49 protein-coding genes (1 of these 49 running past the window's edge) are annotated in these 57,671 nt (G+C 57.3%); 34 read left to right on the forward strand and 15 right to left on the reverse strand.

Annotated elements, in window-relative coordinates:
* The 8 genes from KUV22_RS05765 to KUV22_RS05800 form a co-directional block, all read left to right on the forward strand.
* The coding region (locus KUV22_RS05765) for an IS3 family transposase (RefSeq protein WP_222230385.1) at positions 1–148 on the forward strand (148 nt) is incomplete at its 5' end.
* Between the two features lie 88 nt (positions 149–236).
* Positions 237–770, forward strand: a complete 534-nt coding sequence (locus KUV22_RS05770; RefSeq protein WP_222229285.1) for a hypothetical protein — start codon at positions 237–239, stop codon at positions 768–770.
* A 94-nt stretch (positions 771–864) separates the two neighbouring features.
* Positions 865–1,368 carry a TIGR00645 family protein gene (locus tag KUV22_RS05775; protein WP_222229286.1) on the forward strand — a complete coding sequence of 168 codons (504 nt, stop codon included), beginning with the start codon at positions 865–867 and terminating at the stop codon, positions 1,366–1,368.
* Positions 1,369–1,619: 251 nt separating this feature from the next.
* Positions 1,620–2,000, forward strand: coding sequence for a GFA family protein (locus KUV22_RS05780; protein ID WP_261319220.1), 381 nt, complete (start codon positions 1,620–1,622; stop codon positions 1,998–2,000).
* Between the two features lie 134 nt (positions 2,001–2,134).
* Positions 2,135–2,572 (forward strand): YtoQ family protein, encoded by a 438-nt coding sequence (locus KUV22_RS05785; RefSeq protein WP_222229288.1) that lies wholly within the window; start codon positions 2,135–2,137, stop codon positions 2,570–2,572.
* Positions 2,573–2,781: 209 nt separating this feature from the next.
* Complete coding sequence (locus KUV22_RS17545; protein WP_390625265.1) at positions 2,782–3,060, forward strand: DUF1294 domain-containing protein; 279 nt, start codon at positions 2,782–2,784, stop codon at positions 3,058–3,060.
* 230 nt (positions 3,061–3,290) lie between these two features.
* A complete protein-coding gene (locus tag KUV22_RS05795) occupies positions 3,291–3,854 on the forward strand; it encodes a hypothetical protein (protein WP_222229292.1) in 564 nt (187 codons plus the stop codon).
* A 68-nt stretch (positions 3,855–3,922) separates the two neighbouring features.
* Entirely contained in the window at positions 3,923–4,330 is a 408-nt protein-coding gene (locus tag KUV22_RS05800) for a hypothetical protein (RefSeq protein WP_222229294.1), read from the forward strand.
* Here the strand turns inward: KUV22_RS05800 and KUV22_RS05805 are convergent.
* Positions 4,316–5,239, reverse strand: a complete 924-nt coding sequence (locus KUV22_RS05805) for a LysR family transcriptional regulator (protein ID WP_222229296.1) — start codon at positions 5,237–5,239, stop codon at positions 4,316–4,318. The genes KUV22_RS05800 and KUV22_RS05805 overlap by 15 nt on opposite strands.
* Positions 5,240–5,410: 171 nt before the next feature.
* Here KUV22_RS05805 and KUV22_RS05810 point away from each other — a divergent pair, with 171 nt between their 5' ends.
* The 3 genes from KUV22_RS05810 (at position 5,411) to KUV22_RS05820 (ending at position 6,997) form a co-directional block, all read left to right on the forward strand.
* The gene (locus KUV22_RS05810; RefSeq protein WP_222229299.1) at positions 5,411–6,085 is read left to right on the forward strand and encodes a pirin family protein; all 675 of its coding nucleotides are present in this window, start codon (positions 5,411–5,413) and stop codon (positions 6,083–6,085) included.
* Positions 6,086–6,151: 66 nt separating this feature from the next.
* On the forward strand, positions 6,152–6,397 hold the full coding sequence (locus tag KUV22_RS05815; protein WP_222229301.1) for a hypothetical protein: 246 nt from the start codon (positions 6,152–6,154) through the stop codon (positions 6,395–6,397).
* A gap of 39 nt (positions 6,398–6,436) precedes the next feature.
* Positions 6,437–6,997, forward strand: coding sequence for a hypothetical protein (locus KUV22_RS05820; protein WP_222229303.1), 561 nt, complete (start codon positions 6,437–6,439; stop codon positions 6,995–6,997).
* 30 nt (positions 6,998–7,027) lie between these two features.
* Here KUV22_RS05820 and KUV22_RS05825 read toward each other — a convergent pair whose 3' ends face one another.
* From KUV22_RS05825 to gshB, 8 genes are all read right to left on the reverse strand, one after another.
* Positions 7,028–8,281, reverse strand: coding sequence for a heme biosynthesis HemY N-terminal domain-containing protein (locus KUV22_RS05825; RefSeq protein ID WP_077399670.1), 1,254 nt, complete (start codon positions 8,279–8,281; stop codon positions 7,028–7,030).
* Positions 8,278–9,840 carry a uroporphyrinogen-III C-methyltransferase gene (locus tag KUV22_RS05830; RefSeq protein ID WP_222229305.1) on the reverse strand — a complete coding sequence of 521 codons (1,563 nt, stop codon included), beginning with the start codon at positions 9,838–9,840 and terminating at the stop codon, positions 8,278–8,280. Before KUV22_RS05830 ends, KUV22_RS05825 begins: the two co-directional genes overlap by 4 nt.
* Before the next feature lie 174 nt (positions 9,841–10,014).
* Positions 10,015–10,803 (reverse strand): uroporphyrinogen-III synthase, encoded by a 789-nt coding sequence (locus KUV22_RS05835; RefSeq protein WP_222229307.1) that lies wholly within the window; start codon positions 10,801–10,803, stop codon positions 10,015–10,017.
* 15 nt (positions 10,804–10,818) lie between these two features.
* Positions 10,819–11,772: a hydroxymethylbilane synthase gene (gene hemC, locus KUV22_RS05840; RefSeq protein ID WP_222229309.1), complete on the reverse strand. Its 954-nt coding sequence runs from the start codon at positions 11,770–11,772 to the stop codon at positions 10,819–10,821.
* A gap of 71 nt (positions 11,773–11,843) precedes the next feature.
* On the reverse strand, positions 11,844–12,269 hold the full coding sequence (gene ruvX, locus KUV22_RS05845; protein WP_222229311.1) for a Holliday junction resolvase RuvX: 426 nt from the start codon (positions 12,267–12,269) through the stop codon (positions 11,844–11,846).
* Between the two features lie 16 nt (positions 12,270–12,285).
* A complete protein-coding gene (locus KUV22_RS05850; RefSeq protein ID WP_222229313.1) occupies positions 12,286–12,879 on the reverse strand; it encodes a YqgE/AlgH family protein in 594 nt (197 codons plus the stop codon).
* A gap of 19 nt (positions 12,880–12,898) precedes the next feature.
* The gene (locus KUV22_RS05855; protein ID WP_222229315.1) at positions 12,899–13,834 is read right to left on the reverse strand and encodes an energy transducer TonB; all 936 of its coding nucleotides are present in this window, start codon (positions 13,832–13,834) and stop codon (positions 12,899–12,901) included.
* 106 nt (positions 13,835–13,940) lie between these two features.
* Entirely contained in the window at positions 13,941–14,897 is a 957-nt protein-coding gene (gene gshB / locus KUV22_RS05860; protein ID WP_222229317.1) for a glutathione synthase, read from the reverse strand.
* 376 nt (positions 14,898–15,273) lie between these two features.
* On the opposite strand from gshB, the gene pilG reads away from it, so the two are divergent.
* The 6 genes from pilG (at position 15,274) to KUV22_RS05890 (ending at position 26,563) form a co-directional block, all read left to right on the forward strand.
* Entirely contained in the window at positions 15,274–15,669 is a 396-nt protein-coding gene (gene pilG, locus KUV22_RS05865; protein WP_010132439.1) for a twitching motility response regulator PilG, read from the forward strand.
* A 241-nt stretch (positions 15,670–15,910) separates the two neighbouring features.
* Complete coding sequence (gene pilH / locus KUV22_RS05870) at positions 15,911–16,273, forward strand: twitching motility response regulator PilH (RefSeq protein ID WP_077399693.1); 363 nt, start codon at positions 15,911–15,913, stop codon at positions 16,271–16,273.
* A gap of 18 nt (positions 16,274–16,291) precedes the next feature.
* A complete protein-coding gene (locus KUV22_RS05875) occupies positions 16,292–16,834 on the forward strand; it encodes a chemotaxis protein CheW (RefSeq protein ID WP_222229318.1) in 543 nt (180 codons plus the stop codon).
* A gap of 268 nt (positions 16,835–17,102) precedes the next feature.
* The gene (locus KUV22_RS05880; RefSeq protein WP_222229320.1) at positions 17,103–19,280 is read left to right on the forward strand and encodes a methyl-accepting chemotaxis protein; all 2,178 of its coding nucleotides are present in this window, start codon (positions 17,103–17,105) and stop codon (positions 19,278–19,280) included.
* 133 nt (positions 19,281–19,413) lie between these two features.
* Positions 19,414–26,016 carry an Hpt domain-containing protein gene (locus KUV22_RS05885; protein ID WP_222229322.1) on the forward strand — a complete coding sequence of 2,201 codons (6,603 nt, stop codon included), beginning with the start codon at positions 19,414–19,416 and terminating at the stop codon, positions 26,014–26,016.
* 55 nt (positions 26,017–26,071) lie between these two features.
* Positions 26,072–26,563: a chemotaxis protein CheW gene (locus KUV22_RS05890; protein WP_222229324.1), complete on the forward strand. Its 492-nt coding sequence runs from the start codon at positions 26,072–26,074 to the stop codon at positions 26,561–26,563.
* 133 nt (positions 26,564–26,696) lie between these two features.
* Here KUV22_RS05890 and KUV22_RS05895 read toward each other — a convergent pair whose 3' ends face one another.
* The gene (locus KUV22_RS05895) at positions 26,697–29,387 is read right to left on the reverse strand and encodes a penicillin-binding protein 1A (RefSeq protein WP_222229326.1); all 2,691 of its coding nucleotides are present in this window, start codon (positions 29,385–29,387) and stop codon (positions 26,697–26,699) included.
* A 155-nt stretch (positions 29,388–29,542) separates the two neighbouring features.
* On the opposite strand from KUV22_RS05895, the gene KUV22_RS05900 reads away from it, so the two are divergent.
* The 11 genes from KUV22_RS05900 (at position 29,543) to KUV22_RS05950 (ending at position 45,457) form a co-directional block, all read left to right on the forward strand.
* Complete coding sequence (locus KUV22_RS05900) at positions 29,543–30,619, forward strand: pilus assembly protein PilM (protein WP_222229328.1); 1,077 nt, start codon at positions 29,543–29,545, stop codon at positions 30,617–30,619.
* 3 nt (positions 30,620–30,622) lie between these two features.
* Positions 30,623–31,207, forward strand: a complete 585-nt coding sequence (locus KUV22_RS05905) for a PilN domain-containing protein (RefSeq protein WP_222229330.1) — start codon at positions 30,623–30,625, stop codon at positions 31,205–31,207.
* A 2-nt stretch (positions 31,208–31,209) separates the two neighbouring features.
* The gene (pilO, locus tag KUV22_RS05910; RefSeq protein WP_222229332.1) at positions 31,210–31,830 is read left to right on the forward strand and encodes a type IV pilus inner membrane component PilO; all 621 of its coding nucleotides are present in this window, start codon (positions 31,210–31,212) and stop codon (positions 31,828–31,830) included.
* Positions 31,827–32,354, forward strand: coding sequence for a pilus assembly protein PilP (locus KUV22_RS05915; protein WP_222229334.1), 528 nt, complete (start codon positions 31,827–31,829; stop codon positions 32,352–32,354). Before pilO ends, KUV22_RS05915 begins: the two co-directional genes overlap by 4 nt.
* A 2-nt stretch (positions 32,355–32,356) precedes the next feature.
* Positions 32,357–34,585: a type IV pilus secretin PilQ family protein gene (gene pilQ, locus KUV22_RS05920; RefSeq protein WP_222229336.1), complete on the forward strand. Its 2,229-nt coding sequence runs from the start codon at positions 32,357–32,359 to the stop codon at positions 34,583–34,585.
* On the forward strand, positions 34,582–35,106 hold the full coding sequence (locus KUV22_RS05925; RefSeq protein WP_390625232.1) for a shikimate kinase: 525 nt from the start codon (positions 34,582–34,584) through the stop codon (positions 35,104–35,106). Before pilQ ends, KUV22_RS05925 begins: the two co-directional genes overlap by 4 nt.
* 66 nt (positions 35,107–35,172) lie before the next feature.
* Complete coding sequence (gene aroB / locus KUV22_RS05930) at positions 35,173–36,258, forward strand: 3-dehydroquinate synthase (RefSeq protein WP_222229338.1); 1,086 nt, start codon at positions 35,173–35,175, stop codon at positions 36,256–36,258.
* Between the two features lie 399 nt (positions 36,259–36,657).
* The gene (gene gltB / locus KUV22_RS05935) at positions 36,658–41,109 is read left to right on the forward strand and encodes a glutamate synthase large subunit (RefSeq protein WP_222229340.1); all 4,452 of its coding nucleotides are present in this window, start codon (positions 36,658–36,660) and stop codon (positions 41,107–41,109) included.
* Between the two features lie 15 nt (positions 41,110–41,124).
* On the forward strand, positions 41,125–42,543 hold the full coding sequence (locus KUV22_RS05940) for an FAD-dependent oxidoreductase (RefSeq protein WP_222229342.1): 1,419 nt from the start codon (positions 41,125–41,127) through the stop codon (positions 42,541–42,543).
* 164 nt (positions 42,544–42,707) lie between these two features.
* Positions 42,708–43,787 (forward strand): uroporphyrinogen decarboxylase, encoded by a 1,080-nt coding sequence (gene hemE / locus KUV22_RS05945; RefSeq protein WP_222229344.1) that lies wholly within the window; start codon positions 42,708–42,710, stop codon positions 43,785–43,787.
* 293 nt (positions 43,788–44,080) lie between these two features.
* Positions 44,081–45,457: an HD-GYP domain-containing protein gene (locus tag KUV22_RS05950; RefSeq protein WP_222229346.1), complete on the forward strand. Its 1,377-nt coding sequence runs from the start codon at positions 44,081–44,083 to the stop codon at positions 45,455–45,457.
* A gap of 45 nt (positions 45,458–45,502) precedes the next feature.
* On the opposite strand, the gene KUV22_RS05955 is transcribed toward KUV22_RS05950, so the two are convergent.
* From KUV22_RS05955 to rsgA, 4 genes are all read right to left on the reverse strand, one after another.
* Positions 45,503–46,717, reverse strand: coding sequence for an MFS transporter (locus KUV22_RS05955; protein ID WP_222229348.1), 1,215 nt, complete (start codon positions 46,715–46,717; stop codon positions 45,503–45,505).
* Positions 46,718–46,730: 13 nt separating this feature from the next.
* Positions 46,731–47,582, reverse strand: coding sequence for an archaetidylserine decarboxylase (gene asd, locus KUV22_RS05960; RefSeq protein ID WP_222229350.1), 852 nt, complete (start codon positions 47,580–47,582; stop codon positions 46,731–46,733).
* A gap of 193 nt (positions 47,583–47,775) precedes the next feature.
* Positions 47,776–48,582 carry a sulfurtransferase gene (locus KUV22_RS05965; protein WP_222229353.1) on the reverse strand — a complete coding sequence of 269 codons (807 nt, stop codon included), beginning with the start codon at positions 48,580–48,582 and terminating at the stop codon, positions 47,776–47,778.
* A 73-nt stretch (positions 48,583–48,655) separates the two neighbouring features.
* Complete coding sequence (rsgA, locus tag KUV22_RS05970) at positions 48,656–49,687, reverse strand: small ribosomal subunit biogenesis GTPase RsgA (protein WP_222229355.1); 1,032 nt, start codon at positions 49,685–49,687, stop codon at positions 48,656–48,658.
* 124 nt (positions 49,688–49,811) lie between these two features.
* Between rsgA and orn the strand changes: the two genes are divergently transcribed.
* Positions 49,812–50,354: an oligoribonuclease gene (gene orn, locus KUV22_RS05975; protein WP_222229358.1), complete on the forward strand. Its 543-nt coding sequence runs from the start codon at positions 49,812–49,814 to the stop codon at positions 50,352–50,354.
* 13 nt (positions 50,355–50,367) lie between these two features.
* Here the strand turns inward: orn and queG are convergent, their stop codons facing one another.
* Positions 50,368–51,480, reverse strand: a complete 1,113-nt coding sequence (gene queG / locus KUV22_RS05980; RefSeq protein ID WP_222229360.1) for a tRNA epoxyqueuosine(34) reductase QueG — start codon at positions 51,478–51,480, stop codon at positions 50,368–50,370.
* A 121-nt stretch (positions 51,481–51,601) separates the two neighbouring features.
* Between queG and KUV22_RS05985 the strand changes: the two genes are divergently transcribed.
* The 5 genes from KUV22_RS05985 to miaA form a co-directional block, all read left to right on the forward strand.
* Entirely contained in the window at positions 51,602–53,125 is a 1,524-nt protein-coding gene (locus tag KUV22_RS05985; protein WP_222230390.1) for an NAD(P)H-hydrate dehydratase, read from the forward strand.
* Between the two features lie 35 nt (positions 53,126–53,160).
* Entirely contained in the window at positions 53,161–53,658 is a 498-nt protein-coding gene (gene tsaE, locus KUV22_RS05990; RefSeq protein WP_222229362.1) for a tRNA (adenosine(37)-N6)-threonylcarbamoyltransferase complex ATPase subunit type 1 TsaE, read from the forward strand.
* A gap of 53 nt (positions 53,659–53,711) precedes the next feature.
* On the forward strand, positions 53,712–55,043 hold the full coding sequence (locus KUV22_RS05995) for an N-acetylmuramoyl-L-alanine amidase (RefSeq protein WP_261319224.1): 1,332 nt from the start codon (positions 53,712–53,714) through the stop codon (positions 55,041–55,043).
* A 99-nt stretch (positions 55,044–55,142) separates the two neighbouring features.
* Entirely contained in the window at positions 55,143–57,047 is a 1,905-nt protein-coding gene (gene mutL / locus KUV22_RS06000) for a DNA mismatch repair endonuclease MutL (protein WP_222229364.1), read from the forward strand.
* 43 nt (positions 57,048–57,090) lie between these two features.
* Positions 57,091–57,671, forward strand: the 5' portion of a protein-coding gene (miaA, locus tag KUV22_RS06005) for a tRNA (adenosine(37)-N6)-dimethylallyltransferase MiaA (protein ID WP_222230394.1). It continues 343 nt past the right edge of the window; the window shows 581 of its 924 coding nt (coding positions 1–581); it begins with the start codon at positions 57,091–57,093; its stop codon lies beyond the right edge, outside the window.

The raw sequence follows: 57,671 nt of genomic DNA on the forward strand, positions 1-57,671 counted from the left end.
GACAGAGCTTGTTCATCAGAGGATGTTCGAAAACGAAATCGATGCGGTAGCTCATATCATCGAATACATTGAGTTCTACAACCGAGAACGGCTTCACTCCAGTCTCGGCTATCAATCGCATTCAGAGTATGAAAAACTGGCGGCATAAAGTGTCCACGAAAGTGGTAGCAGATCATGCCCCTGCCGGCGGCGTTAGGGCAGCGAGTTGCCATTAGAAAATATAGTTAGAAATTCTTATGAAAAAAATTCTATTCTTGGTTGCCTTTTTTCCTGCAATTTCATTTGCAGAGACAAAGCTAGATATCGCTAAAGATATTTTATTGGGCGATCAGCACGTGAAAGATACATTTAGCTCTATGGAGAGTATTTTTCATTCTCAACGCGAAGATGTCTTGGAGACCTTCGAGCCAAGCTATGACATGGAAAGCGTTCCATCAGAGTTTATAGCAATGGAAGAGCAGTTGTACTTGGATGTTTCAGCATCGCGAGTTTTCTTCGTAGATCAAAAACAATATGAAGACTCTATAGCAAGAGATCTTGCAGATTTTCTCACGAAAGATGAGCTTATTGAGTTGCGTAAATTATTGAAACATCCTGTTTTCAAGAAGTTGAATTCTATCAATGAGTCTATGATGAAAAGCTCGCAAGAATTTAGAAAGAATTGGCAGCAAAAAAATGCGGAACTACTTGAGGGGTTTCTTGATCGGTCTCAAGAAATCTCAAAGCGAAAAATCGAGTATTTCAAGCAACAACACTCTGAGGAGCTCTAACAATCATAGGTCGTATGCTACGGCCATTCGGGCCTCCGCGGGACGTTAGACATAATATTGTCAATCGAAAAATTACTAATCATTAGGGGTAAGAATGAAAAATTTTGAACAGATATTTGAACGCAATCTGTTTGCGAGTCGTTGGCTTTTAGTGCCGTTCTTTGTCGGATTAATCGCTGCGGTCTCCGTGTTGTTGCTGAAATTCATAAAAGAAATAGTACATATTGTTTTACACATAAATGAACTTAGTGGTTCAGAAGTTATTCTCCATATTTTAACGCTGATCGATATTTCTCTTATTGCTAGCTTAATTTTCATAATTGTATTTAGTGGCTATGAAAGCTTTGTTTCAAAGATAGAAGTGGAGGATGACGGAGACCGCCCAGGTTGGATGGGGAAGGTTGGGTTTGCGGGCCTAAAGATTAAAGTAATTGGATCTATCGTAGCTATATCATCAATAGAGTTGTTGAAAGTATTTTTAACAATGACCGAAGACAGTGATCAAACTCTGGTTATGTGGCGTGTTATTATTCATATGACATTCGTAGTCTCTGGCACGTTGATGGCCTTGCAAGAGAAGCTTAATTCTAGTCATTAACCTTAAATTAGTAGTCAATGTGGACTGAACCCAGAGCCGCTTCTTATAGCGGCGTCAAACTACAGTTAGATGGAGGTGGAGGCGGCAATCTGAATACAGATGTTTGTGGGTCGGTGCGACTATCAGCCCCTACATGGGGAGGCAGCTTGGTTTTGACCTCCACTGAATATGATCTTGCTGCGATATCTTCAGGTAAGTGAGCTTTTGCACAGTACATATACTGAGTGTTTAGACGAATTAAATTGAGGAAAATGATGATCTACAAAGGCAGCTGCCACTGTAAAGCCATTACTTTTGAAGTGGAGGCTCCAGAAAATCTTGACGTCGATCATTGTAACTGCTCAGTTTGTGCGAAGTCTGGATTTCTTCACCTGATTGTACCTCTCAATAAATTCAGGTTGCTGTCCGGGGGCGATTCGATTTCTACCTACACCTTTGGTTCCGGCGTTGCAAAGCACACCTTCTGTAAAGTATGTGGCATAAAGCCATTTTATACTCCCAGGTCAAATCCAGACGGTATCGATATTAATGTGAATTGCTTGGATACATTGCCAGCTTCGGTAAATATCACTGAATTTGACGGTCAGAATTGGGAGCAGCATGCGCATAAACTGGCCCATAAGAGTAAGTGAAGATATGCTGGCTACGGTGATCAGAATTCTATTTTTCCAAAGTCCATTATGAGTCGTGTCTAATGGGTAGCATTTCGCTACTCTGACAGTTAATTTCTTATCACGAGTAAAATTTAGGTTTAAAGGAAGTAGTCATGGGGCTAAATATCTATCTGTCCGGTGAAATCCACACAGACTGGCGCAAGCAAATTATCGATGGGTGTGCTGGGAGTGATTTTGTTTTTTCATCTGCAGTCACAGATCACGATGCCAGTGATGCGGCCGGCGATGTGCTTGGCGCTGAGGAGTCTGGATTTTGGCGTGATCACAAGTCGGCGAAGGTAAACGCAATTCGCACAAAAACACTAATCGAAAAATGTGATGTTGCGATCATTCGTTTTGGTGATAAGTACAAGCAATGGAACGCAGCGTTTGATGCTGGTTATTGCGCCGCCCTTGGTAAGCCATATATTACCTTGCATGCCGAAGATATCGTCCACCCCCTAAAAGAAGTGGATGCTGCGGCATATGCGTGGGCGACTACCCCGCAGCAGATCGTCGATATTTTGAATTATTTGGTTGGTAATCAATAGGTGGTAATCGCTGGTTTGTTCTGGGTGACCAATAGCTTCTCTGTGTTGGCCGCTATGTAAGCCAATGACGACTGTGATTGAGTGCGGCCACATGGTGATTTATGAGGCGTAAAGTTAAAGGGGGGCTGTTGTTTTTTCAGTTCTTTATTGCTGCTGCATTTCTAGGCGGTTTAACTTTTATGATTTCGATCAATCGCTATCCACTTGAGATGCTCTATCTCATTGGCAGTCTCTCCATTCTTACGATCTTGATCTATGGTAGGGACAAGTTGGCTGCGCTAACTGGGCGCCGACGTACCAGCGAGAATACCCTGCATCTGTTGTCATTCATTGGTGGTTGGCCCGGAGCCCTGTTAGGGCAGGCTCTATTCAACCACAAGACATCGAAACAGCCTTTCCGCCACATATTCTGGGTTTGTGTAATCTCGAACTTGGCGTTTATTGCATGGACTTTCACTAGTAATGGTGAATATTTTCTGTATAGATAGATTTGGGATATAAAGCAGGCTCTACGTGAAATTTCCGTTATCGTTTGGTAAGGCAGGTTTAGAGTGTGATGGTTAATGGGGTTGCTTGATATGACCTATGGACAACCAGTAACTAGGGCTGCGCATGTGACCAATGTGTTGGACTATGTGGGGAGCGCACGACGTCAGTACGCCCGCTTTGATCATTCCGGCAATTGGTAGGCCGTTAGGATTAGAGACTATTGGAATATATGAAAAAAATCGGACTATTTTCGTCTGTATTCTCGAGTTGCTTGTTTCTGGCTGGATGTATAGGGCCACCGGAAAAAACAGAATTTTACCAGGAATTGATTGGTCCCAACGTTTCTGGTTGCTTGAATGGTTATCACGTAGTCGAAAATGAAGGGCTTTGCGAAGACTTCCGCGTGGGCGATGTGTTTATTGAGGTGATGCCTCGTGGTTCTAAAAAATACTATCAAGATCCCGAAAAAAGCCCCTACAAGATCCCTGCGGTGGTATGTAGTGTTCAGCGTAAGAACGATTTTGATTTCAAAAATAATGTAAAGATCGACGATATAGTGGTCAGTACGAATACGGGAAAGAAGTTTACTGAATTTGAGTGGGGATTTGGTAATTACAATAGCGAGTGTAAGTATCTGTTTGTGAAGCCGCGATTGGATCTTAATGTAGAGGAGGATCGAGAGTTACACGTAAAAATTCGGATGACTGTACTTTCTCCGGAAGTAGCCACTAAGGAAATTAACTTCGCGTTTGAGGGTAAGTCTGAGTGGTATCTGCCTTTTTATGGCCCCTAACTCCTCGAGTAATTGTCTGAACAAACTTTTTTCTCTGCTACCAATCACCCGGATATGGAGGCTGTAGGGTGTTTTTTCCTTCTGCAAAAAACTGGCTGTTAGTTACTGCTTTTTTGATGCTGTCGCAAGGGTGTACAGACGGATTGGGACTCCCATCTGGTTCAGATGTTTTGGCGTTCGATTCTGCATTATGGAAAAGTGAACACTCTACAGTGGATTTCGATGACGACCTGATTTCGTCACGGCAGAAGATGTTGGGCGATCTGTTGCGGAATGTCATTCCTGGAAAAAGTGGTGATGAAATTCGTCATTTGCTCGGGGCACCTGCTGACATTCGTCGCGCCGGAGGGGGTTATGACTTCATCTACTACATGGGCCCGCAACGGGATTCATTTTTTCCTGTTGATTCCGAATGGCTACTGATTTGGTTGGATTCGGATGGGTACTTTGAACGTTACGAATTATATAGTGACTAGCACTAATTGCTGTACATTCGTCTGTTTCAACGCACTCAGTAAATAGTCCAGAAATGCACGGATTTTAGGGGAAACGCCTTTTCGACTTGGGAAAATTCCGTAGACACTTACGGATTTTCCACTCCAACCGGGCAGTACCTGTATGAGATTTCCTGCTTGTATATCTTGTTGGCATAGGTAATCAGGCAGTAGAGATATTCCCCCTCCGTTAATGACTTGCTGTTGGACACTGCTGAAATCGTTGCAGCGCATTTTCGGTTGGAATTCGAATGTATGTTCCTCTTCGCCGTTAAATAGCTGCCAGCGCGCTCGCTCGCTATTTGCGTTCATATGCAAGCAGCTGTGCTGATGTAATTCTTCTAGTTGTGTGATTTTGTCAGCTCTTCTGGTCTCTACGTATTGCGGGCTCGCATAGAGATTGAGCGATGCGGTGTAGAGCCTTCTGGATACCAGGTTTGAGTCCGGAGATTCTCCTGCACGTATCGCCAGGTCAAAACCTTCTTCAATGATGTCTACGCGTCGATTAGTGAGCATCATATCTACGTGCACCTCAGGGTATTGCTCGCGGAAAGTCGGCAATAGCGGGCTGATCAGCGCCTGGCCCAGCGTTACCGAGGTGCACAGTTTTATCCAGCCTTTCGGTTGCGCGCTGTGGGCTTCGATGACCTGTTCGGCGCTGCTAATTTCTTCTGCGATGCGCACACAGTGCTCGTAATAGAGTCGGCCTACCTCGGTGAGGTGCAGTGCGCGGGTAGATCGTTCAAGCAGCCGTGCGCCCAGGCTTTCTTCCAGGCGGGACACCTTGCGGCTGATATTGGATTTGGGCAGGCCCAGTTCGGTAGCGGCGCCGGTAAAGCTGCCCTGATCGACAACTGCCCGAAACACCATCATGTCGTTCAAATCGGTCATCGACAATTTACCGGCTTACCTGCCGCCTCCCTGAGCTCATCTTCGACTAATTGTTGTCAATAATAGAACAATGTGTACCAAAAAAGCATATTTGTCCACTTTTGGATACTAAATACACTGGTCTCAGTTACACAAATACAGTTACTGAGACGGTCTCTGGGAGAGATAAATATGCAAACACTCAAATTTGAAGACTTACCGCAGGGCGGTTTCGCCGGCCTGAAAGAGCGGCAATTTGTTACCGATCGCCGGGTGTTCCCGCGGGCAAGTGCTCAGGCCTTTGATGGTGTGGGTAACTTTGTCTATCTGGCGGATGCGAATTTTCAACCGTTCGGCGAGACGGGCCTGCACCCTCATCGAGAAATCGATGTGATTTCGGTTATGGTCGACGGACGTATTTCCCACGCTGGCTCACTGGAGCATGGTCAGGGGCTGGAGGCGGGTTATACACAGGTACAGCGAGCCGGCGCCGAGGGTTTTTCCCATAATGAGATCAATCCGGATGGGAAAGAGAACCACATGATTCAATTGTGGGTGTTGCCAGACCAGGCGGGCGAGCGCGCCGGATATAAGGTGTATGAGCCCAAGGTTGGGCAAGTACAGACGGTCTACGGTGGCCCCATGGGGCAGGACGAGACGTTTTACAGCGGTACTTCCATCGCGGTGGCGAATCTTGAGGCCGGTCAGCAAGTAGAGCATAACGGGGATGTGCTGGCCTTTTTGAGTAAGGGCGAAGGTAAAGTGAATGGTACGCGGGTTTCCGCGAGAACAGCGATTCGATCCAAGAGCGGCATCGCGCTTACCGCGCTCGAAGATGCGCAGCTGATTCTTGTCTATGTAAATTAATGTGTTGTTTCGTGTGCCCGGGTTGGATGCTTGGGCGCTCACTTGAAGCGAAGTCGGGAGCGGAAAATGAAAACGCGATTAACAGATACACCACAAATTCGGCCAAATCGTCATCTATCTGCATTGCTGACGTTTTTCGCGTTGCTGCCGCTGGTATATTTCATACCTCCATGGGTGGCGGCTTATGTGGATAGCCACTGGTGGGTTACGGTGATATCGGTAGGCCTTATTGTGCCGATGATTTCCTACGTGCTGTTGCCGGCAATGTTCACCGCGATTAGCCTTGTCAGCACGTCGCGTGAGGCGGAATAGCTAGCGCGCAATTTGAAATAATGTTGAGGAATTTGGTTGATGGCAGAGATAGTGATCAAACAGGAACGGCCGCTGGTGGAAGAGTTGTTGGCGCGTTATAAGGACGTGATTGGCAAGGACTTCCCCGGCTATCGCAATCATGTGTACCGTACTATCACTTACGCCATGTACTTTCTCGACAATGACGCGGCTGTGGAAAAGCTCGTAGAAACCGCGTTTGTTTATCACGATATCGGCTTGTGGACCGATCATGAGCTGGCCTATTTGGAACCGTCGGAAGCCATTGCGTTGGCGGACAATGAAAAATACGGCTGGGGGCTGGACCCGGAGGCGTTGCGCGGGGCCATTCACTGGCATCACAAGATCGCCCCTTACACCGGACCTAACGCGCGCATTATTGAGGCGTGCCGCAAGGCCGACTGGATTGATGCGTCCATGGGTACGGTACACAAGGGGCTGAGCAAGGCCACGATACGCGAGGTTGAAGCGGCCTTTCCAAACCTGGGTTTCCATAAAACCCTGCTGCGCCTGGCGAAGGATTATGGCGGCTCGACGCTGGTCGGCGGTATCAAGGTAACGCGCGGCATCGTGAAATGGTGATGCCGCGGTAATAGCTTACGCTTCCTGTAATCAGGATGCCCGCGTGCTGAGCATATGCGCTTGCTGGTCAGGTAGTGGCAGCTGGGGCAGGGTGGAAACCGCCTGCAACAGCCCTTGCTCGTACAGCTGCGCGGCTTTGTCTTTTTCGCCGAGGGCATACAGCAGTCGCGCCAGCTCGGCGGAGGTCTCCGGGTCCGAGCGCAGCAGCAGGCTCTTTTCAAAATACTGCCGCGCCTTGCCCCAGATTTGATTGCGCAGGTACAGGCGCCCCAGGCAGGTAAGAAGATCGGCGTTCTCCCCGTATTCCTTTTGCCAGCCTTCGGCGATGGTGACCTGCTGACTGGCGTCGGCGCCGGTCAGATGCCCGTACAAACGCACGGTATCGGCGCGCCATTCCCGGTTCAAAATCCAGCGCAGGTGTTTTTCCGCTTCAACGTCGTCGCCCACCTTGTGCAGCATTTCCCCATAAAGATTGCGCAGTTCGATATTGCGTTGCCAGCGCCCACTGAGGCTGTGCCAGGTTTCGCGTAACTTCTCTTTATCGTCGCGATTGGCGGCGTCGCGCAGCAGGTTCTGGTAGACCTCGAGCTCCAGCTGCTGGAACTGCGATTCGGGCATGCTGCCGTGTTTTTCGAGTCTCGGTAACAGCTCGCGCAGGCCGTGCCATTCGCCGATGTTGTAATAGGCCTGGCGCAGCAGTTGCAGCAGAGCTGGGTGATTGGGTTCCTGCTGCATGGCGCGCTGCAGGCTGGCGATGCACTGTTCGTAGTGCTTGTCGAGTAATTGCATGCGTGCCTGGCTAATGGCCACAGCGAGTTGGGTGTCATCGCCGGTGGCCTCGGCCTTGGCCAGAAGCTCGTTGGCTTCGTCCCGGTATCCGAGTTCGAACGCACTGCGCGCGGCCGCCAGGTAGTTGATGATCGGCGCATCGGAGCGCGCGGCGCTTTTTAGTAGTAATCTTCGCGCGCGTGCCCAGTTACCTTCCATAAACTCCACCAGGCCGTTGGTAAGCCGGCGGCGTGCGATACGGCTGCGGCCAAAGCGAATGCGGCTGACGCTGCCACCAATCGCACGCGCCACACTGCGCAGCAACCAGATAAACAGGAACAGCGCGAGTATGCCAAGGGCCAGGCCGCCGATGGCGACCCACAAGTTCATTTCAATACGTTTCCCACCATCCCCACCGATCATTAACAGCAGGTAGCCGGGGTAGGAGCGCATGGCCTCGGCGAGGAAGGCGCCGCCGAGTAGTAGTAGAAGAGTAAACAGAAGGAAGCGTTTCACCAGTCGCTACCTCCGTTGTCGCTGTCTGGGGTTTGCCCGGAGGAAACCTTGTGCATTTTTTCGATGTAATTGCGCAATGCGGTCTGCGACGCGCTGAGGTTGGGTAGCTCGACTTTGACTTTTTCCTGCGCGAGTTCTTCCAGCTCACGCAGGATTACCTGGCGCTGCGGGTTGTCCACGCCATAGTCCAGTAGCAGCTGACGCGCGTGATTAATCGAATCCTTGAATACGGTGTCATCCGCGCGCAGCACTGCCAACTCGGCCTGTTCCATATTCAGGCGCAGGCTCTGGCGGAAACGGGTTTCACTCTGTGGCGACAGCAGTACCGGGTCCACTTCGCCATCGCGAATGCGTACGGAGCCTTTGAGAAAGTTGAGGAAGTTATCCCAGCTTGAGCGGAAGTGTGCCTCGCCGATCTCAGGGTTTTCATTCTGCTGCTGGATGGCGGCAGCATCGCGCTTGGCCAGGTCGAACTGGGGCTGGATGTTCAATTTCACCATCTGCTCCTCCAGGGCGCGCAAACGCAGGTAGAGGCCTTCGCGGTCCACGTTTTCCACTAGCTTGAGCGCGGTGATATCGCGGGACAGCTGCTGGCGCACGCCATATAAATCCGGCATGTCTACGTCGCGGATAATTTTGTCGACTTCCTGCAGCAGGCCAAGGGCGGAGCGGCTGTCTTGCTCCAGCATCAGGCGCTGGTTGGCCAGGCGCAGCAGGTAATCCGCCTCGGCCAGTTGCCAGTCCTCGCGGCTGGCATTGCCCAATTGGCTCAGGCGATTACCCTGCGCGGTGACATTGCGCTGCACGCCAGCCAGCTGTTGCTGTAGCTGTTCGATTACCTGATTTTGTTGTTCCAGTTGCTGGCGCAGGCCTTTGATCAGCTCAAGGTTCTGGTTCACCGGCGGCGTGGGTGATGTTGCCGACGGTGGCGTGGGCTGGGATTCGCCGGGCTGCAGTATGGGTTGCTCGGGTACTGGTGGCTGCGCGGTGGTGGTTTGCGCGTTGTCGGCTGTTGTGCTCTGGTTATTGGTCGGCGCTGCGCCTGTAACGCTGCTGGCAGTGTCGTTACCCGTGGCGGCGGGTGTAGAGGATGCGCTGTCGCCGCCCTGCGATTGGTCGCTGGCTGCCGCTGCATTGTCCTGGCTGGCGGTGGTGCGGCCACTCTGCGAAATGGTTTGTGTGTCGGCAGCGAAATACCGGCCTACCAGCGGTAGGTTCTGCAGGTGGCTGTTGGCTTGGGTGCGCACACTGGGAATGAAGTACCAGGCGGCGACCGCGAGGGCGATGAGTGCCAATAGAAGTAACCAGAACCAGGTCCAGCCGCTGCCCTTCTTTGCGGCGTGGGGTTTGGTTGGGGCTTTTGTCTTTGCTCCGGTCTTTGAGCCGCCGGTTTTTGCTGCGGCTTTGTCACCCTTTTTGCCGTCTGTACCGCGGTCTTCTGCGGCCTTGGCGAAGTTGCTCTTCGGCTCCGCCTTGTCTGTCACCGTAGGCACGTCTTTCTGATTATTGCTTTTTTTATCGTCCGGCGTGGCGGAAGCTGGGGCTTTTTTATCGCTCATGGGCTCGCTTGCTCAGGGTGGATGCGTGGGGGCACCGGTCGTTCTGGCGGTTGTCAGGGCGGTGGACTGCACGGAGGCCGCTAGAAAATTTGTCGCCAAATTATAGCGACTGCAGCGGTTCTTTATAGGAAGTCTGGCGCGGAAATAAAATTTTTTACCGTGATCGGCGAAATTTCAGCAATGACGGGAGGAAACTGCTTCGCTCAATGCGTCCAGCATGGCAGCGTCGCCAGCGTTCTTGGCGGAAAAAACCTTGCCGAAGCCGAGGGCCAGCGCCTGTTCGGCGACCCGCTGGCTGGGCAGGATCAGGGGGCAGTCGTTAAGTGATGCGCGTTTGCCGGTTTCTTCCAGCGCGCGCTGCAGGTTTTCCAGGGTTTCCCCACTGTGCAGGGTAATGGCATCGGGGGTGTGCGCGTAGCTGCGCAGTTGCTCGCAGGCAGCACTCGGCAGCAGGCGCTGGTAAAGCTCGCAGTAGTCGACGCGCGCGCCGCGCTCTGCCAGTGTCTGGCCTATCAGCGGGCGCCCGCCCTGGCCGCGAAAGAGGATGACACGTTCGCCATCGGGGTTTTGCAGCGGTGGCAGCCCAAGAAGCGCCTCCGAATCCATCGCGGCACTGTCGCACGATTCAGGCTCGGCGCCGCGGGTGCGGATCGCCTTGGCCGTCGCTAAACCGATGGCGTAGTAACGCGGCCCCTGCGGCAGTTGTGGCCAGTAGTCATCCAGCCAGTCGAAGCCGAATTGCACCGCGTTCTGCGAGACGAAGATGGCGTGATCGAACTGGTCAAAATCCATAATCAGGCTTTTTATGGCCTGTACGGCGTCCGCATCGGTTACCGGCTCGATAGCCAGCATTGGAATGCTGTCCACCATCGCTCCCTGCGCTTGCAGCAGCGCCTGCCAGCGGTCGCTCTGGTGCGCGGGGCGAGTGATCAGAATGCGCTGGCCGGCGAGAGGTGGGGTCATTGCTATGCAGTCGAATTAAATGGCGGCGAGGATCTCGTCGGCGCCGGCCTGCAGCAGTTGCTCGGCCAGGCGGATGCCGAGGGATTCCGCTTCGTCGATAGAACCGTGGACCTCGCCGCGCAGCATGGTTGCGCCGTCGGGGCTGCCCACCAGGCCGCGCAGGTAGAGCTGAGTTTTATCTTCGTCACTGAAAATTGCATAGCAGCCAATCGGCACTTGGCAGCCGCCATTCAGGCGGCGCACCATGGCGCGTTCGGCGTCGAGGCGGAAGCGGGTCTCATCGTGCTGCAGTGGTGCCAGCAACGCTTCCAGCGCCGGGTCGCGGCGGCATTCGATGCCCACGGCGCCCTGGCCGCCGGCAGGCAGTAACACTTCCGGTTCGATGTAGGCGGCGATGCGCTCGCGCATCTCCAGACGCAGCAGGCCGGCGGCGGCGAGGATGATGGCGTCGTACTCGCCGGCGTCCAGTTTGGCCAGGCGGGTATTCACGTTGCCACGCAGGAATTTGACCTCGAGATCCGGGCGCACCGCCAGCAGCTGACACTGGCGGCGCAGGCTGGAGGTGCCAACTACCGCGCCCTGTGGGAGATCTGCAAAGGAGGCGTAGTGACTACTCACAAAGGCATCGCGCGGGTCTTCGCGTTCGCAGATCACCGGCAGGTGCAGGCCTTCAGGGAATTCCATCGGCACGTCTTTCATGGAGTGCACGGCGATATCTGCACGGCCTTCCAGCATGGCTTTTTCCAGCTCTTTCACAAACAGCCCTTTGCCACCCACCTTGTTCAGGGGAATGCTGAGCAGCTGGTCGCCGCGGCTGGTCATGGGCAGCAGTTCCACGGTGAGATCCGGATGGTGCCGCTCCAGTTCACCCTTGACGAAGTGGGCCTGCCACAGGGCCAGCGCGCTCTCGCGGGTAGCGATGCGGACAGTGGAGATCGGGGAGCTGGTGGCGTTGTTTGATTCGGACATGCGCGGAAACTGGCTGGACTGATGTTGCGCGCAAGTTTACCAGCTTGCGCGCCGGATTACCGGCCAGTGCATCAGGTGGTGGCGACGTTGCGCAGCCAGTCCTCGAGAAAGATGCGCGCGGCGATGGAGTCTACCGGCTGGTCTGCGTAGTTGCCGCGATGTCCGCGGTCGCGCGCTTCGTCTTTGGCGGCGCGGGTGCTGAGGCGCTCATCGGCATATTCCACCGGCAGCCCCAGGCGGCCGTGCAGGCGCTGGCCAAATTTGCGCGCGCGGGCGCCAAATTCGCTTTCACTGCCGTCCATGTTGAGCGGCAGGCCAACCACCAGTACCTTGGGTTTCCATTCGTCGACGATACTCTGTACCCGGTTCCAGTCGGGCTTACCGTCTTTGGCCGGCAGTGGGTCCAGTTCACGGGCACTGCCGGTGAGGCTCTGACCGTAGGCCAGACCAATGGAACTGGTGCCGAAGTCGAAGGCGAGGGCGGTGATGGCTTTCATTGCGTAAAACGTAACCCTAAGCGTGACCGGACTGGGTGCCGATCCCGCTCAGGTCAATCCCGTGGCGCGCGGCGGCGGCCTGCCAGCGTTTTTCCCACGGGGTGGCAAATAGAATTTCGGCAGAGGCCGGCAGTGTCAGCCAGGCGTTTTCGGCAATTTCTTCTTCCAGTTGCCCGGGACCCCAGCCGGCATAGCCGAGTGCCAGTAGCACATCGTCGGGGCCGCGGCCGGCGGCGAGGGATTCAATGATGTCTTTGGAGGCGGTCAGGCTGATGTCCTCAGAGACCTCGGCGGTCGAGGCGAACTGCATGCCGCGGCCGTGCAGCACAAACCCCTGTTCCTGGGCCACCGGGCCACCCACCAGTACTGGTTCATCACCGCGCAGACTGACGTCGTCGAGTTCGAGCTGGGAGAACACTTCTTTCCAGGTCACTTTACTCGGCGCATTGATGACCACGCCCATGGTGCCGTCGGCACTGTGCTCGCAAACAAATGCGACCGCATGCACGAAGCGCGGATCCTGCATGCCGGGCATGGCCAGAAGTAGTTGGCCGCGCAGGCTGTTGCTGGTGAGATCGCTGTCGAGCTTATCGGTATTTGTGGGTTGCATGGTGCTAGTTTAGAGGCTGTCAGCCGCGGCTGGGAGATTTACTGGCGGTGGTGGAGAAGCCAGTCATTTCAAAGCGCCAGGTGCGGATGATTTCCAGCCGGTCTGCCTGCTGGCGAATTTCGGCGGGGAAGGGTGCGAACGGCGCCGCCAGGCGCACAATCTGCTGTGCGGCATCGTCGAGGATGGGTTCGCCGGAGGACTCCAGGATGACCACTTCTTCGACCGCGCCGGTGGGCAACAGGCGCACCATCATACGCAGGTCGCCGGTGATCTGCCGGGCGAGGGCTTCTTCGGGGAAGTTGTCGTTGCCAACTGCTTCTACCTTCTGGCGCCAGTCGTGCAGGTAGGCCGCATCAGGGGAGGCCTTGGTGGCGACCGAGGTGAGGCGGCGTACCCGTGGGCGCTGGGCAATGGTCTGGCGAATCTTGTCGAGGCGCGCCTGCAGGCTGGCGATTTCCGGGTTGGTGGGCGGTAAATCTGACGGTGCGTCACCGCGCTTTTCTTCCGAGCGCTTGTCCTCGGCGGGAAGCTCCGGTGCCTGGGTGGGACTGTCGCCGATGGTGGTAATTAGCTGGCGCAGCTGGTCTGCCGGGCGCGCGGCCTGTTGTTGGGGCAGGGGGTTGACCTGCCGAATACTGGTGTCGGCAATCTCCGCGTGGCGGTCGGTAGACAGCTCTTTGGGTGTTTCCGCGGTGCCGCTGGCTTGCTGGTTGTGCTGTGCCAGGTAGTCGGCGTCTTCCGGCGCATCCATGGAGCGGTGTTGGGCCAGGGTTACTTCCAGTGTCGGCGGTGCCTCACTGGCTTCTGGTGCGGTAAACGCAACGCCGAATATCAACAGCGCATGCAGGGCGCAGGCCAGAAACAGGGCAAAGGTAAACCGATCACCCTGGGACGACTGGTTGTCCGGGGCGGGTGGCGGTGTCTGGCGCTTGGGCTGGCTGGGAGCTGCGGTCATTTTGGTTATTGTTTTTACTGCGGTTGCGGTTACTTCTGCTCGATTTCAGCATTCATCGGCCCGATCGGGTGTGTCGGGCCGGATGCTGGGCCATTCGCTGGGCAGTTTATCCCTTTTTTGCCAATCGGTCTGTGATCGCGCGCATCAGCATGCCGCCGATATCGGTACCGAAGGCAGCGTCAATTTCCCGTACACAGGTGGGGCTGGTCACGTTGACTTCGGTGAGATAGTCACCGATTACGTCGAGGCCGACAAACAGCAGTCCCTTATCTTTAAGGGTGGGGCCGACGCGGCGGGCAATTTCCAGGTCGCGTTCAGTGAGTGGGCGCGCTTCGCCGCGGCCACCTGCCGCCAGATTGCCGCGGGTTTCCCCTGCTTGTGGGATGCGCGCGAGGCTATAAGGCACCGGCTCGCCGTCCACAACCAAAATGCGCTTGTCGCCGTCCTTGATCTCGGGAATGTAGCGCTGCCCCATAATCTGGCACTGGCCGTCTTCGGTGAGAGTCTCGAGAATCGCACCAATATTGCTGCCATCCGGCTTGACGTGAAAGATGCCGGTGCCACCCATGCCGTCGAGGGGCTTGAAAATCACATCCTGGTGTTCGCTGTGGAAAGCGCGCAGTTGCTGCATGTCACGGCTCACGATTAGTGGCGGGATGCAGTCGGCAAAGTGGGTGGCGAAAATCTTTTCGTTGCAGTCGCGCAGGGACTGCGGCTTGTTGGCAACCAGGGTGCCGGCGCGCTCGGCGGCTTCGAGAATATAGGTCGCGTAGATGTACTCGTTATCGAACGGCGGGTCCACGCGCATCAGCAACACATCGAGGTCGCCCAAGTGCACCGGCTTGCGCTCGCCGAGTTTGAACCAGTTTTGCGGGTCTTCGAACACCTGCAGCGGCGCACCGTTGCCCATCGGCTTGGCGCCGTCGAGATACAGGTCTGCCTGTTCGAAATAGTACAACTCAAATCCTGCGCGCTCGGCCGCCAACAGGAGGGCGAGGGAGGTGTCTTTCTTGAAGTTGATATTGGCAATGGGGTCCATGACCACGCCGAGAGTCTGGCTCATAGAATGTCCGTCAAACTGAACTTGCTGGGTGGGGCGCGCCAAGAGTGGGTGGCCGCGCAACGGGTAAGGTAAGAGTAGTGTCCTCACTCTGCAAGCTGCCTGTGTAGAAGCGCTGGTGAGTAAAGTGCGGCACCGCTCACAAAATGATCATTGTGCGCTGCCACACTCGGACGTCGCTAGATTCACCAGGTCATCTGTGATACAAGTTTGCATCTGATCTGCGTCCGCCGGTCACTGGGTTTGCGAAAGTGCGCAAGCCCTCCCCAGGTGGCTGTTCGCAGCAACGATCGGACCCCGTAATGAGGTTGTAAAGACAGGCCCGGCGCTCACGGCCGAGATGCCTGAAAATAAGTAGAAGGGGATTTGGGAACACACTATGGAGCTCAACTGGGAAAGTCTCACCGTGATGGTGATTGACGACAGTAAAACCATTCGTCGCACAGCAGAAACGTTGCTGCAAAAAGCAGGTTGCGCGGTGGTTACCGCCACCGATGGTTTCGATGCGTTGGCGAAGATCGCCGATTCGCGTCCGGACATTATCTTTGTGGACATCATGATGCCGCGTCTCGACGGTTATCAGACCTGCGCGCTGATCAAAAACAACAGCGAATTCCGCAGTACACCTGTCGTAATGCTGTCCAGTAAGGATGGCCTGTTCGACAAGGCCAAGGGACGCGTGGTTGGTTGCGATCAATACCTGACCAAGCCGTTCAGTAAAAGCGAACTTCTGGGCGCAATTTCCGCCCATGCCAAACCGCATCACGCAGCCTGAGAATAACTTCTCATTCAAGGCGTGAAACCCTTGGCAGAAATGGCGTAGACTACTGCATCCAGCCACACTGGTGCCGGTCAACGATCTTAAAAGTGATCGAAAGTCATGAACGTCAGTGTCGTTTGCAATAAATAACAAAGCGTATGGTCACCCTCCTTAAAGTGAGAGTGATCAGTGCCAACAACATCCGCCCGGTAAAATTGCGATGGCCGGAGTGGACAACACTATCTCGGGGGACAAGATGGCCAGAGTGCTAATCGTCGATGACTCGCCAACCGAAACTCACAAACTGACCACCATTCTTGAAAAGAACGGTCACGCCGTGCTTACCGCCACCAATGGCGAGAGCGGTGTGGATGTGGCGCGTGAACAGCGCCCCGACGTTATCCTGATGGATATCGTGATGCCGGGCCTGAATGGTTTCCAGGCCACTCGTCAGCTGAGCAAGGGTGGCGAGACCGCTGGCATTCCCGTCGTGATTGTTACCACCAAAGATCAGGACACCGACCGTGTCTGGGGTATGCGCCAGGGTGCTAGCGCCTACCTGACCAAGCCGGTCGACGAGGGTAAGTTGCTCGGTACTATCGCGGAGGTGTTGGCCTGAGGCCGACGTTGAGTCTCCGTGCAATCAACGCTTACCCCCTATCTCGCGCTCGTCGATATCGCCAACCGCGCCAAGGCGCAGGCTAAGGGGCTGCCCGCCCGTCAGGAAATCAAACCCTACTGGACGGGCATCGGATTTTCTCTGCTGGGACAGCGCTTTGTCGCCGCCATGGAAGACGTGGTGGAACTGCTCGAGGTCCCTCAGTACACCTTCATCCCCGGGGTCCAGCCCTGGGTGCGCGGTGTGGCCAATGTACGTGGTCGCCTGCTGCCGCTGTTTGACCTGGCTGCTTTCTTTGGTGGCCATCTCGCAAATTCTCGCCAGAGCCGCCGCGTACTGGTGCTTGAGCATGAAAAACTCTACGCCGGGCTGATCGTGGACGAGCTGCATGGTATGCAGCACTTGGCGCTCGAATATGGGCAGATGCCACCGGCGGACCTTGCCGAACCCTTCGCGCCCATGGTGAGCGGCCAGTTTGTGCTGCAGCAGGGGCGCTGGTTTGTGTTCGATTTGCAGGCGCTAATGAACGATTTTCAATTTGCGGATGCCGCGGCTCACTAAGCCGCGGCATTCTGCGTTACAGGCGTAGGCACTCGTGTTTGCGCCGACTCGCACTGGCGGGTCAATGAGGTGCGGTAGCATCCGTACGTCATATCAGTGTCCGGCCCTGATACTGCTGCGGCAGAGGGTACCGGTCACGAACCGTAGTCGGCCGTGGCCGGTATTGGGGATGTCCGCATTGCGGGCAATTGGGGTTGTGAGGCCAGAGGGTCTCAAAAGTGGTGAAAACAAGAATTGGCCTGAGGCACAGGTCCGCCAGGAGTAAATTATGAAAACAGGCTCCCAGAATTCATTTTCCGCGTTGCGCAGTAACCCTGCCGCGCTGTTTATGTTTTTCTTGGTACTCGCCACACTGGCGGGGCTGATCGTCAGCATCTATTTGGTGCAGAGCCACGCTGACCGGGATCAGACATACCTGGAAGACGTTGCGGAAATGCGCGCTCTTTCTTACCAGCTGGTGTCCTACGCACCGGCTGCTACTGCAGGCGACGAGCAGGCGTTCGCGGATCTGGAGCAGGTTGTGAACCAGATGGCTGCGACCTGGAGTGGTTTGCAGGGCATGGATCAGGGCAGCCGCCGCGCGCTGGAGGCTGAGCTGGGTGGCTACGGCCAGGTTTGGCGCCAGATGCGTGAGCAGGCTGACACCATTATCGGTAACAAAGATTCCATTATCTTCCTGAACGACGTGGCGAGCACCCTGAACGACTCACTGCCGGAACTACAGGCAGAGCACAACAACATCGTGGAAATTCTGCTGGCCAACAATGCACCGGCCAACCAGGTAGAGCAGGCCCAGCTGCAGGTATGGCGTGCGGAGCGTATCGGTCGAAACATCGATAAGATGCTGCAGGGTGGTGACGACGCGGAAGCCGCGGCCGACCAGTTCAACACCGATGCCAGCTTGTTCGGTAAGGTGGTAGACGGCATGAAGGGCGGTGACGTGGTGATGGGAATCTCCCGCGTTACCGACAGCGAGGCCCGTGAGTCTCTGGAAGAAATTACCGAGCTGTTCGAATTCGTAAGTTCTTCCGTACGCGAAATCTTCGAAGCAACACCGGCACTGTTTGCGACCCGTCAGGCCGCTGACGGTATTGCTACTTCTTCTCCAGAGCTGCTGGAAGCCCTGTCCACACTGAACGACCGGATTGTTAGCCTGTCCAGTGAGCGTCAGCCGAACAACCAGACCATTGCCATTATTGCCGGTGTTTTCGTGCTGCTGATCTTCGGCATGATGGTCACCGCATTCTCCGGCGCACGTCGAAGCCTGAAAGAAGAGTCCGAAACCAACGAGCGTAACCAGCAGGCGATTATGCAGCTGCTGGACGAACTGGCCGACCTTGCAGACGGTGACCTGACCACCTCCGCAACGGTAACCGAGGCCTTCACCGGTGCGATCGCGGACTCCATCAACTACACCATTGACCAGCTGCGGGTACTGGTATCCCGAATCAACGGCACTGCGCAGGAAGTATCGTCCCTGTCGCAGGAAACCCAGCAGACCGCACTGCACCTCGCCGAGGCCTCTGAGCACCAGGCGCAGGAAATTGCCGGTGCATCTGCGGCGGTGAATGAAATGGCGGTGACCATTGACCAGGTATCTGCGAACGCCGCGGAATCTGCCCAGGTAGCAGAACGCTCGGTACAGATCGCAAGTAACGGTGCCAAGGTGGTACAGAACACCATCAAGGGCATGGATACCATCCGTGAACAGATTCAGGACACCTCCAAACGAATCAAGCGACTGGGTGAATCTTCCCAGGAGATTGGTGACATCGTAAGTCTGATTAACGACATTGCGGACCAGACCAACATCCTCGCACTGAACGCCGCGATCCAGGCCTCTATGGCCGGTGACGCAGGTCGAGGCTTCGCGGTGGTAGCGGACGAGGTACAGCGCCTCGCGGAACGTTCCGCTGCGGCAACCAAGCAGATTGAAGGCCTGGTAAAAGCGATTCAGTCGGACACCAACGAAGCGGTGGTTTCGATGGAATCCACCACCACCGAGGTGGTGCGCGGTGCTCGCCTGGCCCAGGACGCGGGTGTTGCTCTGGAGGAGATCGAAACGGTATCCACCAACCTCGCATCCTTGATTCAGAACATCTCCAACGCGGCACGCCAGCAGGCCTCGTCCGCGGGTCACATCTCCAACACGATGAACGTGATTCAGGAAATTACCTCGCAGACTTCTGCCGGTACCCAGGCTACCGCACAGTCCATTGGTAACCTGGCCCAGACCGCATCCAGCCTGCGTGACTCCGTTGCCGGCTTTAAGCTGCCGCAAGCGGACGACGTGGAAGGTGAAGGCGATCTGTACGATAGCGATCTGGCACAGTTGTCCGAAGAGTTTCCGATGCTGGATGACGAGTCTCTTGAGGGCGCGATGGCCGAAGAAGATGGCCTCGCCGCACTATCTCAAGAAGAGCGTGAAGACCGGGCTCTGGCCTGATTTACCGCACATTCTGATAACGACAAAGCGGACGCCCTCACTGTCGATTCTGTGAGGGTGTAAAGCAGCCCGCGACGGGTGACTCCCTGAGCCCCGTTGCCGGGCGGGCAAATTGAATTACCGAGGACTTGGCGTGAGTCACGACAATCCCAATTTTGTGGCCCTGGATTGGCTGATAGGCGAAATCAACGAGACGCTGGCTCAGGCGCGCCAGCAGCTGGAGACTTTTGCCTCGGATTCCGCCGCTTCCGACAATTCCAGTGATGTCTCTGATTCCGCAGATAGCCTGCTAAAGAATTGCCTTAGCCTGATTCATCAGGTCCACGGCAGTTTGCATATGGCGGAGCTGACCGGTGCCGCGATGCTCGCCGAAGAGATGGAGCAGCTGGTACAGGCACTCGCCAGCGGTGAAGTCGAGAACAGCGATGAAACGCGCGAATTCCTGATGCGCGCCCTGCTCGAGCTGCCCCTCTATCTGGAAAAAATTGCCTTCCAGCGCCGCGACAACGCGGTGCTGCTGCTGCCTTTGCTGAATGATTTGCGCGCGGTGCGCCGCGAGCGCCTGATCACCGAAGGTGCCCTGTTCTCCCCGGATTTGTCTGCGCTGGAACAAGTAAGTGGCCAGCGCCAGCCGTTGCTGGGTAATAAAGCAAAACTGCAGGAGCTGGTTACCAAGCTGCGCAAGATGTATCACGTCGCGGCCGCCAGCCTGATCCGCGACGTGAACAGCGGTGAAAGCCTTGCTTACCTGGGCAAGGTCAGTGAAAAAATGGCGCTGTTGTATAGCGGCAGCCAGCGTCAGCACCTGTGGGAAATTGTCCAGGGCCTACTCGAGGGCATCGCTGACCACCGGGTGAATGTCCTGCCCGCCCTGCGCCAGCTGCTTCGCCGTATCGATGTCGAATTCCGCCTGCTCGCGGGACAGGGTGCACGCGTTCTCGATGTGCGTCCGGACCGCGATCTCATCCGCAATCTGCTGTTTTACGTTTACCTGAGCGGCCCGAATGGCCCGCGCACCTCTGCGCTGTATCAGAAATTCGCGCTGGACCGCGCCGTGCCTGGCACGCCGCGTCCGGATACCGAAGATGCGCTGGCGATGGGGCCGGAGGCGATGGGTACCGCAGTGGCCGCACTGCGTGAAGAACTCGGCAGCGTGCGTGAAGCGCTGGACCCGAGTATCAGCACCGCCGAGCGTGCGCCGCTTTCCGACACCGCGATTGTTGCCAAGCGTATTGCCGATACCCTGGGTGTCATGGGGCTGGAGAATCAGCGTACCCGCGCCCGCAGTATTTACGAATATCTCCGTGATGCGTCTCGCGTTGCTGCACCCGACGATTTGTTAATGCAGGCCGCATCCGAACTGGTACAGCTCGACTCCGGTCTCGCCGCCGCTGCGGAGCGCGATCGCAAGGTCGATAGCGAATCGCCACTGATGGGTGAGGCCACCGAACAGGTACTCCGCGAAGCCCGCATTGGTCTGGAAACCGTGAAAGAGGCGGTGGTGGAGTACATCGCCAGCCACTGGGATGCCGGGCATCTCGCCCAGGTTCCCAAGCGTCTGCAGGAAGTCTGTGGTGGCCTGGAAATGGTGGGCTACGGCCGCGCTGCGGAAATTGTGGGTGCCTGCCGCGGGTATATCGAAGAGCGTTTGATCAATGCCGGCGATCAGCCGGACTGGAAGCTGCTGGATACCCTTGCGGATGCGGTTACCAGCGTCGAGTACTACCTCGAGCGCCGTGCCGATGGCATCGAAGATGCCGACATGTTGCTGGCACTGGCGGAAGAAAGCGTGGCAACGCTGGGTTACGCGGTCGCCGAAGGCGATGTGTTCCCTGGGGCAACCGATGGCGCAGCTGCCGGTGCCATGAGCGGTCTCGAGCTGCCCGAAGAGCCCGTCAAAGAATCTGCTGAGACGGTCGTTGCAGCACCTGTTTCCGACGAGGAAGAGCAGGCACTGGATGGGTTTGAGCTTTCTCTCGAGCTGGAAGAGGATGTGCCCGTTGCCAAGCCGGAGGCTGAGGCCGATCCGCTGGCCGCACTAGCGGGAAGCCTGGTCGAGGAGCCCTCGGGTATCGACGACTCCGAGCCATCGATTGTTATTGAAGATGCGCCGTTTGCCGAGCAGGAAGAGCCTTCATTGGTTGAAGAAAGCTGGTTTGCGGAAGAGAGCGCTGCCGACCCGGCGCCCGTCGAGACTGTTACTGCGAGCGAGACCGCAGCCGCGGAACACCCCTCGGAGCTCATCGTGGAGCAAGTTACGCAGCAGCCTGCTGCCGTTCTGCCTCCGCTGGACGATGACGACGATACCAGCATTATCGACGATGAGATCGTCGAGATTTTCCTCGAGGAAGCCGGTGAGGTTCTCGAGACCATCAATCACTACTTCCCCCTGTGGGCAGCCAATTTTGGCGATCGCGAGTCGCTGGTGGAGTTCCGCCGCGGTTTCCACACCCTGAAAGGCTCCGGCCGCATGGTCGAAGCACTGGAAGTTGGTGAGCTGTCTTGGGCTGTGGAAAACATGCTCAACCGTGTGCTGGATGAAACCGTTTCACCGGCGCGCGCCCATGTCACATTGATCGAGATGGTGCTTGCCAAGTTGCCGTCCATGGTAGATGGCTTCCGCACCCGTACTGGTGACCCGGATCCGGCCCGCACGACCGAGCTGGAGGGTTGGGCGAAACAGCTTTCCCAGGGCCAGGTGCCCGATGCGCTGCTGGAGTCTGATGCTGCCGGCACTACCGAGGCTGCCGGCGCTACCGAGGCTGCCGCTGCTGCACCAGCCGTTGCCGACGAAGCGCAGCTTGAAGCGGATGAAAATGCCCAGTTGTGGGAAATCTTCGCCCAGGAGGCGGAAACCCACCTGGCGACGGTGGCGGAATACCTCGCTGAAATGCAGCGCCAGGCTCCGCTATATGACATTCCGTCTGATCCATTCCACCGCGCCCTGCACACCCTGAAAGGCTCTGCCCATATGGCAGAAGTCACCCAGGTAGCGGAGCTGATGGCACCGTTGGAGCGCTTTGCTAAAGAGCTGCGTACCTATCAGGTCGCGATTGATAGCGATACTTACGACCTCATTAGTGACGGCGCCAGCTATGTACGTGAGGTGCTGCAGCAGATTTACCGTCGCGAGCCACTGCATGTGGAGCGCAGCGATCAGTTCCTCGCGCGAGTGGCGGAACTGCAGGAGCGTGCCGTAGGCCACCTGATTCGCGAACGCGAAGCCAACGAGCCGAAGGCCGTGGATCCCCAACTGCTGGCGGTGATCATGGCCGACGGCATGAAGGTACTGCTGGACGCGGACGAGATGCTCAACCGCTGGCGCGCTGCGCCGGGTGATCGATCGATTATTTTGCCGGTTGCGGAAGAGCTTGATGTTCTGCAGCAGGCCGCAGGCCAGGCTCAGTTACCGACACTGCAGGAACTGGCCAACCTTTTGTTGGCCGTGTATCGCCAGGTGATCGATGGTCATCTGGAAGAGGAGCCAGCACTGTGGGCATCCCTTGAGCAGGGCCACAATGAATTGCTGGATCTGGTCGATGCGGTCGCTGCGTCAACCGATTTGCCGCAGGTCAGTGATGCGGTGGGCGAGGCCCTGCGCACTCTGGCGCAAGGGGACGACAGCGGCGAAGAGGAAGATATCGACCTCTCCGAGTTTGGCATCGATGCCAGCGAATTCGCTTTCGATGAGGCGGCTGTCCAGGAAGATGTACAGTCCACAGCGGAGATCGACGGGGTTTCAGCGATCGCCGCAGATGACCTCGGTGAATTGGGCTTCGATGACCTGGTTGCAGAACAGCAGGCGGCCGATGACAACGTAGTCGATGGTATTGTCGATGACGAACCTGCCGAGCTCGAGCTTGTTGCGGATGAGGTCATTGATGCAGCCGGCGTGGTTGAAGATGAGCCGGAACTGACCGTGGAATGGTTGGAGGCCGAGTTATCTGCCGGTGAGCAGGACGAATCCTCCGCGGATGCTCTCCTAAGCGATGTAACCCCGGCGATTGAGCCCGAAATCGTGGAACCGACAGTCTCCGAGCCTGTGACCCACGAACCTGAACTCGAAGCAAAATTTTCCGCGCCCGAGCGTGACGTCGTTGAGCGCCTGATGGCCGAGCCAACCGCGGCTCCGGTAGAGGCCGCAACCCCTGCGCCGAGTGCTGCGGTTGCAGCTCCGCAAGCGCCATCCGGTGAAATTACGGATGCGCAACGCGCGCTACTGGCCGATATCGATCCCGATGTCGTAGAGGTTTTCCTTGAGGAGGCCTCCGACTTGATGGACGAGCTGGAAGAGTTGGTCCAGAACTGGGAGCAGGCCCCCGACGACAATGCCATGCCTGAAGCCCTCAAGCGTGTGCTGCACACCTTCAAAGGTGGTGCACGCATGGCGGCTCTGATGGGGCTTGGTGAAGTCGCCCACCGCTTCGAGACCGTAATCGAAAACATGCAGAGCGGCAGCGTTCCGTCTGCGAATTTCTTTGCCGACGCACATGGTATTTACGACCGTCTCGCTGCCGGTGTGGAAACCGTGCAGGCGTGGATGGGCGGTGAAGAGTTGCCCGCATTCTGCGCGCTGCTGGAAACCCAGTGGGCCGATGCGCACGCCGTACCCAGTGAGGCGGCACAGGGTGTAGCGCCGACAGGGGGCACCGGCGAAGCGGGCCAAGAGAGCCAAGTTAGCCAAGTTAGCCAAGAGAGTATCGTTGTCGATACCACGGCGGTTGAAATAGAGCAGGCGCCCGTTGTAGAAGCGCCGGCCTCCCCGACCGTAGAGACTCCGCCAGCGATAGTTGAACCGGCACAAGTTGAGCCGGCACCTGCGGCAAGCAGCAATGTGCTGCCTTTTGTGCGCAAATCGAAAAATGTCGGTGAGCGCGATGGCGGTCAGCCGCGCAACCAGCCCCAGGAAATGGTACGGGTCGCATCCGAGCTGCTGGAAGAACTGGTGAACCTCGCCGGTGAGACCTCTATCTCCCGTGGCCGCCTGGAAGAGCAGGTTGGTGAGTTCGGCCTCGCGCTCGATGAAATGGACTCGACCCTGTTGCGCCTGAACGAGCAGCTGCGTCGCCTGGATAAAGAAACCGAAGCACAGATTCAGTTCCGCCAGGAGCAGGATGTAGATTTTGACCCGCTGGAAATGGACCGCTACTCGTCCTTCCAGCAATTGTCGCGCTCCCTGCTTGAGTCCACCTCAGACTTGCTTGATTTGCGTCAGACTCTGGGCAACAAGGCACGGGATACCGAGACCCTGTTGTTGCAGCAGTCGCGCGTAAATACCGAGCTGCAGGAAGGTCTGATGCGTAGCCGCATGGTACCTTTCTCACGCCTAGTGCCGCGCTTGCGCCGTATCGTGCGTCAGGTGAGTGCCGAGCTGGGTAAGCAAGTGGATCTGGTGTTCTCCAACGTGGAGGGCGAACTGGATCGTTCCATGCTGGAGCGCATGGTGGCGCCGCTCGAACATATGCTGCGTAACGCGGTCGACCACGGTATTGAATCTCCACAAGAGCGTCGCGACGCCGGTAAGCCAGAGCGCGGCCGTATCGCCGTTGCTGTCGCCCGTGAGGGCAGTGAGGTGGTACTGACCATCAGTGATGATGGTTCCGGTATCAACCTGATGCGGGTGCGTGAAAAGGCGATCGAAAGCGGCTTGATGCGCCCGGACGCCGAGTTGTCCAACAATGAAATCATGCAGTTTATTCTGCAGGCCGGTTTCAGTACCGCAGATCAGGTCACGCAGATTTCGGGACGCGGTGTGGGTATGGACGTTGTATCTGCCGAGATCAAGCAGATCGGTGGCTCGGTCACTATCGGCTCGCAGGCAGGCCAGGGGACCGAGTTTGTGGTACGCCTGCCATTTACGGTATCGGTAAACCGCGCGTTGATGGTTAAGGTGGGCGACGACCTGTTCGCCATGCCACTGAATACCATCGAGGGTATCGTGCGCCTGAGCCCATTCGAGCTGGAGCACTATTACCGCACACCGGAAGCCCGGTTTGAGTATGCCGGCGAGCCCTATCAGGTGAATTATTTCGGCAGCCTACTGCAGTCGTCCGCACAGCCGCGTCTGGCGGTAGAGGACATGCAGATGCCGGTGCTGCTGGTGCGCTCCGACAATACCGCGATGGCACTGCAGGTCGATGCAATCCTGGGCAGCCGCGAGATCGTGGTGAAGAGCCTCGGCCCGCAGTTTGCGGGGGTGCAGGGGGTATCCGGTGCGACGGTTACCGGTGACGGTACCGTGGTGGTGATTCTCGATGCGCACGCACTGCTGCGCAAACACTCCGCGCAACTGGCGCGCCCGGAAACACCGCTGCTGGAAGAAACACCAGCCGAAAGTGGGCGGGAGGAGCCGGAGACCCAGAAGCTGGTCATGGTGGTGGATGACTCGGTAACCGTACGCAAGGTGACCACGCGCTTCCTGGAGCGGGAGGGTTTCCAGGTGATTACTGCAAAAGACGGACAGGATGCAATTATCCAGCTGCAGGATGTTATTCCCGATGTGATGCTGCTGGATATTGAAATGCCGCGTATGGACGGCTTTGAGGTAGCGCGAAATATCCGCTCCAGCAGCCGCCTGCGGGATATTCCGATCATTATGATCACCTCCCGTACCGGTAAGAAACACCGTGATCACGCCTTGTCCCTCGGGGTAAACCACTATCTGGGTAAGCCGTATCAGGAAGAGATCCTGCTGGACGCTATTCGCGACTTTACCGAGGTAAAGGCAGATTCCTAATGACGGCGGGCCAAGAGAATTTTGATGCCACAGTGGGTGGTGGAGCGTACATAGCATGAGTGGAAATGGCGTAGATACCCTGCCTAACAGCGAGGTACCGACCGAGGTCAGCAGTCTGTTGTTGCCGCTGGCGGATGGTCAGTTGTTGGTGCCGGTGGATACACTTTCTGAAATTATCGCCCTGCAGAGCCCGGTATCGGCGTTTGATGCGCCGGACTGGTATATGGGTGAGCTGCACTGGCGTGAGTTGCGCTTGCCGTTGATTTCGTTTGAGGTGATGCGCGGCAACCCCATGCCGGTATTGCGCAGTAATTGCCGTATCGCGGTGCTGAGCAGTGGTAACCCCGACGGTGACCTGCCGTTTTTTGCGGTAGTGCTGCAGGGTACCCCGCGCCTGGTGCGGGTAACGCCCGCAGACCTGGCTGGCCGCGAGGGTGACTGCGCCATGGGTGAGTTGATGCATGTCTCGGTTACCGGCGAAGCGGCGGTGATCCCGGATCTGGGTACGCTGGAAGAGGCCTGCCTCGAATATCGCAGTTCGCGCTAGGGCCGCCTTGGACTGGTCCAGGACTGTAGTACTGTCAGGTATTAGTTCTGAGGCAGTAACCAATAAAGAACGTACCAATAAAAAAGCCGCCCCGAGGGGCGGCTTTTTTATTGGTCTGGTGTAACCCGTACTGTTAGAACAGCTCTTCCGGCACGGACTCCTGCGACTGGCTGTCACTGTTGGATGGGTTGCTCGGCCCATCCGAGTAAATTGACGGGTAGTTGCTGTACGTCTCGCGGCCGGGCACCCGGTTGGCGCGGAATATCTCGAAAATACCGCCGCGGGAGGTGCGCATACCGGTGCGCGGATTGATGCGCGTGGTCACGATGTCCTCGGGTTGCGGCAGGTGGCGCTCTGGCAGGCCATCGAGAGCGGCCGACATAAAGTCGATCCAGATGGGTAGTGCGGCCGAGCCACCATACTCATTGCGGCCGATTGGCGTGTTGTCATCAAAGCCTACCCAGGTGCTGGTGGCCAGATACGGGCTGTAGCCCGAGAACCAGGCATCACGGGGGCCGTTGGTGGTACCGGTTTTGCCGGCAATATCACCGCGCTTCATCGCCAGCGCCTTGCGGCCGGTGCCCAGCTTCACCACATCTTTCAACATGGAATCCATGATAAATGCGGTTTCCGCCGCCATCGCGCGCGGCGCGCGGGGGCGTGCCTGCTCATCAGCGCTCAGTGGTGCCACAGGCAGCGTGCGCAGCTCTAACGGCTCCTCCTCATTGGCGGCGGCTGCCGCCTCGTGCTGTACCGACTGCAGATCGATGGGTTCGGCCTCCGAGGTGGGTGCTTCACCTGGCAGCGGGCAGTCGCGACACACGGTCAGCGGCAGCGCCTGGTAGACCGTATCGCCATGTACGTCGAGTACCTGATCCAGCAGGTAGGGCTCCACGCGGAAGCCGCCGTTCGCGAAGGCCGCATAGCCGCGTACCATTTCGAGCGGGGTGAGCGCGGAGGTGCCCAGTGCGATCGAGAGGTTGCGGTCCAGCTTCGAGCGCTCAAACCCGAACCCTTCGGTGTAGGTCAGTGCGCGGTCCAGCCCCAGCGCCTGTAGCAGGCGAATGGATACCATGTTGCGCGACATATACAAGGCCTTGCGCAAGCGGGTCGGCCCCAGGAAGGTCCCACCGTCGTTCTCCGGGCGCCATACATCTTCGAGATTGGTTTGTTCGAAGATGATGGGGGCATCATTGATGATGCTGGCAGCGGTATAGCCATTTTCAACCGCGGCCGCATAGATAAAGGGTTTGAAACTGGATCCCGGCTGGCGCGCCGCCTGGGTGACCCGGTTAAAGTGGCTCTGGCGGAAATCGTAGCCACCTACCAAGGCGCGAATCGCTCCATCTTCCGGTTCCAGCGATACCAGCGCGCCCTGAGCCGCAGGTACCTGGCTCAGGTGCCACTCTTCACGGGCTTCTGGTGCCTCGGCCGGCTCTTCGCTCTCCAGTCCTTCCGGAGTGGAGAAGGGGTCTTCGGTAATATTGGTATCGGCAAGCGCCTCGGCCGCGGAAGCAAGCGCTGCCTCCTGAGCCGCTTTCTGCTCCGCCGCGACCTGCTCTGCGCTGATCACAATGCGGCGCAGGCGCACTACATCGCCAGCTGCGAACATTTCCTCTGCGGAGGTCAGTCGCGCACCGCGCGCATCTTCAGAGATATAAGGGCGAATGCTGCTGAGGCCGTTCTCCCAGGCAATTTTAACGACCCGGCGGTCGCGTAGCTGTACCATAAGGCTCTGGGGGTTGACCGCAGTTACTACTGCCGGCTCCAGGCCACCAAGTACCGGGATTTCCTTAAGCAGATCCACGAGTTGGTCATTGTCCGCCAGGAGCTCTATGTCCAGGCGCTGTTCGGGCCCGCGATAGCCATGGCGGCCATCGTAGGTCTCCAGACCGTGCTGTAGAGCCTTGCGCGCCGCGTCCTGAAGTCCGCTATCCACGGTGGTGATGATCTGGTAGCCATCGGTGTAGGCGGCATCACCAAACAGGTCCACGGCTTCTTTGCGAGCCATCTCCGCCACATACGGCGCACTCAGGTCCAGGTCGCGGCCGTGGAAGCGGGCGCTGACCGGCGCCGTAATGGAATTCTTGTACTCGTCCTGATCGATATGACCGAGATCGAGCATACGTTTGAGGATCCAGTTGCGGCGCACCAGTGCACGGGAGGGATTGGCAATGGGGTTGTAGGTGGAGGGGGCTTTGGGCAGGCCCGCCATCATGGCCCATTGCGCCAGGTTCAGATCGTTGATGTCTTTGCCGTAGTAGACCTGCGCCGCCGCCTGGAAACCGTAGGCGCGGTTGCCGAGGAAAATTTTGTTGATATAGAGCGCCAGAATCTCATCTTTGCTCAATTCCCGTTCAATTTGCAGGGAGAGCAGGATCTCGTTGAACTTGCGGATAAAGCGCTGTTCGCGGCTCAAGAAGAAATTTCGCGCCACCTGCATGGTCAGGGTGCTGCCGCCAGACTGAATCGAGCCGCTGGCAATCAGCTGGCGTGCGGCCCGCATCAGGCCCTTGATAGAAACGCCACTGTGGGAATAGAAGCCATCGTCCTCTGCCGCCAGAATGGCGTTGATGAACATATCCGGGGTCTGGTCGATGGTGATTGGGCTGCGGCGTTTTTCACCGAACTCGCCAATCAGCTTCATATCCCGGGAATAGATGCGTAGCGGGGTCTGCAGACGGATCTCGCGCAGGCTCTCCACGGACGGCAAGCCCGGTTTCAGGTACAGATAAATACTGGAAAACGCCATGGCGCCGGCTGCGGCGCCGGCCAGAGCCAGCCACAGCAGTGACAACAGGCGGTTGCGGGCTTTTTCGGTCATTGAAATGCTTCTGTATACGTCTTAATCAATTATATCGGCACTGTTCGACAATTATACGAATAATGTGCACTGATACCTATGCAAAAGGCGGTTGCGGGGGTAATTTAAAGTGCTATAACATCAAACCTCCATAACCCACGGAAAAGATAAGAAAAATGGGGATGCTCCCTTTTCTCAATAAGGGCCCGAAAGCCATGCTTGGGCTCGATATTAGCTCCACCTCGGTCAAGTTGCTCGAACTGAGTCGCAGTGGCGACAAATATCGGGTGGAAAGCTATGCAGCCGAGCCTCTGCCCCCGAATGCGGTAGTGGATAAGAACATCAATGACGTCGGCGCCATTGCTGAGGCCATCCGCAAGGTGGTGCGTCGGTCAAAGACCCGTCTGCGCCAGGCGGCTGTGGCTGTTTCCGGCTCTGCAGTCATTACCAAGACCCTGGATATGCCTGCGGACCTCTCCGACGATGCGCTGGAAGCCCAGATCGCACTGGAGGCGGATCAGTACATTCCCTATCCCCTGGATGAAGTGAACCTCGACTTTGAGGTGCAGGGGCCCTCGGACAAGGGGGAGGGGCAGGTTGAGGTTCTGCTGGCTGCGTGTCGTAGCGAGAATGTGGAGCAGCGGGTTTCTGCCCTGGGCGAAGCCGAGTTGCAGCCGGGCGTGGTGGATGTGGAAGCCTATGCCATCGAGCGCGCCTATACCCTGCTGGACAATCAGTTCCCGGCGCAAGAGCAGCTGGTGGTCGCGGTGATTGATATTGGAGCGACCATGAGCGCGCTGTCGGTCATGGTCGACGGTCGCACCGTCTATACCCGGGAGCAGCTGTTTGGTGGTCGTCAGTTGACCGATGAAATTCAGCGTCGTTATGGCCTGTCTGCCGAAGAGGCCACTCTGGCGAAGCGCCAGGGCGGCAGCGGCTTGCCCGACGATTACTACCCGGAAGTGCTCGAACCCTTCCGCGATGCGGTGGTGCAGCAAGTTATGCGCTCCCTGCAGTTCTTCTATTCCTCAACTTCCTACAGCGATGTCGACTACATCCTGCTGGGCGGCGGTGTTGCCGCCATGGAAGGGCTCGCCGAACTGGTGGGTGAAAAACTTAACAAGCCTACGCTCGTGGCCAACCCCTTCCGGGATATGAGTGTTGCGTCCCGGGTAAATCGTCAGGCTCTGGTGAGCGAAGCGCCGTCCCTGATGATCGCCGCAGGCCTCGCCATGCGCGAAAGGGAGTTCTGATCAATGGCAAAAATTAACTTACTCCCTTGGCGTCAGGAGTTCCGGGCGCAGAAGCAGAAAGAGTTCCAGCAGGTCGCGGTAGTGGTGGTGATTGCTGCTGTGGTTTCGGTGTTCATGTGGATGAAAACCGTTGATGCGCAGATTGCCAATCAGAATGAGCGCAATCAGTTGCTGAATACCGAGATTGCCGCGTTGAACAAGCAGGTGCGCGAAATCAAGGAGTTGAAGAAGCGTCGTCAGGAGCTGATTGACCGTATGCGTGTTATTCAGGAACTGCAGGGTAACCGTCCTTTGGCCGTGCGTTACTTTGATGAGATGGTGCGCGCAGCCCCTGAAGGTCTGTGGCTGACCGAGCTCAAACGCACGGGCAAGACGCTCCAGATATCCGGTATGGCAGAGTCCAACAACCGGGTTTCCTCATTTATGCGCAGCCTGGATCAGTCTGAGTGGTTCCAGTCGCCAAATCTGACGGATGTCACCGCCAAGCCGGAGTTTGGTGAGCAGGCAAGCGCGTTTGAAATGACGGTCAGTGTCAGCGGCCGCAAAAAAGAAGAAGGTGCCGATGATGGCGCCAATAGTGGAGCGTAATCGTGGCGCTTGAAGATACTTTAAAGCAGCTCAATGAGCTGGATATTAACGATATCGACTTTTCCCGCGTCGGTGTCTGGCCGCTCGCCGGGCGTGTTGCACTGTTGATCGTGATTTCCGCGGTGCTGATCGGCGGCGGTTACTTTTTCATGATCAAGGATCGCTACAGTCAGCTGGAGTTTGCCGAGAACAAAGAGCGCGAGCTGTTTACCCAGTTTGAGCGCAAGTCTTTCGAGGCTGCGAACCTTGACGCATATCGCGAGCAGCTGGCTGAGATGGAAGAAACTTTCGGCGCGCTATTGAAGCAGTTGCCAAAGGACACTGAAGTGCCGGGCCTGCTCGAAGATATCGACGAGTTTGGCCGCGGCAGCGGCTTGACCATTCAAAAGATTGCGCTCGAGGGTGAGCAGGTTGGAGAGTTCTACGTTGAGCTGCCGATTCGCATCGAGGTGCAGGGTGGATACCACGAGTTTGGTGCATTTATTTCCGGTATCGCCGGCATGCCCCGCATTGTTACTCTGCACGACTTTGAAATTGGTACCAGTAAAGATAGTTCAGCGCTGCTGAATATGGTGGTGCGAGCGAAGACCTATCGCTACAAGGATCAGGGAGAAGAGGGATGAAAAAATACTTCGCTCTGACCGCGGCAATCCTAGCGCTTGCCGGTTGTAGTCTCGACGGGAATCACAGTGACCTGCGTCAGAAGATGGCGGCGGTCAAGCACAAGCCCAAAGGCCAGATTGAGCCGATCCCTACTTTTACGCCCTACAGCCCATACGTGTACAGCGCGGCCGCAATGCGCAGTCCGTTTATTCGTCCGATGTTGGAAGCGGATCAGCGCCTAGTGGGGCGCAAGCTGGACGTGGCACCGGATCTGAACCGGCAGAAAGAGCTGCTGGAGCGCTATCCGTTTGATGCCCTGTCCATGGTGGGTACGCTCTCAAGAGCTGGGCAGCTTTGGGCGCTTGTGAATGATGGTGACGGCGGCATCCATCGCATCACTATCGGCAATTACATGGGTAAAAACCACGGGCGGGTGGTCAACGCCTCGTCGTCACAACTTGATGTACTCGAAATTGTGCCGGATGGCACCGGTGGCTGGATTGAGCGGCCACGGGCACTGACTTTGGAAGATAAGGACAATTAAAAATGATCATCAAGCAACTCGCCCGAGTATTGGCCTGGGGCGCCAATAAGCTGTCGCGCGCAAACGCGTTGCTGCTGGGCCTGCTGATTCTGCCTTTGGCGGTGCCGACCATGGCCAGCCAATTGAACGATATCCAGTTCTCCGAACTGCCGGGCAGTCGCCTGCAGTTGCGTCTCACCTTTAGTGATGTGCCGCCGGAGCCTACTGGCTACACCATTGAGCAGCCTGCGCGCATTGTGATGGATTTCGCAGGTGTGGAAAGCGTGCTGCCACAAAAGAAATACAGCATGGATATCGGCGCTGCGCGCAGCGCTGTTATCGTATCCGGTGAAGACCGCACCCGTCTGATTCTGAATTTGGACAGCCTGCCGGTATACACCAGTGAGCGTGTTGGCAACCAGGTTGTACTGGAAGTCGGTGCCGACAGTGCTACCACTGCCGCGGTAGCCGCTGCACCCGTACGCAGTACCACCAATGTCGGCGGTAGCCCGCAGTTCAAGGCCGCGAGCAACGTTGGTATCAACAATGTTGATTTTCGTCGCGGTGAGGGTGGCGAGGGCAAGGTAATTGTTAGCCTGAGTGATCCCGCAGTTAATATTGATGTGGAGCGTACCCGCGGTAAAATCGTACTGACTTTCCTGGGGGCAGAACTGCCGCCATCTTTGCGCCAACGTCTGGATGTGACGGATTTTGCGACGCCGGTAAATTCTATTAGCGTCGACTATGACGGCCGCAATACTGTAATTACCGTTGATCCCCACGATGGCGATTATGATTACCTGGCCTATCAGGCGGACAATGAATATGTGCTCAGCGTCAAGCCGCTGACCGTGGCGCAAGTGCGTGAAAAGCAGCAAGAGTTTGCGTTTACTGGTGAGAAGCTGTCGCTGAACTTCCAGGATATTGAAGTGCGCTCTGTACTGCAGCTCATTGCTGACTTTACCGACCTGAACCTTGTGGCAAGTGATACCGTTCAGGGGCGTATTACTCTTCGTCTCGATGGTGTGCCCTGGGACCAGGCGCTAGAGTTGATCCTGAAGGCCAAGGGCCTGGATAAGCGTCAGGAAGGTAACGTGATTATGGTGGCGCCGGCTGCCGAGATTGCCGAACGTGAACGCCGTGAGTTGGAGACTCGCAAGCAGTTGGAAGAGTTGGCGCCGCTGCGTACCGAATATATCCAGATTCGTTATGCTGATGCTCGTGAGTTGTTCACGCTGTTTGCTGGCGACCTTGGTGGAGCTCAGGGCGGTGGCTTTGGTCAGGGTAATTTCGCAGGCGGCGGCCGCGAGGATCAGGAAGGGCGTAGCATCCTGTCTACTCGAGGTAGCGCCATCGTAGATGAACGCACCAATACCATCATTCTTACCGACACCGAGGAAAAAATTTCACAATTCCGCGCCCTGATTAATGCGATCGATATTCCGATTCGCCAAGTAATGATTGAAGCGCGTATTGTTACCGCGAATACCGGCTTCTTGCGTGACATCGGCGTACGCTGGAGCTATATGGAAGACCACAATGTTGGCGATGACGGTCTAGGTATTGGTTCCGGCTCCCAGGTAGGTTTGATTTCCGATGGCGACGGTAGCGTCCCTGATCTCAGTTCGCCGCAGACGCTGCATGACCCGCTTCTGGTTGATTTGGGTGTGTCTAATTCTGTGGGCAGCGTAGCCTACGCCATTCTGAAGGATGATTTCCTACTTGGTCTGGAGTTGTCTGCGCTGGAAGACGTGGGTAAAGCGGAAATTGTTTCCCAGCCGAAAGTGGTGACCGGCGATAAACAGGAAGCAAGTATTCGCTCCGGTGTGGAGATTCCTTACCTGGAAGCCACTTCTTCAGGTGCCGCGTCGGTCACCTTTAAGGAAGCGGTTCTATTGCTGAATGTTATTCCGCAGATTACGCCGGATAACAACATCATCATGAACCTGAATATCGACCAGAACAGTGTCGGTGAGCTGTTCACCAACGTGATTACCGGTGCTCAAATCCCGGCAATTAACGTGAACTCACTGCAGACCAAGGTATTGGTCGCTAACGGTGAGACCATTGTGCTGGGTGGTATCTTTGAAGCGCAAACCCTCGAGGGTGAGACTAAAGTGCCGTTCCTGGGTGATATTCCCTTCCTCGGCCACCTGTTCAAGCGCACCAGTCGTGAAGAAGATAAGCGCGAACTGTTGATCTTCATTACGCCTCGCATCATGCAGGACGAGTTCCTGTCCTTTAGCAAGTGATCTCCGAGCCTATCTTTCTTGTCGGTCCCATGGGGGCCGGCAAGTCCACTATCGGCAAATTACTGGCAGCCCAGCTCGGGCTGCCTTTTGCCGATTCTGACAAGGTGTTGGAAGACCGTACCGGTGCCGACATTCCCTGGATCTTTGATGTGGAGGGAGAGGCCGGTTTCCGTCGCCGCGAAAGTGAGGTGTTGCGGGATCTGTGCAACGGTGTGGCACAGGTCATCGCGACTGGTGGCGGCATCGTTCTAAAGCAAGAAAACCGCGAGCTGCTCAAGCAAGGTGGTTTTATTGTGTACCTGCGAGCAAGCCTTGATCAGCTGGTGGAACGCACTTCGAAAAATAGCAATCGTCCCTTATTGCAGGTGGACGATCCGCGAGCGAAGCTCGCAGAGATTCTCGAGCAGCGCGGAGCCTATTACGCGGAGGTCGCGGATTTGGTCTGTGATACCGACAACTGTACGCCAAAACAGGCTGCACAACTTGTCGCCGATCGTCTCGCCGCGCAGTCCACCGCGTAAGTAATTCCCACAGACTTTCTCTGTCCCATCTCTTTATATCCAATTTGTGCGCGTTAGGGAGTAACCATGCACCGTCTTGATGTCGACCTGGGTGAGCGCAGTTATCCGATCTTGATTGGCTCGGGGTTGTTAACTGATTCCTCACAGTTTGAGCAATATATCCGTGGCAAACAGGTGCTTGTGGTTACCAATGAGACCATTGCGCCGCTGTACCTGCAGACCGTGCTCGACGGCTTGAAAGTATTTTCCAAGGTCGATGTTGTCGAGTTGCCCGATGGTGAGGCCTTCAAGACTTTGGATACCGTCAACCGGGTATTCGATTCCCTGTTGGAAAGCCGCCATGATCGTGGCACCACCATCGTTGCCTTGGGTGGCGGTGTTATCGGCGATATGAGCGGCTTTGCCGCCGCCTGTTATCAGCGCGGCGTCGATTTTGTACAGGTGCCAACTACCTTGCTGTCTCAGGTGGACTCTTCGGTTGGTGGTAAGACAGGCGTGAATCATCCGCTCGGGAAAAACATGATTGGCGCCTTTTATCAGCCGCAGCTGGTACTCATCGATATTGATACCCTCAACACACTACCCGATCGTGAACTCTCTGCTGGAATTGCAGAGGTCATCAAGTACGGGATGATCTGTGACCCAGCCTTCTTCGGCTGGCTCGAAGAAAATATGGATTTATTGCTCGCGCGGGATCCACAGGCGTTGGCCTATGCCGTGGAGCGCAGCTGTGCAGATAAGGCCGCGGTTGTGGCAGAGGACGAGAGAGAGTCTGGCCGGCGCGCCATCTTGAACTTCGGCCATACTTTTGGCCACGCAATTGAGGCGGTGCAGGGATACGGCAAGTGGTTGCACGGTGAGGCAGTGGCGGCTGGCATGGTGATGGCGGCAGAGCTGTCCTGTCTGCGCGGATGGATAAATAAAGCCGAAGTCGCGCGGTTGCGCGCACTGCTAACAAAGGCCAACTTGCCGCAACAATCTCCCGAAGATATGACAGTTGAAGACTATCTGAATGCAATGTCGGTGGATAAAAAGGTGCAAGACGGCAAATTGCGTCTGGTCCTTTTGCATGCGCTTGGTGATGCACAAATAATCAGCGACACGCCGAAAGATCAGCTGGTTGAGGCTTTGCGCGCCTGCGGCGCGCAGTGATGAATCTGTAGTTTTTTTACCAAACTGAGGATTCTTTGTCTGAACTTGCGCTAAAAAGAAGATAAATCGGTCGAACTGCCCGCTAACAGCGGAAAAAACTGCCAAATCTTGCAATTGCAGGGTCACGCGAGTAATATTGCGCGCCCCCCCGCTGAAAGCCGGGGAAAAGAGCCGATAACAATAAACGCAGGCTCGCAGCGAGCGAGCAACACCAAGCCCTTTATGTGGGCTTTTTTTGTCACTGGGGTTTCAAAAAATCAGTGGATTCTGCGGCACCTTTGGCTCGAGAGTAGATAAATATACCCCCGGGATCGGTCTCCGACTGTGACCTGATTGTCACTGTGCAGATGCAGTGATCTTCACCACCCGCGTGGTAGCGATAACACTTTGAGGAAATCTATGGGTAGCGGTCTGTATCGATTGGATGAGTTCAAAGATAACTGTGGCTTTGGACTGATTGCCCACCTGAAGGGCCAAACCAGCCATAAGTTATTGCAGACGGCGATTGAGTCGCTGACCTGTATGACTCACCGCGGAGGCATTGCCGCCGATGGCAAAACCGGTGATGGCTGTGGTCTGTTGCTGCAGAAGCCAGACAGCTTTTTGCGCGCCGTGGCCAAAGCGGAGCTTGGTCAGGACCTGAGTGACCTGTACGCGGTTGGCTCCATCATGTTGCCTCTGGATGAAACCGAGGCCGCCCGTGCGCGCGGAATTCTTGAGCGCGCGCTGCAGGAGCAAGGTCTGCAGGTGGCGGGCTGGCGCGTGGTGCCGACTGATGAAGAATGCCTGGGGCCGATTGCCCGTGAATCCCTGCCGCGCTTCGAGCACCTGTTGATCAACAACGCGGAAAAAGCGTTGCAACAGCAGCAGTTCAATGCGCGACTGTTTGTCGCCCGCCGCAAGGCTGAGCAGCAACTTACCCAAGATACCTATATAGGTAGCCTGTCCACCGCGGTACTGTCCTACAAGGGCCTGATGATGCCCGCGGACCTGCCCAAGTTCTTTCCGGATTTAGCCGATCCCCGTCTGGAAACCGCGATTTGCGTATTCCACCAGCGCTTTTCCACCAACACCATGCCGCGTTGGCCGCTGGCGCAGCCGTTCCGCATGCTCGCGCACAACGGTGAAATCAACACCATCACCGGCAACCGTAACTGGTCGGTGGCACGCACCAACAAGTTCATTACTGAACTGGTGCCGGAGCTCTCCGAGCTGACGCCGCTGGTAAACCGTGTTGGTTCCGACTCCTCCAGCCTCGACAATATGCTGGAGCTTCTGACCGTGGGCGGCATCGATATGCACCGCGCGATCCGCATGCTGGTGCCACCAGCGTGGCAGAACGTCGATACCATGGATTCCGATCTGCGCGCTTTCTATGAATACAACTCCATGCACATGGAGCCGTGGGACGGGCCTGCCGGCCTGGTGCTGACCGACGGCCGCTACGCGGTATGTACCCTGGACCGCAATGGCTTGCGCCCGTCGCGCTGGGTGATCACCAAGGACGACTTCATCACCGTTGCCTCGGAAGTGGGTACTTACCAGTACGACCCGGCGGACGTGGTGGCCAAGGGGCGCCTCGGACCTGGCCAGATCCTGTCTGTGGATACCTTGAAGGGTGAGCTGCGCCACACCGGTGAAGTGGATGGTGAGCTGAAAAAAGCCCACCCATACAAGAAGTGGCTGAAGGAAAAAGCCCGTCGCATCCGTTCCACGCTGGTGACGGCACCGGTGGATAACAATTTCTCCCTGGACCAGTTCAAGGTTTACCAGAAGCTGTTCAGTTCATCTCTGGAAGAGCGCGATCAGGTGATCCGTCCGCTGGCGGAATCTGGGCAGGAAGCGGTCGGGTCCATGGGTGACGATACCCCCATGGCGGTGCTGTCCGAAGGTAACCGCTGCCTGTACGACTATTTCCGCCAGCAGTTTGCGCAGGTCACCAACCCGCCGATCGATCCGCTGCGGGAAACCATCGTCATGTCCCTGGAAACCTGCCTGGGGCGTGAAAAATCCGTGTTCGAGGAAACCATCGAACACGCGGACCGCGTAATCCTTTCCTCGCCAGTGCTTTCTCACATGAAGTACACCGCGCTGCTGGATCTGGGGCGCGAAGAGTTCACCGCCAAGGTGTTCGACCTGAATTACGATCCCGCGCAACTGGATCTGAAGAGCGCGATCGAAAAGCTGTGTCGCGAAGTGGCAGACTCCGTGCGCGAAGACGGTACCGTAATTGTGGTGCTGTCTGATCGCGACATCGAAGAAGGCAAGCTGCTGATCGATGCGCTGATGGCCACCGGTGCCGTGCATCACCATCTGGTGCACGCCGGCCTGCGCTGTGACTCCAATATCGTTGTCGATACCGCCACCGCGCGCGATTCGCACCAGCTGGCGTGCCTGATTGGCGTTGGCGCTACCGCGGTGCACCCGTACTTCTCTTACAGCATCATCAATCACCTGATCGAAACCGGTGAACTGCTGCTGGACGCGGCTACCGCGCAGAAGCATTACCGTACTGGTATCTGCAAAGGCCTGCTGAAGATCCTGTCGAAGATGGGTATCTCCACCATTGCCTCTTATCGCGGCGCCCTGCTGTACGAGCTGGTGGGTTTGTCCCAGGAAGTGATCGACCTGTGCTTCCCGGAAGCCCCGGCACGGGTACTGGGTGCAGGCTTTGCCGAGCTGGAAGACGACATGCGCGCGCGCGCGCAGCTGGCGTGGAAGCCGCGCAAGAAGGTTTCCCCCGGCGGCCTGCACAAATTTGTCTACGGCGAGGAATACCACGCGTTTAACCCGGATGTGGTACAAGCGTTGCAGCAAGCAGTGCGCACCGGCGATTACGGCGCCTGGCGTGATTACGCCACGCTGATCAACCAACGCCCGGTCGCCACCCTGCGTGACCTGCTGGGCCTGAAAAAAGATGTACAGCCGGTTCCGCTGGAAGAAGTAGAGCCCGCGGAAAACATTCTGCGTCGTTTCGATTCTGCAGCCATGTCCCTCGGCGCACTGTCTCCAGAGGCCCACGAAGCACTGGCGCAGGCGATGAACCGCCTGGGTGGCCGCTCTAACAGTGGTGAGGGCGGTGAGGACCCGGCGCGTTTCGGTACCGATAAAGTATCCAAGATCAAGCAGATTGCCTCCGGTCGTTTCGGGGTCACCCCGCACTATCTGGTGAATGCCGAAGTACTGCAGATTAAGGTGGCTCAGGGCGCCAAGCCCGGTGAGGGTGGCCAGCTGCCTGGCGGCAAGGTGAACCAGTTGATCGCGCGTTTGCGCTACTCGGTGCCCGGTGTGACTCTGATTTCGCCGCCGCCGCACCACGATATCTATTCTATTGAGGATCTGGCGCAGCTCATTTACGACCTAAAACAGGTCAATCCGGATGCGCTGGTGTCGGTGAAACTGGTGTCGCGCCCCGGCGTCGGCACCATTGCCGCTGGTGTGGCCAAGGCCTATGCGGACCTGATTACCATTTCTGGTTACGACGGCGGTACCGCGGCAAGCCCGATTACCTCCATTCGTTACGCCGGTTCCCCGTGGGAGCTGGGCCTGGCGGAAACCCATCAGACTCTGCGTGCCAACGACCTGCGTGGCAATGTGCGCGTACAAACTGACGGTGGACTGAAGTCCGGTCTCGATGTGATCAAGGCGGCAATTCTGGGTGCCGAGAGCTTTGGCTTCGGTACCGCGCCGATGGTCGCGCTGGGTTGTAAGTACCTGCGTATCTGCCACCTGAACAACTGTGCCACCGGTGTCGCCACCCAGAACAAAGAGCTGCGTGACGAGCATTACATCGGCACCGTGGAAATGGCGATGAATTTCTTCAAGTTCGTGGCCGAGGAAACTCGCGAGTGGATGGCGAGCCTGGGCGTGCGCAGCATGGATGAGCTGGTAGGTCGCGTGGACCTGTTGGAAACCCTGGCTGGCGAAACCAGCAAGCAGAAAACCTTGGACCTGTCTCCGCTGTTACACACCGACGAGCTGCTCGACAGCAAGCCGCAGACCTGTCAGTTGGCCAAGAATGAGCCATGGGACAAGGGCCTGTTGGCGGAGCGCATGGTGAAAGAGACCCTGCCGGCGATTGAAAACCTTGCCGGTGGCGAGTTCAGCTTCGAGCTTACCAACTGCGACCGCTCCATTGGTGCGCGCCTGTCCGGTGAGATCGCCAAGCGCCACGGCAATCAGGGCATGGTGGATGCGCCAATCAAGTTGCGCCTCACCGGTGTTGCCGGTCAGTCCTTCGGTGTGTGGAATGCCGGTGGCCTGGAGATGTATCTCGAAGGCGATGCCAACGACTATGTTGGTAAAGGTATGGCCGGCGGTAAGCTGGTTATTCGTCCGCCGCGAGGCAGTGAATTCGCCTCGCAGGAAACCAGCATTGTTGGTAACACCTGTCTGTACGGCGCCACGGGCGGCAAGTTGTTCGCGTCCGGTTGCGCCGGTGAGCGCTTCGGTGTGCGTAACTCCGGTGCCTACGCCGTGGTTGAAGGTGCCGGCGATCACTGCTGTGAGTATATGACCGGCGGTATGGTTGCGGTGCTGGGGAAAACCGGGGTCAACTTCGGTGCAGGTATGACCGGTGGTTTTGCCTATGTATTGGATATGGATCGCGACTTCTTCGACAAGTGCAACCACGAGCTGATCGAGCTGCGCCGTATCAGCAGTGAGGCCCTGGAGGAATACCAGAGTCATCTGCGCGAAGTGATTGAAGAATTCGTGGCCGAGACCGGCAGTGCCTGGGGCGCGGAGTTGTTGGATAACTTCGACGATTACCTCAACAAATTCTGGTTGGTGAAGCCGAAGGCGGCCAGCCTCGCCGGACTGCTGTCCGATGTGCGCAAGCGCGGCGAATAAGGGGGAGATTTACTTATGTCAGAGCGTCTAAACAACGATTTTCAGTTTATCGACGTGGGCCGAGTGGACCCCGCCAAGAAAGATATCATTACCCGCACCAACCAGTTTGTGGAAATCTACCAGCCTTTCACCGAGAAGCAGGTGGCCAACCAGGCGCATCGCTGCCTGGATTGCGGCAACCCCTACTGCGAGTGGAAGTGCCCGGTGCACAACTACATTCCAAACTGGCTGCGCCTGATCAGTGAAGGCAACATCATGGAGGCGGCGGAGTTGAGTCACCAGACCAACTCCCTGCCGGAAGTGTGTGGCCGCGTGTGTCCGCAGGACCGTCTGTGTGAAGGGGCCTGTACCCTGAACGATGGTTTCGGTGCGGTCACCATTGGCAATGCGGAAAAGTACATTACCGATACCGCGTTTGCGTTGGGCTGGCGTCCGAATATGGACGCGGTGAAAAAGACCGACAAGCGTGTGGCAATCGTCGGTGCTGGCCCCGCGGGCCTCGCCTGCGCGGATGTGCTGGTGCGCAATGGTGTACAGCCGGTGGTATTCGACAAACACCCGGAAATCGGTGGCCTGCTGACCTTCGGTATTCCCGAGTTCAAGCTGGAAAAGTCTGTGATGCAGCAGCGTCGCGCCATCTTTACCGAGATGGGTGTGGAATTCTGCCTGGAAACCGAAATCGGCAAGGACATTACTTTCGATCAGCTGATGTCGGATTACGACGCCGTATTCCTGGGTATGGGTACCTACAACTACATGAAGGGTGGCTTCCCCGGTGAAGACCTGCCTGGTGTGTACGACGCATTGCCGTTCCTGATTTCCAATGTGAACCGCAACATGGGCTGGGAGAAGAACGCGGAAGACTTTATTTCCGTGGAAGGCCAGCGTGTCGTGGTGCTCGGTGGTGGTGATACCGCCATGGACTGTAACCGCACCTCAATTCGTCAGGGCGCCCAGCGTGTTAGCTGTGCCTACCGTCGTGATGAAGAGAATATGCCGGGCTCCCGCCGCGAAGTGGCCAACGCGAAAGAAGAGGGGGTTAACTTCCTGTTCAATCGCCAGCCCGTGGGTATTGTCGGTGATGGCAAGGTTGAGGGTGTCAAAGTTGTGACTACCCAGCTGGGCGAGCCCGATGAAAACGGGCGCCGCCGCCCGGAAGTGGTGCCCGGTTCCGAGGAAGTTATTCCGGCGGACATAGTGCTGGTTGCCTTCGGCTTCCGTCCAAGTCCGGCCGAGTGGTTTGGTGATCACAATATCGAAGTGGCCGACTGGGGTGGCGTGGTTGCCCCGGAGAAGCAGGAATACAAATTCCAGACTTCTAATGAGAAAGTGTTTGCCGGTGGCGATATGGTGCGCGGCTCCGACCTGGTGGTAACTGCTATCTGGGAAGGCCGTCAGGCTGCCGAGGGTATCCTGGACTTCCTCGAAGTCTGACCCTGTAGCCGTGATCTTTTCCGGTGGAACCGCCAGCAAGATATCTGGCGGTTCCACTTGTCAGCGACACTTCTGTATAAACTCTTTGCTCCGTCATTGGACTCCCTGTCCTAAATCCCACCCCGAGAGTACAATGGCCGCCCATTTATCCAGCCGTTGCCCTCATGTCTGACAATCAGTTCGCCCCCCTTCAAAACGATCGCTTCCTCCGTGCCCTTCTGCGCCAGCCCGTAGACCGCACCCCCATGTGGATGATGCGCCAGGCCGGTCGTTATTTGCCGGAGTACCGCGCCACCCGTGCCAAGGCCGGCACCTTTATGGATCTGTGCCGCAACACCGAACTGGCCTGTGAAGTGACCTTGCAGCCGCTGGAGCGCTACCCGCTGGATGCAGCGATTCTGTTTTCCGATATTCTCACTATTCCCGATGCCATGGGCCTGGGCTTGTATTTTGAAGAGGGCGAAGGGCCTAAATTCAAGAAACCTGTCCGCACCAGCGCGGATATCGCCGCGCTCGAAGTGGTAAACACGGCGAAGGATCTGGATTACGTCACCAATGCGGTAACTACCATCCGCCGTGAGCTGAATGGCCGCGTGCCGCTGATTGGTTTTTCCGGCAGCCCCTGGACCCTGGCTACCTACATGATTGAAGGTGGTTCCAGCCGCGACTTTGCCCGCGCCAAGGAGATGCTCTACAACCGCCCCGAGGACATGCACCAGCTGCTATCGGTGCTCGCGGATTCCGTAATTGATTACCTCAATGCGCAGATTCGCGCAGGTGCCCAGGCTGTGCAGATTTTTGACACCTGGGGCGGCGCCCTCAGCCACACTGCCTACCGGGAGTTCTCTCTCGCTTATATGGCGCGAATTGTGCAGGGATTGATCAAGGAGGCTGATGGCCGTCAGGTGCCAGTGATTTTGTTCACCAAAGGTGGTGGCCAGTGGCTGGAGGCGATGGCCGATACCGGCGCCAATGCGCTCGGCCTTGACTGGACCACTGATATTGCCCAGGCCAGGACCCGAGTGGGTGACAAGGTGGCATTGCAGGGCAATATGGATCCATCAATCCTGCTGGCCAAACCCGAGCGTATTCGTGAAGAGGTGGCGTCCATCCTGGCCAGTTATGGTCGCGGCAGTGGGCATATTTTCAACCTTGGCCATGGCGTAACGCCCAAGGTGGACCCGGCACATGCCGGGGCAATGTTTGATGCGGTGGTGGAGCTTTCCCCGCAGTATCACGATTGACGTGTATCGCGGCCAAGTGGCGTTAATTTGGTCGCGAGCCTGGGTTTTGGGTCCTAATGAGAAAAAAAGCGCCAATATGGCGGCTTTTTGATTAACAGGATCCCTTAGGACTGGCGTTTATCGTCAATTTTGTGATAATTATCACAAATTAGAGGGCTGCCTGTGGGTGCCCCTATGTGACAATCCGTTTCCTTGGCCTGTTTCCCCAGAATCAGGCCTGCTTGGGCGCCGGTTGTGCATAAAAATAATAGAACGAACAATTACACCAAAACGGTTAACGCGGCACTTATCTAGTGGAAATTCAGCAGGCGAAAGTATTCGTTGAGGACTTGCAGCGGGGCATGTTTGTGTCTCGCTTGGATCGCCCGTGGACGCGCACACCGTTTGCCCTGCAAGGCTTTTACATCCGCGATCTGGAAGAAATTCGCCAGTTACAGAAGTTTTGTCGCTTCGTTTACGTGGATGTTGCAAAAACCGTTGGTGATGTGGGCGTAAAGCTGCGCAAGCTTACCCGCACTGCGGCCGAAAGTGCCGCCAGAGAAAAGTCCGGCAAGGCCGCTTCCCGCCGTATTCCGGTGGCAATCAATTGCAAGCCGGTTCAGGTTACTCACAACAGCTATCCCGCTCCCGAGCCAGCGCGAAAAGAAGCGTCCAAGGCGCGCAAGCTGCATCAGCGAATGATCCAGGGCATGTACCAGGTGATGGTGCAGCTGGAGTCCAATCAGCCCTTGCCTACCGCACAGGTGACCCAGACTATTTCCCAGATGGTAGATAGTGTGCTGCGCAGCCCCGACGCCTTCTCCTGGCTGGCCCGAGTGCGGGCGAAAGATGAACACTCCTATAGCCATTCCGTGCGCGCTAGTATCTGGGCGGTGGTATTCGGTCGCCACATTGGCCTGCGCCGACATGACTTGGTGCACCTCGGCGTTGCCACCCTGCTGAAAGATGTAGGTAAGCTATACCTCTCGCAACAGATAGTGGCCGCGGAAAAGCGCAGCCCGCGCGCGGAGCTGGAATATCGCAAGTTTGTTGATTACAGCGTGCGGTTATTGTCCAGCGATCCGAATGTGGACCCCCAGGTGCTGAATATTGTCCGCTGTCACCGGGAACAGTTTGACGGCAGCGGATACCCGAAGGGATTGCGCGGTGGCCAGATTCCAGTACTGGCCCGTATGTGTGGCATCGTCACTTTTTATGATGAGGCCACCAATCCACGCGGTGCAGAATTTCCGGTGCCACCCTCAAACGCGGTGGCGCAGCTGTATGAGTTACGCAACGCAGCCTTCCAGGAACAGCTGGTGGTGGAGTTTATCCAGTCCATTGGCCTGTACCCAACAGGTACCCAGGTAGAACTCTCTACCGGCGAGCTGGCGGTTGTTGTAGAGCAAAACCATCAGCGCCGCCTGAAGCCCAAGGTGATGCTGGTTACCGATACCAAGCGACAGCTGCTGGAAAAACCCCGAGTTTTTGATATGGCGGCCGACGATGACCGCAAGCAAGCCCTGATCAAGCGAGGCAAAAAGTCTCTCGCCGACGCTGGCCTGATCACCATTACCCAGGATATGGACCCAAGCCGGCATCCGGGGATCAATGTGGCAAAGGTTCGTGATCAGTACCTGAGTCAGCCGCGCTTACCGGGCTTGCTCTCTCTCTTCCTGCCCAACCGTTAATCCCGCTGTTTTTCCTTAAGCAGAGTATTGCGGTATTTAGCCGGGCTATGTTGTTGTTTGTTGTGGTGTGAGCGAAGCTGTCAGTGTCAGCAGGCTCGCAAACAACACGACAGTTCCAAGTAGCAGCGAAATACCCGTGACGCTCACTCCCTGATCCAGCAGAAGCCCTATCAGCAGTGGTGATACCGCAGTGGAAAGCACCATGCTCGCCTGGGAAACCGAGCGGATGGCGCCGAGATGCGTGGTGCCGTATCGCTCCGGCCATAGCGCACTGCTTGCAGTACCCGTTCCGGCCTGGCCGATACCAATCAAGGTTAAGTAAACGTACGGTAGCCACCATGCATTGCTAAATGCGAGTAGTAGCAATGCCGTGAACATGGGTAGCAGGGCGACTGGCAGACTTCGCTGCGCACCAATTCGGTCCACGATGCTGCCCGCAAAAAACAATGCGAGCAGATGCCCACCGGCATAGCCCGCAAAAGCGCCTGCCAATACCGAAAGAGACCACCCGCGTTCGCCGGCGATGGCACCCTGATGGAACAGTATCGCGGTCACTACAAACGGGGTCATTAACGCCGCGGGAAGCAGGCAGTAAAAGCCACGATCGCGAAGCACTTGAGCACGCGTATAGTGGTTATTGTTGTGATGAGTTGCTTCGGCCGACTGCGCACCTTGTTCACCCGCATGCCCCGCCAGCCAGTACAAGGCCGGCAAAACGCCAAGTACTAACACACCAGCGGAGAGCAGCCACACGCTGCGCCATCCTTGCTGCTCGACAATCAGCGAACCAGTGGTGGGGAGCAATGCTTCGGCGATTGGGAACCCCAGGGCGGCCAGCGCAATCACTTTTCCCCGGTTTTCGGTGAAGTAGCGCCCGGCGGTGGTCATTCCCATGTGGGTCATAAATCCCTGGCCGGCAAACCGCAGCAGGAAAAATCCCGGCAACAGCATCCAGGCGCTGTGGGCAAGTCCCATTACCAGGCATCCAGCGGCCAACAGTAGGGAGCCGAGTATGGCCACGCGTCGTAGCGGCCAGTGATCAATCAGGGTGCCGGCGCCCAGTAGTACAAGCGCGGAGAGGAGGGTGGCGGCACTGTAGCCTGCGCCGTACAAAATGTTGCTCAGGTTGAACTCAGCGCGCAGCGCGCCGCCAAAAATGGCGATAAAAAATGTCTGCCCGAAGCCAGACGCAGCCACCGCCACCAGCGCAAAAAAAGCGAGTTTGGGGTTGCTGCGAATAAACTCTGGCAATGTGAGCATGTTGGTTAAGGGGTTAAATCAGGTCTCCAAAATGCTCGCCCATTTTTACCGGGGTCTCCGCCGCGAGGCTTTCGAGCCAGTTCACCTTGTCCGCACCGAACAGCAGTATCACGGTTGAGCCGAGTTTGAATCGGCCCATCTCGTCGCCTTTTTTCAGCGCGATCGGCTTCTGATCATCGTAGCGGGTGGTGCGGACCTGGCGCTTAATAGGCGCGACCTGCCCGGCCCAGACGGTTTCGATGGCGGCGACAATCATCGCGCCCACAAGAATCATGGCCATGGGGCCGGCGGCGGTGTCAAAGATACAGACCAGACGCTCGTTGCGCGCAAACAGGCGCGGTACGTTTTCGGCGGTGGTGGTGTTTACCGAGAACAGTTCACCGGGCACGTAGATCATGCGTTGTAGAACGCCATCCAGCGGCATATGAACGCGGTGATAATCTTTTGGAGAGAGGTATACGGTGGCGAACTTACCGCCGGTAAACTGTGCGGCGACCTCGGGATCGCCGCCGACCAGTTCGAGCAGGCTGTAGTCCTGGCCTTTGGCCTGGAAGATTCTGCCGTTGTGAATTTCACCCAGCTGGCTGATGGCGCCATCGGCACAGCCGGCGATGGTTTTCTCACCTTCTGCGATGGGGCGTGCGCCTTCTTTTAGGGCGCGGGTGAAGAAATCGTTGAAACAGGTGTACGCCGTGTAATCTTCTTCCAGTGCCTCGCTCATATCGACTTTGTATTTTTCCACGAACCACTTGGTGAACGGGTTTTTAATACCGCCGATGCGGGTTTCTGCCAGCCAGCCGGCGGCTCTCGAGAGCAGGTGCTGGGGGGTGATGTACTGCAGGAAGATGAATAATTTCGGGTGCATTTGGGTTTGGTGGTCCCGTTGGTTGTGGTTCTGTGGCGTCCGGGTAGCAGGTTCGGGTTTTCAGGACCGCTGTAAACCCATCCCTGGGCGCTGCGGCGCAAACCTCCTGTTTGCGACGCTCCTGAAAACCCGAACCCGCTACCCGGACTTAGCTTCAAAATTTGTGCTGGGTAAGTTTTCGAAAACCTTTTGTTTAATTTTCTATCGGCGTATCCGACAGATTGCCCCATTCGCTCCACGAGCCGGGGTAGGCTTTGATCGGCAATCCCAGGGATTTTCCTACCAGCCAGGTAAACGCTGAACGGTGGTGGCTCTGGCAGTGGGTGGCAATTTCTTTGCTGCCATCAATGCCCAGCGCCGCGAGAAATTCTTTGGCGTCTTCGCGAATACGCAGGTCGCGCTGTGGATCCATCAGTTGTGTCCACTCGCAATTGATCGCACCGGGGATATGGCCTCCGCGCATGGCCACCATGCGCTCGCCGCTGTATTCCAAGGGGGAGCGTGCGTCCCAGATTTGCAGGTCGTTTTGACCGAGGCGTTGCTGGATTTGTTCCGCATCAATCATGGGAGCGTCGTCGGCGATGCTGACTGTGATGCTGCTTGGGGTAACGGTGGCATCTTCGGTTGTCAGCGGCAGGCCGGCATTTTTCCACGCGGTCATGCCGCCATTTAAATAACTGTATTTTGTGTGACCGATGACTTCGAGTGTCCACAGCAGGCGTCCAGCCCAACCACCGCCTTCGTCATCGCAGGCGACGATGTGGGTATCCGGCGTGAGGCCGATGGCCTGCATTACCTGAGTGAGGCGCTCGATTGAGGGCAGCTTGCCCGGTGCCGGAGGGGTGCCGGCCATCAGGGCCTGAAAGGGTAGGCCTAGTGCGCCGGGAATGTGGCCCGCAAGGTAGTTTTGCGAGCTGCTCAGGTCGATCACACGGATTTCTTCGTGCTCGAGCAGCGAAGCCAGTTGTTCAGGTTCCAGTATCAGTGGGATATCACTCACGCAGGGTTCCTTGTTGCATTCCTTGTTGTGGGTAGCAAGTTGTGGGCAGTAAGTTGCCGCCGGTCTGTTGGGCTCAGTCATTTTCCAAGCTGTTGCGCAGGTGCAGGAAGCTGTCCATACGGCGTTGGCTGATGTCGCCGCGCTCGAGGGCCTCCTGAATGGCACAGCCGGGTTCGCTCTGGTGGCGGCAATCACGGAAGCGGCAGTGGCCGATAAACGGACGAAATTCCACATAACCTTCCAGCAGCGCTTGTTCGCTCATGTGCCAGATGCCGAACTCTCTAATGCCGGGGGAGTCTATCAGATCGCCACCACTGGGCAGGTGAAACAGTTCCGCCGCCGTGGTGGTGTGGGTACCCTTGCCCGTGGCTTCAGACAGGGCGCCGGTGCGGGCATCGGCGCTGGGGAGCAGGCCGTTGATCAGCGAGGATTTGCCGACCCCGGATTGGCCGACGAACACGCTGGTGCCCTCGGCCAGTGTTTCCAGTAGCTTGTCGAGTCCCTCGCCGGTTTTGGTAGAGAGTTTCAGTACCGGATAGCCCAGGTCTGGATAGGGCTGGAGCAGGTCTTCCAGGTGTTCCCGGTTGCTGTCGTCGATCAGGTCTATCTTGTTGAGCAGCAATAGAGGCTGAATACCGGTGGTCTCGGCTGCCACCAGATAGCGATCGATGGCGTTGGCAAAAGGTTCCGGATAGGGCGCGATGACGATCAGGATGCGATCGATATTGGCGGCCACGGTTTTCATGTCGCCATAGCGATCTGGGCGCTGCAATTCCGAATGGCGCGGCAGGCGCGCACCGACCACGCCGAGGCCGCCGGTGGCATCGCCGGTGGCCGGGTTCCAGGCGACCTTGTCACCGGTGACGAGAGTGTCGATATTGGCGCGCACATGGCAGCGTTGTCGCAACTGGCTATCGGTTTCACTCTCCACCAGTACCTGTGAGCCATAGTTGGCGATGACCATTCCGGTCTGCTCTGGGCCCAGGTCGCCTTCTTCCGCCGCCTGATCCAGGTTTTCTTCGCGTTTGCGTGCGCGGGCCTCCCGCTCCTGCTGGATCTTGGCGATGCGCCACTGCTGGCGGCGGTTGAGTTTGCGTTTGCTCATGAGGGCTCGGGTTGTGGAAAGCGGCGGATTATAACTTGCATCGCTAGGTGGTTGCGGTACCTTCCTCGCTATCGTCCAATTTAATGGCAACTGGCCGCGGGATGCGGCAGTTAAGGAGACTATTGTGGATCAGAATAATCTGATCTGGATCGATCTGGAAATGACTGGCCTGGATCCGGAGAAAGAGCGCATTATTGAAATCGCCACCGTGGTGACGGATTCGCGCCTGAACGTGCTGGCAGAAGGGCCGGTCATGGCGATTCACCAGAGCGATGCGCTGCTGGCGGCCATGGACGACTGGAATACCGAGCAGCACGGCGGTTCCGGGCTGGTGGCCCGGGTCAAGGATTCCAGTATCAGTGAGCATCAAGCGGAGCGGGAAACCATTGAATTCCTCCGTCACTGGGTACCAGAGGGGGCTTCCCCGATGTGCGGCAACTCTATCGGCCAGGATCGCCGCTTTCTGGTGAAGTATATGCCGCTACTGGAGCAGTACTTCCACTACCGGAATCTGGATGTAAGTTCGGTGAAGGAGCTGGCGCGACGCTGGCGCCCGGATGTGCTGGATGGGGTAAAGAAGACCTCGTCGCACCTGGCCATGGACGATATTCACGACTCCATTAACGAGTTGAAGCACTATCGCGAGCACTTTTTTCGCATGAGTTGATGCAGCCGCAGATTTAGCTGCGTTTAATTTTACGCTTCCTGCGCCGCCCACTGCGCAAACGTTGTAGCGCCCACTGGATGTGCTCGGCCACCAGCGGCGTCGCTGAATCGAGTTGCTCTTCGAGCGCGCTGATCACTTCCGGGGTGGCGTCGGCATTTCCCAGCGCTACCGCCAGGTTGCGCTGCCAGCGTTCAAATCCAATGCGGCGAATCGCCGATCCCTCGGTCTTTTTCAGGAATTCCTGCTCCGTCCAGCGAAACAGGTCTGTTAGTTCGCCGCTGTCGAGGCCGTGGCGCGGGTGAAAGTCCTGTTCCGAGGTGGGTTTGGCGAACTTGTTCCAGGGGCAGATGATCTGGCAGTCGTCGCAACCAAATACGCGGTTACCCATGGGTTCGCGAAATTCCTCGGGGATCGGGCCTTTGTTTTCAATGGTGAGATAGGAAATGCAGCGGCGTGCGTCCAGGGTGTAGGCATCGATAAACGCATCGGTGGGGCACACCTTGAGGCAGGCGGTGCATTCGCCGCATTGATTGGGCTCGTCACTTACATCCACCGGTAGTGGCAGATTGGTGTAGATCTCACCGAGAAAAAACCAGCTGCCGGCCTCGCTGTTGATCACCATGCAGTTCTTGCCGATCCAGCCGAGCCCGGCCTTTTCCGCCAGTGCCCGCTCCATCACCGGTGCGCTGTCGGTAAAAGCGCGGCCCTGGGCGGGGATGCCGCGCTCTTCACAATACCGGTCGATCTGTTGCGCCAGTTGTGCCAGTCGCTTGCGGATTAACTTGTGGTAATCGCGGCCGTTGGCGTAGCGGGAAACATAGGCCTTGCCGGGGTCTTTCAGCACCTGCACCGGCTGGGTATCCGGAGGCAAATAGTCCAAGCGCACGCTGATCACCCGCAACGTGCCCTCTTCGAGTAAGCCCGGCCGCCAGCGTTTGTCGCCATGGGCGCCCATCCACTCCATATCGCCGTTGTAACCCGCATCCAGCCAGTGTTGCAGGCGCTCGCCGTGTTTTTCCAGCCGACAATCGGTAATTCCAACCTGCTGGAAACCCAGCTCCCGCCCCCACACGCGAATCTGTGTGGCGAGTTCTGCCATGGTCTGAGAGTCGGGGGTATTGCTCATTCGTCAGTATTGGGGAAATTGGCACTGGCCGCGTGCGGCGGTTCGCTGGTTGAGGCGGTATAATTGCCGGTATTTTGCCACAGTTTAAAAATTGACCACAGCAGGAATGCAGTACTCGCTTATGTCGGACACCATGGAACGTCAGAATTTTGCCCCAACCCCCGCTGCTGAGCCGCAAATACTCTACAGTGCTGCAGCCGTGCGCCAGCTCGACCAACTGGTGATTAACCAGCAGAAAATCCCCGGGCTCGCGTTGATGAAGCGCGCCGGACGCGCGGCATTTGGCTGCCTGCGTCATCGCTGGCCTGAGGTGGCCGAAATTCAGGTTTTCTGTGGTGGTGGCAACAATGGCGGTGATGGCTATGTGATTGCCGGCCTCGCCGCCCAGCGCCAGATTCCGGTGACGGTGTTTATGGGGGTGCCGGTAGAGAAGCTGAAGGGGGAAGCGCTGGAGGCATACGGCTTTGCCGAGCGTGAGGGTGCCGAGTTGGTGTCGACCATTGACGCCATGCCGGCGGTGGGGAAAAACACCGTACTGGTGGATGCCTTGCTGGGTACCGGATTCAGCGGTGCGCTGCGCAGCCCGGTGGATGCAGCGGTGGCGCATATCAATGGCGCAGGTGTTCCGGTATTGGCCGTGGATCTGCCGTCGGGCCTCAATGCCGATAGCGGCTTTGCCGAGCAGGCGGTCTCTGCGGATGTAACCGTGACATTTATTGGGCGCAAGGCTGGTTTGTTTCTGGGGCGGGGGCCCGCGCTTACCGGTGATGTTGTATTCGACGATCTGGGTGCGGCTGCCGAGATTTATCCACAGGTGCAGGGTATGTTACTGCGCCATACTGCAGAGAGCCTTGCGCGACTGCCGGCGCGCACGGCGGACAGTTACAAGAACCAATTTGGTCATGTGATGATCGTCGGCGGAGACCACGGTTTTGGGGGCGCTGCCATGATGGCTGCAGAGGCTGCGGCGCGCACCGGGAGTGGCCTGATCTCGCTCGCCACCCGCCCGGAGCATGTAGTGGCGTCACTGACCCGCCGCCCGGAGGTGATGGCACATCCGGTGGTTTCCGGGCAGGAGCTGGAGCCTTTGCTGGAGATGCCCAGTGTTATTGCAGTGGGGCCGGGGCTGGGCCGGTCGCCGTGGAGTGAACAATTACTGGCCCGCGCGGGCCGCGCACAGGCGGCGCTGGTGCTGGACGCGGATGCGCTGAACATTCTGGCCGGTGGGCGGGTTCTCGCCGGTATCAAGCGTGATGACTGGGTGCTGACACCCCACATTGGGGAAGCGGCGCGCCTGTTGCAGGTTTCCAACGCGGAGGTGAACGCAGACCCGGTGGCCGCAGCGCGCGCGATTCAGGAAAAATTCAGTGGCGTGGTGATATTAAAGGGCGCAGGTACTGTGATTGCCCACCGCGAAGGCGCCGATGTGATCAATACCGGCAACCCGGGTATGGCCTCCGGAGGCATGGGAGACCTGCTTACCGGGGTAATCGCATCCCTTATCGGGCAGGGTATGGCACTGCCGCAGGCGGCGCGCCTTGGGGTGTGGCTGCACGGCGAAGCGGGTAATCGCGCGGCCGCCGATGGCCAGCGCGGCCTGTTAGCTACGGACTTGTTGCCGCATATCCGCGCACTTGTGGACTGAAGCCTGAGTTGAAGCGTTAATAGGGGCTAGTAATCTTGGACGGTAAGCTTGTGGAAAAAGTGCTGTATTTGCCGGATGAGTCTGCCACCGTGGCGGCCGGCGAGACGCTCGGTGAAGCGTGCCGCGTCTCTGGTATGAGCGCCGGCCTGGTGTTTTTTCTCGGCGGTCAGTTGGGTGCCGGCAAAACCACATTCAGCCGCGGTGTGTTACGTGCATTTGGGCATCGCGGTGCGGTAAAAAGCCCCACATACACCCTGGTGGAACCTTATGAGTTTCCCTCAGAACGGGTATACCACTTTGACCTGTATCGTCTCGGCGATGCAGAGGAGTTGGAGTATATGGGGGTGCGGGATTATTTTGGCCCCGGTAGCCTGAGCCTGGTGGAGTGGTCCGAGCGGGGCGCTGGCATTTTGCCGACTCCGGACCTGCAGATTGAATTGCAGCTGCAGGGAGAAGGGCGCAGTCTAAAATTAACCGCAGCCAGTGACGCCGGTACCGAGGTGCTGGGCAGGGCGCTTTTTGACCCAGGCTGACTCGGCTTGCAGGGTACAGTTCGAGCACGCGGACGATAAACAGGGCAATAATAATGATTGGAGCAGGGTTGCCGGTGCGATTTCTAACGAGCATTGTTTTTCTCCTCGCAACACTGGTTGCGTTACCCGTATCCAGTGCGGATGTGGAGGGGGTGCGCTTGTGGCGTGCGCCGGACCACACGCGTCTGGTATTCGATCTCGACGGCCCTGCCGAACACAAGCTGTTTACCCTGAAGAATCCTGACCGTGTGGTGATCGACGTAAGTGGGGCGAAACTTACCGCGGCAATCGACAACCTGCCGCTTGCCGATACCCCCATTGCCGGCGTGCGTCATGCGACCCAGAACCAGCGGGATTTACGCGTGGTGCTGGATCTCAAGCAGCCGGTTAATCCACGCAGTTTCGCCCTGCGCCGTCACGAGCAGCTGCCCGATCGTCTGGTGATCGATTTGCACGACCGTGGCAAGGTTGAAGAAAAAACCATCCAGCAGGTGCAGGTCAGCGGCCAGAAAGACATTGTTATCGCCATCGATGCAGGTCACGGTGGTGAAGACCCCGGCGCGCTCGGCCCGGGCGGGCTGCGGGAAAAGGATGTGGTGCTGGCCATTTCCCGCTACCTGAAAAAATCCCTGGACAAAAAACGCGGCTTCTCCGCAAAACTTGTGCGCACCGGGGATTACTATATTGCCCTGCGTGACCGGGTGAAGAAGGGGCGCCAGTTGCGCGCAGACCTGTTCGTATCCATTCACGCCGATGCCTTTACCCGCAAGGACGCCCGCGGCGCCGGCGTCTATGCAGTGTCCTCTCGTGGTGCCACCAGTGAAACCGCGCGTTTTCTCGCGCAGCGGGAAAATGAGTCCGACCTGATTGGGGGTGCCGGTGATCTCAGTCTCAGCGACAAGGACGATACCCTTGCCGGTGTGCTGCTGGATCTGGCGATGACCGCTACCATGAATGCCAGCCTGGACATTGGCAGCAGTGTGCTGAGTTCCCTGGGCAGCTTTACCCATCTGCACAAAAAGAAAGTGGAGCAGGCCAACTTCTCGGTGCTGCGCAATCCGGATGTACCTTCGATTCTGGTGGAGACCGGGTTTATTACCAACCCCCAGGAGGCGCGCCGCTTGCGTGACCCATCGTTCCAGAAGCGCATGGCAGAAAAACTCAGTGAAGGTATAGTGGCTCACTTCAGTTCCCGCCCACCCGCGGGCACCTGGCTCGCGGCAAATGCCAGTCGCGTTGACCGCAAACACACGATTAGCCGGGGTGATACCCTGTCGGCGATCGCTGCGCGCTATAACATTTCCGTGGCGGCCCTGAAAAAGGCGAATGGAATGCGCAATTCCATGATTCGAGTGGGGCAGACACTGACGATCCCCTCCGGTTGACGCTTAAAGCCCGAAGCGCTCCGGTTGCTTGCGGGCCCGCCCGATACATAGAGCCCCCTTAGTGGGGCGGCACAGACTACACACAGCTTTCAAACCTCCATGCCAGAAAATATCCAACTACTCTCCCCCAGACTTGCCAACCAGATCGCCGCCGGTGAGGTGGTCGAGCGTCCGGCTTCCGTGATCAAAGAGTTGCTGGAAAATAGTCTCGATGCCGGCGCTACGCGACTGGAAATCGACCTGGATGCGGGGGGCGTGAAGCGCATCATGGTGCGCGACAATGGCAAGGGGATCGAGAAAGAAGATCTGCACTTGGCGCTGGCCCGTCACGCCACCTCGAAAATCCATGCGCTGGAAGACCTGGAAGCGGTGGCTACGCTCGGTTTTCGCGGCGAAGCGCTTGCCAGTATTTCCTCCGTTGCCCGCCTGACCATGACCAGCAGCCGCGATGAATCCGGCAAGGGCTGGATGGTGACCGCGGAAGGGCGTGAAATGGAAACCCAGCTGGCGCCGGCGGCACATCCGCGCGGTACCACCGTTGAGGTGCGGGACCTGTTTTTTAATACCCCCGCGCGGCGAAAGTTTTTGCGCACGGAAAAAACCGAATTTAACCGCGTCGACGAAACCATCAAGCGCCTCGCGCTCGCCCGTTTCGATGTGTCTTTCAGTCTGCGTCACAACGGCAAGGGCGTGCACAACCTTCGTGGTGGCACCTCAAGGGCAGAAATGGAGCGGCGGGTGGCGCAGTTGTGCGGCCCGGCGTTTATGCAAAACGCCCTGCATATCGAAATGGAGCGCAGTGGCCTGCGTCTGTGGGGGTGGGTGGCGGAGCCCGCGTTTTCGCGCTCCCAGGCTGACTTGCAGTTTTTCTACGTGAATGGCCGAGCTATTCGCGACCGGGTGGTGAGTCACGCGGTGCGCCGTGCCTTTGCCGATGTGCTGTACCACGGCCGCCACCCCGCGTTTGTGTTGTACCTTGAGCTGGACCCTGCGGCGGTGGACGTCAACGTGCACCCCACCAAGCACGAAGTGCGCTTCCGCGACAGCCGTCTGGTGCACGACTTCCTCTTTGGTTCTTTGCACCGGGCATTGGCGGATGTGCGCCCGGGAGCGCGCGAGGAGGGCGATGAATCGCAATCCTCTGCGCCTCAGGTTTCCGGTGTTACCGCCGGCGAGTTTTCCGGCCAGGAGCGTATGGCGCTGTCTTCCGCACCGGCGCAAGCGACTACTCCCGCGTTTGGCGGGGTGGGTGGTGTCGGTGCTCAGCCATCAGCGGACAGAATTCAGCAGCAAATGCAGAGCTACGGCGAGCTGCACAAGCCGCTGGACACTGGTGTGCAGGAAGCGCCGGCCGTAACGGCAGGCCCGGCATCGACCGCCGCCTGGTCGCAGCAAGTACCCGCCGAGGCCGAAGGTGAGACTCCACCCCTCGGCTTTGCCATCGCCCAGCTCCACGGCATCTATATTTTGTCGCAGAACGAGCACGGTATGGTGGTGGTGGATATGCACGCGGCACACGAGCGTATTGTTTACGAGCAGATGAAAGCTGCCCATGCCGCCGGCGGTATTCGGGCCCAGCCCCTGCTGGTGCCGGTGAGCCTGGCGGTGAGTGAGCGCGAGGCAGACTGTTTTGAAGAGCGTGAGGAAGTATTCACTGCGCTCGGCTTTGTGTTGCAGCGCGCGGGGCCGGAGACCTTAATGGTGCGGCAGGTGCCCACTATGTTGCACAGTGCTCCGGTAGAGCAGCTGGTGCGCGATGTGCTGAGCGATCTGCTGGCCGAGGGCAGCAGTGATCGCATCGGCAATCAGATCAACGAAATCCTCTCCACCATGGCCTGTCACGGTTCCGTGCGCGCCAACCGCAAGTTAACCATTCCCGAAATGAATGGCCTGTTGCGGGACATGGAGCGCACCGAGCGCAGCGGTCAGTGTAATCACGGAAGGCCTACATGGACTCAAGTAAAACTCTCGGACATGGATAAATGGTTTATGCGAGGTCAGTAAGTTGAACGCTTCGGCTGAAGGCCGTCCCCGCGCCATTTTCCTGATGGGCCCCACGGCTTCGGGTAAAACCGATTTGGCCATGGCGATCAGTGATCGGCTGCCGGTGGAGTTGATCAGCGTGGATTCTGCGCTGGTCTATCGCGGGCTGGATATCGGCTCTGCCAAGCCGACGCCGGAGGAGCAGGCGCGCTACCCGCATCGACTGATCGATATCTGCGATCCGGCGGAGAGCTATTCCGCCGGGCGTTTTCGCACTGACGCGCTGACGGCGATGGAAGAGATCAGCGGGCGCGGCAGGATTCCACTGTTGGTTGGCGGAACCATGCTCTATTTCAAGGCTCTATTACAGGGAATGGCAGAGATGCCTGAGGCGGATCCCGAATTCCGCGCGCAGATAGAGGCGCGGGCGGAAAAGGAAGGTTGGCCGGCGTTGCATCAGGAGCTGCAGAAGATCGATCCGGAGCTGGCGGCAGAGTTGCACCCGAATCACTCGGTGCGCATCGAGCGTGCACTGGAGGTGTTCCACCTCTCCGGCAAGACCATGACCCAGTTGCGTGCCGAGCAGGAGCGGGAGTCGCCACTGGCGTACTACGCAGTGCAGCAGCTGGCGATCGTGCCCGAAGA

The sequence above is a fragment of the Microbulbifer agarilyticus genome (assembly GCF_019800665.1).
GTDB lineage: Bacteria > Pseudomonadota > Gammaproteobacteria > Pseudomonadales > Cellvibrionaceae > Microbulbifer > Microbulbifer agarilyticus_C.

Excerpts from the sequence above, each read along its gene's own strand:
- KUV22_RS05770 (WP_222229285.1), top strand. The coding sequence starts at position 237 with ATGAAAAAAATTCTATTCTTGGTTGCCTTTTTTCCTGCAATTTCATTT.
- KUV22_RS05775 (WP_222229286.1), top strand. The coding sequence starts at position 865 with ATGAAAAATTTTGAACAGATATTTGAACGCAATCTGTTTGCGAGTCGT.
- KUV22_RS05780 (WP_261319220.1), top strand. The coding sequence starts at position 1,620 with ATGATGATCTACAAAGGCAGCTGCCACTGTAAAGCCATTACTTTTGAA.
- KUV22_RS05785 (WP_222229288.1), top strand. The coding sequence starts at position 2,135 with ATGGGGCTAAATATCTATCTGTCCGGTGAAATCCACACAGACTGGCGC.
- KUV22_RS17545 (WP_390625265.1), top strand. The coding sequence starts at position 2,782 with ATGCTCTATCTCATTGGCAGTCTCTCCATTCTTACGATCTTGATCTAT.
- KUV22_RS05795 (WP_222229292.1), top strand. The coding sequence starts at position 3,291 with ATGAAAAAAATCGGACTATTTTCGTCTGTATTCTCGAGTTGCTTGTTT.
- KUV22_RS05805 (WP_222229296.1), bottom strand. The coding sequence starts at position 5,239 with ATGACCGATTTGAACGACATGATGGTGTTTCGGGCAGTTGTCGATCAG.
- KUV22_RS05810 (WP_222229299.1), top strand. The coding sequence starts at position 5,411 with ATGCAAACACTCAAATTTGAAGACTTACCGCAGGGCGGTTTCGCCGGC.
- KUV22_RS05815 (WP_222229301.1), top strand. The coding sequence starts at position 6,152 with ATGAAAACGCGATTAACAGATACACCACAAATTCGGCCAAATCGTCAT.
- KUV22_RS05820 (WP_222229303.1), top strand. The coding sequence starts at position 6,437 with ATGGCAGAGATAGTGATCAAACAGGAACGGCCGCTGGTGGAAGAGTTG.
- KUV22_RS05830 (WP_222229305.1), bottom strand. The coding sequence starts at position 9,840 with ATGAGCGATAAAAAAGCCCCAGCTTCCGCCACGCCGGACGATAAAAAA.
- KUV22_RS05835 (WP_222229307.1), bottom strand. The coding sequence starts at position 10,803 with ATGACCCCACCTCTCGCCGGCCAGCGCATTCTGATCACTCGCCCCGCG.
- hemC (WP_222229309.1), bottom strand. The coding sequence starts at position 11,772 with ATGTCCGAATCAAACAACGCCACCAGCTCCCCGATCTCCACTGTCCGC.
- ruvX (WP_222229311.1), bottom strand. The coding sequence starts at position 12,269 with ATGAAAGCCATCACCGCCCTCGCCTTCGACTTCGGCACCAGTTCCATT.
- KUV22_RS05850 (WP_222229313.1), bottom strand. The coding sequence starts at position 12,879 with ATGCAACCCACAAATACCGATAAGCTCGACAGCGATCTCACCAGCAAC.
- KUV22_RS05855 (WP_222229315.1), bottom strand. The coding sequence starts at position 13,834 with ATGACCGCAGCTCCCAGCCAGCCCAAGCGCCAGACACCGCCACCCGCC.
- gshB (WP_222229317.1), bottom strand. The coding sequence starts at position 14,897 with ATGAGCCAGACTCTCGGCGTGGTCATGGACCCCATTGCCAATATCAAC.
- pilG (WP_010132439.1), top strand. The coding sequence starts at position 15,274 with ATGGAGCTCAACTGGGAAAGTCTCACCGTGATGGTGATTGACGACAGT.
- pilH (WP_077399693.1), top strand. The coding sequence starts at position 15,911 with ATGGCCAGAGTGCTAATCGTCGATGACTCGCCAACCGAAACTCACAAA.
- KUV22_RS05880 (WP_222229320.1), top strand. The coding sequence starts at position 17,103 with ATGAAAACAGGCTCCCAGAATTCATTTTCCGCGTTGCGCAGTAACCCT.
- KUV22_RS05890 (WP_222229324.1), top strand. The coding sequence starts at position 26,072 with ATGAGTGGAAATGGCGTAGATACCCTGCCTAACAGCGAGGTACCGACC.
- KUV22_RS05895 (WP_222229326.1), bottom strand. The coding sequence starts at position 29,387 with ATGACCGAAAAAGCCCGCAACCGCCTGTTGTCACTGCTGTGGCTGGCT.
- KUV22_RS05900 (WP_222229328.1), top strand. The coding sequence starts at position 29,543 with ATGGGGATGCTCCCTTTTCTCAATAAGGGCCCGAAAGCCATGCTTGGG.
- KUV22_RS05905 (WP_222229330.1), top strand. The coding sequence starts at position 30,623 with ATGGCAAAAATTAACTTACTCCCTTGGCGTCAGGAGTTCCGGGCGCAG.
- KUV22_RS05915 (WP_222229334.1), top strand. The coding sequence starts at position 31,827 with ATGAAAAAATACTTCGCTCTGACCGCGGCAATCCTAGCGCTTGCCGGT.
- pilQ (WP_222229336.1), top strand. The coding sequence starts at position 32,357 with ATGATCATCAAGCAACTCGCCCGAGTATTGGCCTGGGGCGCCAATAAG.
- aroB (WP_222229338.1), top strand. The coding sequence starts at position 35,173 with ATGCACCGTCTTGATGTCGACCTGGGTGAGCGCAGTTATCCGATCTTG.
- gltB (WP_222229340.1), top strand. The coding sequence starts at position 36,658 with ATGGGTAGCGGTCTGTATCGATTGGATGAGTTCAAAGATAACTGTGGC.
- KUV22_RS05940 (WP_222229342.1), top strand. The coding sequence starts at position 41,125 with ATGTCAGAGCGTCTAAACAACGATTTTCAGTTTATCGACGTGGGCCGA.
- hemE (WP_222229344.1), top strand. The coding sequence starts at position 42,708 with ATGTCTGACAATCAGTTCGCCCCCCTTCAAAACGATCGCTTCCTCCGT.
- KUV22_RS05955 (WP_222229348.1), bottom strand. The coding sequence starts at position 46,717 with ATGCTCACATTGCCAGAGTTTATTCGCAGCAACCCCAAACTCGCTTTT.
- asd (WP_222229350.1), bottom strand. The coding sequence starts at position 47,582 with ATGCACCCGAAATTATTCATCTTCCTGCAGTACATCACCCCCCAGCAC.
- rsgA (WP_222229355.1), bottom strand. The coding sequence starts at position 49,687 with ATGAGCAAACGCAAACTCAACCGCCGCCAGCAGTGGCGCATCGCCAAG.
- queG (WP_222229360.1), bottom strand. The coding sequence starts at position 51,480 with ATGAGCAATACCCCCGACTCTCAGACCATGGCAGAACTCGCCACACAG.
- KUV22_RS05985 (WP_222230390.1), top strand. The coding sequence starts at position 51,602 with ATGTCGGACACCATGGAACGTCAGAATTTTGCCCCAACCCCCGCTGCT.
- KUV22_RS05995 (WP_261319224.1), top strand. The coding sequence starts at position 53,712 with ATGATTGGAGCAGGGTTGCCGGTGCGATTTCTAACGAGCATTGTTTTT.
- mutL (WP_222229364.1), top strand. The coding sequence starts at position 55,143 with ATGCCAGAAAATATCCAACTACTCTCCCCCAGACTTGCCAACCAGATC.